Consider the following 56,897-nt stretch of genomic DNA (forward strand, 5'->3'; position numbering starts at 1 on the left):
GGCCGGGTCGACAACGTGTTTGGTGATCGCAACCTGGTTTGCGCATGTCCATCGATCGAAAGCTACGCGTAACTTCGGGGGTGTACTCGCTTGAAAGGTGGGAGGGGGCTTGCTCCCGATGACGGAGTGTCAGTCAACAGATAGGTTGAATGTACAACCGCCATCGGGAGCAAGCCCCCTCCCACACTGACCGAGTCCACCCGATACATAATAAGAAACCGGAGAACAACTCATGTCTTTAAGCGTGTTCGACCTGTTCAAGATTGGCATCGGCCCTTCCAGTTCCCACACCGTTGGCCCGATGCGCGCCGCCGCTCGTTTCGTCGAAGGGCTCAAGCGTGACAACCTGCTCAGCGCCACCCACAGCATCAAGGTGGAACTCTATGGCTCGCTCGGCGCCACCGGCAAAGGCCACGGCAGCGACAAGGCCGTGCTGCTCGGCCTGGAAGGCGAACATCCGGACACCGTGAATACCGAAACCGTGGCCGCACGCCTGGCGATGATTCGCAAACCCCTCGCCTACCATCCCAACGGCATGATTTTTCGCGCCTTCGATGCCGCCGGCATCCAGGTGCGCAGCCGCGAGTACTACTCGGTCGGCGGCGGTTTCGTGGTGGATGAAGACGCGGCCGGCGCCGACCGAATTGTCGAGGATGCCACCCCACTGACCTTCCCTTTCAAACATGCCAAGGACTTGCTCGGCCATTGCGCCAGCTACGGGCTGTCCATCAGCCAGGTGATGCTGACTACCGAAAGCGCCTCGATCTCCGGCGCCGGAGTCGGTTGCGAGGGCGAGGTCGGCGTGGCCTGTTCCATGGCCGCCGGCGCGCTCTGCGAAGTGCTGGGCGGCAGCGTGTCACAGGTGGAAAACGCCGCTGAGATCGGCATGGAACACAACCTCGGCCTGACCTGCGACCCGATTGGCGGGCTGGTGCAGGTGCCCTGCATCGAGCGCAATGCCACGGGCTCGGTCAAGGCGATCAACGCCGTGCGCATGGCCCTGCGCGGCGATGGGCAACACTTTGTGTCCCTCGACAAAGTGATCCGCACCATGCGCCAGACCGGCGCCGATATGAAGAGTAAATACAAGGAAACCGCCCGTGGCGGTTTGGCGGTCAACATTATCGAGTGCTGACGCCTGACCGCGCCGGCACGTTTTTCAGGAGCTGAACATGTCCACCGAAACCCTGTTGAAAACCCCATTGCACGCCCTGCACATCGAGCTGGGCGCGCGCATGGTGCCCTTCGCCGGCTACAACATGCCGGTGCAGTACCCGTTGGGCGTAATGAAGGAACACTTGCACACCCGTGAACAGGCCGGGTTGTTCGATGTATCGCACATGGGCCAGATCCGCCTGACCGGCGCCAACGCCGCCAAGGCCCTGGAAACCCTGGTGCCGGTCGACATCATCGACCTGCCGGTGGGCATGCAGCGCTACGCGATGTTCACCAATGACCAGGGCGGCATTCTCGACGACCTGATGGTGGCCAACCTGGGCAACGACGAACTGTTCCTGGTGGTCAACGCCGCCTGCAAGGATCAGGACCTGGCACACCTGCGCGCGCACATCGGCGACCAGTGCAGCATCGAACCGCTGTTCGAAGAGCGCGCGCTGCTGGCCCTGCAAGGCCCGGCGGCGGTGAAAGTGCTGGCGCGCCTGGCACCGCAAGTCACCAAGATGACGTTCATGCAGTTTGCCTCCCTGCGGCTGTTGGGCGTGGACTGCTACGTCAGCCGCTCCGGCTACACCGGGGAAGACGGTTTTGAAATCTCCGTACCGGCTGAAAACGCCGAAAGCCTGGCCCGCAGCCTGCTGGCCGAGGCCGAAGTACAGGCGATCGGCCTGGGCGCTCGTGACTCCCTGCGCCTGGAAGCGGGCTTGTGCCTGTACGGCCATGACATGAACACCGACACCACCCCGATTGAAGCCAGCCTGTTGTGGGCCATCTCCAAGGCCCGCCGTGCCGATGGCGCGCGTGCCGGCGGCTTCCCGGGCGCAGACCGGATCTTCACCCAGCAGCAAACGGGCGTAGGCCGCAAACGCGTAGGCTTGCTGCCCCAGGAGCGCACCCCCGTGCGTGAAGGGGCGCAAATCGTTGATGAACAGGGCACGGTGATCGGCAGCGTGTGCAGCGGAGGCTTTGGCCCAAGCTTGGGCAGCCCGCTGGCGATGGGGTACCTGGACAGTGCATTTGTCACACTGGATACCGAAGTCTCTGCGTTGGTGCGTGGGAAAAAGGTGCCATTGCGTGTAAGTAAAATGCCATTCGTGCCGCAGCGTTACTTCCGCGGCTGAATGTTTGTTTCAATAAGTAACGCGCTTGCGTGCCGTGCACTAAACTGTAACGCAAGCGCCATATAACAGTGCACGCGTGATAGTAATTGTTAGGGGTACTTCCCTATAACAAGTGATCGAATCTATCGAATAAGACAGCTCTGCAACTTCAACAAAACTGTCATCAGCCCGAGCAATCCCGGGCTGTTTGGCAGGGCTTGTTTTTTTCATATTAGTTGGCGTAGAGTTTCTCCACTGTGTTTGCATGGGTCGCTTGGAACCTGGACCTGGGCAGTAGCTGAAGTAGTAATGCTACAACCCGTTCGACGTCTCTTACTTTCCTGCAACCCAGCCCAGTACTCTTTCATGTGAAAGGGGCTGTCATTAATTTTTAGCGTCAAAGGAAAGAAGAAAATGTCTGATCGTCAGAGCGGTACCGTCAAGTGGTTCAACGACGAAAAAGGGTTTGGTTTTATCACACCAGAAAGCGGTCCGGATCTGTTCGTGCACTTCCGCGCTATCCAGGGCAACGGCTTCAAGAGCCTGAAAGAAGGCCAGAAGGTCACCTTCAAGGCCGTGCAAGGCCAGAAAGGCATGCAAGCTGACGAAGTACAAGCAGAAGGCTGATCCTTCCTGCGACAAAAAGCCCCTGATATGACATCAGGGGCTTTTTTATGGGCGCCATTGCGTAAACTGCAGTTTTCCCCAGAGAGCCCTGCCATGCCCAAAGCCCTGTTGAGCCCCCAAGGCGAGTTTCCCGCAGTTGGCCTGGGTCGTCGCCTGGCAGCGATGTTCTATGATTTTCTTTTATGCACCGCGCTGCTGATAGTCACCGCGTTTATCTACAAGCTGGTATGGATCGCCTTCGTCGGCGAAGCGAAGATGCGCACCCTTACCGAATCCGGCGCCCTGGACGGTGACCCGCTGCTATCGACCCTTCTGTTGTTTGTGCTGTTCGGTTTCTTCGCCAAATTCTGGACCCACTCCGGGCAGACCCTGGGCATGCAGGTGTGGGGCGTGCGCGTGCAGAACGCCGATGGCTCGCGCATCAGTCTGTGGCAGGCGCTGTTGCGCTTTGTGGTGTCGATCGCCTCGTGGCTGTGTGTAGGGCTGGGATTTATCTGGTCGTTATTCGATAAGCACAAGCGCAGTTGGCATGACATCTATTCGGACACGCAGCTGGTGCGGATCCCGAAGCAGAAGAAATAACTCCCTGCCTGGTGCAGATCAAATGTGGGAGGGGGCTTGCTCCCGATAGCAGTGTGTCAGGACTTTATATGTCACTGATATACCGCCATCGGGGGCAAGCCCCCTCCCACATTTTTGACCGAGCCAGTCTCAGATCAGGCGTTACCGGCCAGCCTCAGGCGCGCAGCCTGGGTGAAATCGAGCATGCGCTTGAGCGGCCTCACGGCATGGGGAATCACTGACGGCTCGACGAATATCTCGTTACTGCCCTCGCGCAGACATTGCAGCGTGCGTTCCAGGGTGTTCATCGCCATCCACGGGCAGTGCGCGCAACTGCGGCACGCGGCGCCGTTACCGGCGGTAGGCGCTTCGATGAAGACCTTGTCCGGGCACAGCTGCTGCATCTTGTAGAAGATGCCGCGGTCAGTGGCGACGATGAACGTCTTGTTCGGCAACCGTTGTGCCGCGGCAATCAGCTGGCTGGTGGAACCGACGGCGTCCGCCAATTCGATAACCGCTGTCGGCGACTCCGGGTGCACCAGGATCGCGGCGTCCGGATACAGCGCCTTCATGTCTTCCAGCTGCTTGGACTTGAACTCTTCGTGGACGATGCACGCACCGTCCCACAGCAGCATGTCGGCACCGGTCTGGCGCTGGATGTAGGTGCCCAGGTGTTTGTCCGGGCCCCAGATAATCGTCTCGCCGTTATCCATCAGGCTTTCGACGATCTCCAGCGCGCAACTGGAGGTCACCACCCAATCGGCGCGGGCTTTGACCGCCGCCGAGGTGTTGGCGTAGACCACCACCGTGCGCTCGGGGTGTTGATCGCAGAAGGCGGAAAACTCCTCCACCGGGCAACCCAGGTCCAGGGAGCAGGTGGCTTCCAGGGTCGGCATCAGGATACGTTTTTCAGGGGTCAGAATTTTCGCGGTTTCGCCCATGAACCGCACCCCCGCCACCAGCACGGTCTTGGCCGGGTGAGCAGCGCCGAAGCGCGCCATTTCCAGGGAGTCGGAAACGCAGCCACCGGTTTGTTCGGCCAAGGCCTGAATCACCGGGTCACAGTAGAAGTGGGCGACCAGCACCGCGTCCTGCGCTTTAAGCTCGGCGGCGATGGCGGCCCGCAGGCTCGCCTCTTCATCGGCGCTGAGGGCCTTGGGCTGCTTGGCGTCGAGGTGGGCTTGAACCAGTAGGCGTTCGGAAATGTGCGTCATGTTCGCAAGACCTGCAGGCGCAGTAGCGCGAAAGTCGAGTGTACCACCGGCTCAGGAGCCCTTCGGGCGCCGCCGGACGAAGTGTGTATTCATCAAGCACGGGTAAAGCTGAAGCTGCGCAAGGCTACAGAATATCGAATGGATTCAAAAGCCTAATCTGGCCTTGCACGGGGCATTTTGCGGGGGGATGACGGCGGGATTGGTGCCCCGCGAATACACAGGTATTCGCGGGATGGTGCAAGTGGTCAGGCAAACAGCTTCTGGACATTGCTCATCGCATCATCGGCGAACCCTTGCAGGAACGCCTCGAACGCCGGCACGTCCTCCGGGCCACCGGTGTAGGGCTCACCGATGATGGTCCAGGTCGCCAGGCTTTGATTCGGGCCTTGGGGCACCACTTCCATGACGGCCCACAGGTTGCCGATATTCAGTGAGGTGTAAATCAGCGACCAGGTCATGGTCATGCCGTCGTCGTCATGACTGTTGAGTTGCTCGATCACCACGTTGCCGTCCTTGAACAGCTTCTTGCGTACCGAGCGCACGCCCTCCCCGGTCATTTCGATGTGGGACAGCGCCGGAATGAATTTTGCGAAACCGGAAAAGTCACCGACGATATTCCACACGCTGCGCGCGTCGCCATTGACGCTGACGCTGGCGACCACAGGGTTGCCCACGGGGTTGCGCACCAGGGTATCGGGTTCCAGATGTAGCATGAACAGCTCCTTTTTTAGCTTGGATGAGAGCGATATCGCCGATGCCTGCCTCAACATCCTTGGGGGAGACGCCGACAGACAACGAATAACGCATTGTCACCGTCGATCGTCGACAGGTGCCGCCACCATTGTGTCACCTGCTCCCACTGGAAATCGTGACCAGTGGTGCGAAACACCACCAAGGTGATGCGCTCTGTCATCCGGTTGGAAGGGTTGTAGCCGTTGCGAATATCGCGAGCTGCGTGCATTCAATGCTTCGCTTGCTGACGTAATGCCAATGCCGCTACACCACACAGGACCAAGGCGATACAGGACACGTAGAACGCATCGCTGTAGGCCATCAGGTAGGCCTCGCGGCGCACGGTACGCATCAAGCCCTCGAGGACTTGCTGCTGGGCGGGCAGCAGTTGGTTGAAGACGAAGGCTTCGCTGTCTGCTATGCCGGCGCGCAGGCGCTCCTGGAATGACGGGGAAAACATGGTGATCGACTCGCCGACGCGCTCTGAATGAAAGCGCTCGCGCATGGCGACGATCTGCGTCAACCCGGCAGTGCCCACGGCGCCGCCCAGGTTGCGCAGCATGGAAAACAGAGCGGAGGCAGAACCGGCTTCATCCTTGGCCAACCCGGACACGGCCAGCACCGAAAGCGCCACCATGATCAACGGTTGCCCGATGCCCCGTACCACAGTGGACGGGATGATCACGTTGGCGGCGCTGTCCATGTCCAGATGCGCGCCGAGATAGCAGCCCAGGGCCATGATGAAAAAGCCGCTGGCAACCATCAGTTTCGGGTTGAGCCACTTCATCAGGCGCGGCATGAACGGCGCCAGCACCAGTTGCACCATGCCGTAGGCAATCAGGCTGATCCCGATTTCCCGGGCGTTGTAGCCCTGCAGTTGGGACAGGTAATTGGGCACCAGAAAGACCAGGCCGAACGTGGCCCCGCCAAAAATGAACATCGCTGCGCTCGCCACGCCGAAGTTGTAGCTCTTGAGCAGGCGCAGGTTGATGAATGAGCGGCTGCCGTAGAGCTGTGACAGCACGAAATACACCAGGGCGACGCCGGCGGTGAGCGACATCCATACGATGAAATCGGAGCCGAACCAGTCCTTGCGCCCGCCTTCTTCAAGCACGATCTGCAACCCGCCGAGGCCGACAATCATGGCCAGGATGCCCCCCCAGTCGCCGCGCTTGAGCAGGCTCAACTGCATGGGTTTGGCATCAATGGACCACGCCACCGCCAGCAGCAGGAGAATGCCGGGGGCCAGTTGCAGGTAGAAAATCCAGCGCCAGGAATACGCATCGGTCAGCCAGCCGCCGATGGACGGACCGGCGGCCTGGGCCACGCTGTTGGACAGGGCGAACAGGGCCATGCCCATGGCGATCTTGCTGGGCGGCAGTTCCGTGATGATCAATTGGAACGACAACGGGATCAGCACCGCGCCGGCGGCGCCCTGAATCACCCGAATGATGATCATCACTTCCAGGTTGGGTGCCCAGGAGCAGGCAATGGAAGCCACTAGAAATACAAACGAGCCCACCAGCATCACCCGGCGCAGGGAGAACACCTGCACCAGCCAGGCGGTCAGCGGGATCATGACGATTTCCGCAACCAGATACGCCGTGGAAATCCACGAGCCTTCTTCAAAGGTCGCCCCCAGCGAGCCTTCGATTTCCGGCAGCGCGGCGCTGGTCACGTGCACGTTCATGCCGGCCATGAAACAGCCGAACAGCCCGCCGATCACGGCCACCCAGGCGCGAAAGGAGACGGTTTTCTCGCCAATCTCAGTCATGCGCGGCGCCCAGGGCAGTAGGACGGGTATCCACCGTCGTGATCACCGACATGCCCGGCAGGATGGGGCCGCCGTCATCGTGCTGATCGATCACGATCTTCACCGGAAAACGCTGCACGATCTTGGTGAAGTTGCCGGTGGCGTTGTCCGACGGCAGCAGCGCAAATACCGCACCCGAACCGGGCGAAAAACTCACCACATGGCCCTTGAGCTTGCGCCCTGAATAGCTGTCGACGCTGATATCCACCGTTTGCCCGGCGCGCATGTCACGCAATTGGGTTTCCTTGTAGTTGGCCACCACGTAGGCCTGCTGCAAGGGCACCACGGCCAGCAGCGGCAGGCCCGGCGCGACATATTGGCGGGTGCGCACCTTGCGCTGCCCCACTACCCCGTCGATCGGCGAGCGGATCAAGGTGTCTTCGAGCGCATGGGTCGCCAGTTTCAACTGGGCCTCGGCCTGGTCGCGCCGGGCTATCTGCTGCTGCAGCGAGGCATCGGCCAATTGGCGGCGGGTAGTGGCGACATTCAGCCGGGTTTCCTGCTGGCGCTGCATCGCCCGGGCAATGTCCACTGCGGCGCTGGCCTGGGTGTAACTGGCCGCGGCGCTTTCCAGGCGCTGGGCGCTGGCGGCATGCTCGCGGACCAGGCCTTCATAGCGATGTTGATCCAGACTGGCGCGGCGCAACTCCGCCCCCACGCTGCGGGTATGCGCCTCGGCCTGGGCGACGCCGGCCTTTTGCTGTGCGATCAGGCTGTCGGTAACGTGCAGGTTGGCCTGCTCGGCCGCAATCGAGGCTTGTGCTTGCGCCAACTCCGCACGGGCTTGGGCCAAGCGCGCCTGATAGTCACGGTCCTCGATGCGCACCAGCACATCCCCGGCCTTGACGGGCTGATCATCCTCCACCAACACCTGGGCTACGTACCCGGACACCCTGGGGCTGATGGGGATCCAGTCGGCACGCACGTAGGCGTCGTCAGTCTGTTCCAGGTAACGCCCGACGGTCATCCAATACACGCCGAACGCCACCGCTGCGATCAACAACGCAGCGCCACCGAGCAGGATCAGGTTGCGTTTGCGGCGTTGCTTGCGGGCGTGCATGAGCTGCTCGAGCACATGCTCCTGCTCATCCTGCACAGCGGTTTTTTCATCAACAGCGATATTCATGGCTGGGTACCGGAAAAATGGGCGGAAGCGTGGGTGAGTGCAGCGGCCGGAGCCTGGGCGGAAGCGGATTGCCAACCGCCCCCCAGGGCGCGAAACAGGCTGATCTGGCGCTGCAGCAATTGGCCATCGGCATCGGCGCGCGTGGCTTGCAGGCGGATCAGCTCACGCTCGCTGTCGAGCACATCGAGAAAGTCGATGGAGCCGGCGTTGTAGTTGAACTGCGCCAGCTTGTAGGCATGCCGACTGCTATCCAGTGCCTGACTCAAGGCGGCGTGGCGCTGGCGCTCGCCGTCGTACAGCGCCAGGGCCTGGCGTACGTCCTTGAGCGCCCTGAGCACGCTGTTTTCGAATTGCGCGACTTCCACCTGCTCGAGCGCGCGCGCCTGGTTGACCCGCGCACGGTTGGCACGCCAGTTGGGGAACTGCCAGGTAATCAGCGGACCGATGCCAAACATCACCGCGCTGCTGTCCCCCAGTTCATGGGACTTGCTGGCCGAGGAAGACACGGAGGCGCCAAAAGTCACCTTCGGATACAGGTCGGCCTGGACGATATCCACTTGCAAGGTGGCGGCTCGCAAAGCGCGCTCGGCCTGACGGATATCAGGGCGGCGTGCCAGTAATTGCCAGCCATCGCCCACCGGCAGCGCGGCACTGAGTTGCGGTACCACTTCGCACGTCGCCGCGCCTGAACCCTGCTCCAGGTCAGCCACGCCGGTCAGCATCGCCAGCTCGTACAACGCCGACTCGCGGCGCGCCTCCAGCATCGGCAATAGGGCCAGGGTTTCGCCCTGCAGGGCCTGCATGCGGCTGTATTCAAGGTCTGTCACCACGCCGGCCTGACGCTGGCGATCGGTCAGCGCCAGGCTGCGCCCGACCACTTCCAGTGAATGGCGCTGCACTTTGGCGCGCGCGCCCAGGGCGCAGGCATTCACGTAGGCGCGGGTGGTTTGCGCGGCGACGGTGATGCGCAGCAAGTCCTCGGCGTCCTGAGCCGCCGCCGCTTGCACCTGCGCCCGCTCAATGCTGCGCTGGACCTGGCCCCACACATCCACTTGGTAAGCCAATTCGAAACCAGGGTTGAAGGCCCACTGCGACGGTGCGTGGCTGTCGGTGGCCTTGGCCAGGGTCTGATCGTCGGCAGTCTTGCCGTAGACGGCGCCCAGTGACGCCTGGGTGGACGGCCAACGCTCGGCGTCGGCCTGCATGATGCCGGCCAGCATCGACTGCACATGGGCCTGCGCCGCCGCCAGGTCGCGGTTGTGTTCCAGCGCTTGCTGCACCAGCGCGTCGAGCTTGGGGTCGTTGTACAACTGCCACCAACGGTCGGGCAAAACCTGGGCCGACACACCCTGCGGCAGGCGGCTCAAGGCATCGATGCGCGGCGGGTGCGGTTGCGCCGGCACATGGGTGACCCAGGAAGAACATCCTGCCAACCAGACGACAGCCACGCCCAGCAGCGAAAGACGGCAGTGCCGCGTGGAAAATGAAGGCGAACCCATCGCAGAAATCCAGAGTGCTGAGTAGAGACGCAGGTTAAGAGAGCACCGTGCTGCGCATCTCCCGAGTTCCAGACAACCATCGTTTCGATTGGGACAACTTGGCTGCGCAGCCGGATCCAGAGCGCCCGCCGTCCAGGCGCACGCACGCATGGCCCTGCGCAGAGGCGGGCCATGTCCAGTAGGTGGGGGTAGCGCGGGGCCGATCAGACCAGGCGGCAGTTGCTGGGTGTGTAGCCCATGGTGCGTTTGAACATTGCCGTGAAAGCGCTGGGGCTTTGGTAGCCATGCTCAAGCGCCACTTCCAGAATGGACACGCCGCAGGCCAGGCGCTGCATGCTCAGCAGCAGTCGCGTGCGCTTGCGCCACTCGCCATAACTCATGCCCAACTCTTTCTGGAACAGCCGAGCCAGGGTGCGCGAACTCATATTGAGTTGCACCGCCCAGCTCTCCAGTTTCGATTCCTGGGACGGGTTGTCGATAAAGTCGGCACACAGCGACTTGAGCCGCGGCTCGTCTGGAATCGGCACATGCGCCAATACTTTCTGTGCCCTGTCGAGTTCAGAGAAGATCAGGTCGACAATCTGCCTGTGACGCACCACCGCCGGCTCGCTGTCAGGTGTTTCGGCGGCGGCGATGATCAACTCACGCAGCAGTGGCGACACACGGATGACATGGCACTCCTCCGTCAAGGCGCGGTGGGCGCCGGGGCTGATCAGCAACGTGCGCATGCGCACCTCGCCCGTCATGCGGATCTGGTGCTCCTGCCCGGAGGGGACCCACAGCGCGTGCCCGGAAGGCACCACCCAAGTGGTGCCGACGACCGATACCAGCATGACGCCGTTGATGGCGTAGACCAACTGGCCTTCGTCGTGTCGATGCGAGGCAACGATATCGCCGTGACCATAGTTACCGGTAAGCGCCGCCAATGCGGTATGCGCATTCATCTCAGGAAGGCACCGCAGCACTCGCCACGCTGAGCAGGCCCAGACGCGATGCGCGATTGACGGCACTCGTCACCGCCTTGAGGGACGCCAGCAAGATGCTGCCATCGCGGGCGGCACCGAACAGCAACTGGTTGTTCACGCGGATCTCCACATAAGCCAGTGCTTCAGCCTGGGCACCGTCACGGGTGGCATGTTCGTGGTAATCGGCGATGTCGAAGTGGATGCCGCGCTGCGCGAATGCGTCGACCAGCGCCGCCAGCGGGCCGTTACCTTCACCGCTCAGTTCAAGGGGGCTCGCGCCGCCGATCAGCGTGCCTTCCAGGTAAGTCACGTTGCCTTCGCTGACCAGTTTGGGCTGCAACAAGGTGTAAGGCTTGCCCTGGTCGAGGTAGTGCCGGGTAAAGCAGGCCAGGATCATCTCGCCACTGACTTCCTGACCGGAGGCATCGGCTTCCTGCTGCACCAGGCTGCTGAATTCCATCTGCAGGCGCCGCGGCATCACGATGCCATGTTGTTCCAGCAGATACGCCACGCCACCTTTGCCCGACTGGCTGTTGACGCGAATCACCGCTTCATAGCTGCGCCCCATGTCGGCGGGATCGATCGGCAAGTAGGGCACTTCCCACAGCCCATCGGGATTGGCCTGGCGGGCCGCGAAGCCTTTTTTGATCGCATCCTGGTGCGAGCCCGAAAACGCCGTGAACACCAGCTCCCCGGCGTAGGGATGGCGCGGGTGCGTGGGCAGTTGGTTGCAGAACTCGACTTCACGCTGCACGTGGATGATGTCCGAGAAATCCAGTTGCGGGTCGATGCCGCTGGTGTAGAGGTTCATTGCCAGCGTCAGGATATCCACATTGCCGGTTCGCTCACCGTTGCCGAACAACGTGCCCTCGACCCGCTCGGCTCCGGCCAGGCAAGCCTGTTCGGCGGTAGCGACCCCGGTACCGCGATCATTATGCGGGTGGACACTGATGACTACGCTGTCGCGCCGACTGAAATGGCGGCAGAACCACTCGATCTGATCGGCGAAGACATTGGCCGTGGAGACCTCCACCGTGGTGGGCAGATTCAGGATCATTTTGTTCGACGGGGTCGGGCCGAAAGCATCGGTCACCGCTTCGCAGACCTCCAACGCAAAGTCCAGTTCGGTGAAGCAGAAGGTTTCAGGGGAATACTGGAACGTCCACTGCGTATCTGGATTGTTGTCCATGTGGCGCTTGATCTCATGCGTTGCCTGGGTGGCAATGTCGATGCAACCGGCCCGGTCCACGCCGAACACCACCTCCCGGAACACCGGCGCGGTGGCGTTGTACACATGCACGATCGCGCGCGGGGCGCCTTTCAAGGCTTCAAACGTGCGCTCGATCAAATGGCTGCGCGCCTGCGTCATCACTTGGATAGTCACATCGTCGGGAATCGCGCCACTGTCGATCAATTCACGCACGTAATCGAAATCGGTCTGGGAAGCGGCAGGAAAGCCTACCTCGATCTCCTTGAACCCCACCTTGACCAGCAGCTCGAAGAAACGGCGCTTGCGCTCGGCATTCATGGGTTCGATCAATGCCTGGTTGCCGTCACGCATGTCGACACTGCACCAGGTTGGCGCTGCAGCCTGCATGACACTTGGCCATTGGCGGTCCGGGAGGTCCACGGTAGTGAAATGGCGGTATTTGCTGGAAGGGTCCTTGAGCATCATGTCGCTTCTCCTTTTAGAACTGATCGTCGGTAGCACAGACAGCCTCGCTGAACGCACCCAACATTGGATCCAATACTAAACATAGAGAGCTTGACATGAATTGCGTATTTGGCGCGACAACGTGAAAGAAATTACATAAAAAATCAGAAATTGAAAAAATAGTGGTGATTTCTTTCAATATACAAATTTATAGAGCAATAAACCCTTTAAGAGCAGGATTTAGACGATGATCAAAATTGAGCGCGACGGGGCGCGGAAAATGGCAAAAAGGCTACTGAGGGGGGATAGGTGATGGCGGTCGAGCCGCTCGCTAAAGAGGTCGCGACTGATGTTCGTAGCGCATAGAGCGTCTGTTCAGCAAATTTCAGGCAAAAAAAAACCCGGAAATCCTCACTTGCGTGGGCCTTCCGGATTTTCTAAACCGCCAAAAATGGTGGGTCGTGTGGGATTCGAACCTACGACCAATTGGTTAAAAGCCAACTGCTCTACCAACTGAGCTAACGACCCGCTGTGTGGTGGCGCGTATAATACTGATTTCTAAGGATTATTCAACACCTTATTTGAAAATAATTCAAAATTATACGCAGGGGTCATATTTCGGCGGGTTGAACGCCGCGCATCAGCGCCTGATCAGGCGTATCAACGCCCCGGCTCGTCGTTCCACAGGTATTTGTGCAACTGCAATTGCAGGCGCACCGGCAGGTTGTCCGCGACCACCCAATCCGCCAGCTCACGGGCGTTCAGGTCGTGATGGCTTGGGGAGAACAGCACCTCGCCTGCACGACGCTCGAGGCCATACTGGATCAGCTTGGACGTCGCCCAGTCATAATCGTCTCGAGAACAGATGACGAACTTGACCTGATCGTTGGCCGTCAGCAAGTCGATGTTCTCGTAGCGGTTGCGGTGAGCTTCTTTGGAATCGGGGGTCTTGAGGTCGACCACTCGGCTCACACGCGGGTCTACCGCGGAGATATCCAAGGCGCCGCTGGTTTCCAGCGAAACCTCGTATCCGGCGTCACACAGCTGCTTGAGCAAAGGAATGGCATTGGGCTGCGCCAATGGCTCGCCGCCTGTCACACAGACGTAGCGCGGTCGGTAGCCGGCAACCTGCTCCATGATGTCGTCCAGGGTGCGCACAGTGCCGCCGCTGAAGGCATAAGCGCTGTCGCAATATTGGCAACGCAAGGGGCAGCCGGTGAGTCGTACAAATACGGTAGGCAGCCCTGCGGTGCGCGTTTCACCCTGTAATGAGTAAAAAACTTCGGTAATACGTAATGTGTCTTGCATAGTCGCCACGGGCGTAACAGCTAAACAGGCTGTCCGCCTCCGTCAGGCACTTCAAGGGATTGCGCCAACGCGTCAACCCCAGGAAGCGTGTGTCATAAAAGGGCGTGGATTCTAACGAAAAAACCCGCGCCAGGCGCGGGTTTCTTCTAAACGGACTGCATTGCTTACAAGCGTTGCAGATCCCGTTGGGCCAACTGCGCAGCGGAAGTACCCGGATACTGGGCGACGACCTGCTGCAGAATGCCTTTGACCTTGTCGGCATGGCCAAGACGGCGTTCCACGTCAGCGAGTTTGTACAGCGAGTCCGGTACCTTGGCGTGCTTGGGGTACAGCTGGCTGACCTTGGCAAACGCCTGGCCTGCCCCCTGCAAATCACCCTTTGCCAGGTTGACCTCACCCAACCAGTACTGGGCATTGCCCGCGTATTGGCTGTTGGGGTACTTGCGCAGGAATGCGGTAAACGCCTGGCTGGCCTTATCGAAGTCCTTGGCCTTGATCAGGTCGAAGGCTGCATCGTAATACAGTTTTTCCTTCGCCGGATCACCCGGTTCACTGCTGGCGGCCGGGGCCTGGCTGGCTGCCGTGGCCCCCGCTGCTGCGCCACCGGCGGCAGCACTGGGCGTGCCACCGGTAGAAGAATTATCAGGAGTAGCGGCAGGTGCAACACCGGCTCCAATACGTCGATCAAGATCCTGGTAACGTTCCAGGCCTTCTTGCTTCAGCTGATTCACTTGATTCTGCAGAACTTCGATGGCGCCTTGTTGCTGGGCCAATTGATCCTGCATGCGTTGCAGCTGGTTGAACAGTTCGCCCTGTGCCGAAGGCGCGGCCGTAGCCGCCCCCCCAGCATAGGCGCCGTTCGTGCCATAACCCGCTGGCGGATAACTGCTGCCGCTATTGTTATAGCCAGAGTTGCTATCCGTTACAGGAACCGCAGCCCACACCGCAAGCGGTGCGAGGCTGAAAGCCAATACAGTTAGAGCACGACGGCACGTTCGCATGACGAATTACTTACGCAGTTCGACGCGACGGTTCTGAGCCCACGACTGTTCGTCGTTGCCAGTTGCAACTGGACGCTCTTTACCGTAGGAAACCAGTTCCAGTTGGCCTGGAGCAACACCTTGCAGTACCAGGTAGCGTTGAACGGCTTTCGCACGACGCTCGCCCAGTGCCATGTTGTACTCACGAGTACCACGGGCGTCAGTGTTACCTTCCAGAACAACGCGAGCGCCGTTAGCTTTCAGGTCCTTGGCGTGAACGTCCAGAGCGCGCATGGCTTCTGGCTTCAGGTCCGAACTGTCGTATTCGAAGTAGAAAGTGGTGATCGCGCGCAGAGCAGCTTCTTCGCTCAGGGAGCCGTCGACTGCACCAGTGTTAGCGCCGTAACCAGCGTTTGGATCAACAGCTGCGCCTTCACCGGCATTGTCGCCGCCTTTAGAGGAGCAACCAACGGCTACGGACAGAGCCAGAGCCAGAGCAGCAAACTTACCAAACTTCAGCATTTCCATCGTGAAACTCCTAATGAACCCCAGTGTGTTAAGTACTTCTTTTTGTAGCGCCGCGTCAGTTCAGGTAAGGGGACCAGGATGGTTCTCTGACTTCGCCTTGTGCGGTAGGAAGCGGGAGCCTTACGCGTCCATTAATGGACACGAGCATCAAGACTCCCCGGCCCTGCTGGCGGGTGGCGTAGATTACCATGGTGCCGTTGGGCGCAACAGTGGCTGACTCATCAAGGTTGGTATCTGTAAGGATTTTTACGGTTCCGCGCTGCAAATCCTGGGCCGCAACCCGGAAATTAGTGAAACCATCCTGACGGTGAATCATTACCAACGTCTTTTCATCGGCCGAAAGCTTGGGGTTGGCGTTGTAGTTACCAATAAAGGTCACGCGTTCCGCGCCACCACCACCCACGCTGGCTTTATAGATTTGAGGCTTGCCGCCACGGTCGGAGGTGAAGTAGATGGTCGAGCCATCCTTACCCCAGAACGGTTCGGTGTTGATGCCAGGGCCGCTGGTCACGCGAGTGAGCTGGCGCGAAGCCATGTTCATCACGTAGATGTCCGGGTTACCGTCCTTGGACAGCACGAATGCCAGGCGCGAACCATCCGGCGACCAGGCTGGTGCACCGTTGAGGCCTTCGAAGTTGGTGATCTGCTCACGACGGCCAGTATCGATGTGCTGGACGAAGATACGCGGACGCTTCTGTTCGAACGACACATAGGCAATACGCTTGCCGTCCGGCGCAAAACGCGGCGACAGGATTGGCTCGCGCGACTGCAACAGGGTCACGGCGCGTGCACCGTCATAGTCGGAGCGCTGCAGGGTGTAACGCGTGTTGTCTACGGAAAAACGCTCGGCGGTGACGTAGAGCATGCGTGTGGAGAACGCACCCTTGATACCGGTGAGCTTTTCAAACGACTGGTCCGAAATGTAGTGGGCCATGTCACGCAGTTGCTCGGCGGTGCCCGAAACGTTGCCGGTCAGGACCTGCTGTTCGGTGGCCACGTTGAACAACGTGTACTGGATCTGCAGGCGACCGCCGGCCGGTGTGATGCTGCCGACCATCAGGTACTGCGCGCCCACGGCCTTCCAGTCGCGGAAGATGACTTCGCTGGCCTGGGTCGGCTGGCTGATCATGTTGCCTTTCGGAATCGGTGCGTAGTAGCCGGAGTTGCGCAGGTCGTCGCTGACGATCTGGGCCATGTCGTCCGGCAGCACGCTGCCGCCCTGCCAGCCGAACGGCACTACCGCGATCGGGGTGGCCCGATCGCTGCCGCTGGTAACCAGGATGTTCTTTTCATCCGCCGCCGCTATCCCTGCCATGCAGCAAATAACGACAAGCATTCCTCGAAGAAGGTTTCTCACAAGGCTAGATCCTCAGGTGTGAATGTCATCTTGAATGAACGATAGGGAGCGAAGTCGCTTGGTTTCATTCCCTGCATCTCGGTCAACCGGCCAATATTCTTGACTGCGGCAACCGCCGAACTGTCGAACGAACCGTCACCACTGGACTTGGCCACGCTGACCGAAGTCACCGTGCCGTCCGGCAACATGCCGATCTGCAGCACTACTGTCATGCCTTTACGTGCCGAAGGTGGACGTGTCCAGCCTTCCGCTGCCCGAGCCCGGATCAGGTCGTCGAAACTGCCCGCGACTTCATCGCCACGCTCATCGGCCAAGGCTTGCTGACGCTGCGGCGTGTCGGAAAGCAAATCTGCCAGGGCCTGGGCCTTTTTCTCTTCGGCGGATTTACGGGCTGCTTCCTGGGCCTTTTTCTTGGAGGCGTCGGCGGCAGCTTTCTTCTTCGCTTCGTCGGCGACTTTCTTTTTCGCCTCGTCTGCTTCAGCTTTTTTCTTGGCGTCTTCGGCGGCTTTCTTCTTCGCGTCTTCGACGATCTTTTTCTTGGCTTCTTCAGCGGCCTTTTTCTTGGCCTCTTCCTCGGCAGCTTTCTTGGCTTCTTCTTCGGATTTCTTCTTGGCTATATCAGCCAATTGTTTCTCTTCGGCCTTTTTGGCTTCGGCAGCTTTCTCGGACTTCTTGGCTTCATCAGCCTTTTTCGCCTCGTCAGCTTTCTTCGCTTCGTCAGCCTTTTTCGATTCCTCGGCCTTTTGAGCCGCCTCTTCTTTCTTTTGTTCCGCAGCAGCCTTCACCGCTTCCTGCTCGACCTTCTTCTGTTCCATCTGCTCGACTTCGGTCTGGCGCGCAGCCGACTTCTGGGCCTCACCCGCAATCTTCTGATTGGTCTGGGTGGTGGCCTGACTTTTCGATTTCAGCTGATACAGGGTCGCCTGCACGATCGGCTTGGCTGGCGGCAGGTCCGGGGTCATGGCAAAGCTGACGAACAGCATGCCGAACACCAGGATGTGCAGGGCAATTGCCCACACGCCAGGCCAGAAGTAGCTTTCCGAGGCGGACGGCTCTCGCTGTTGCTGCATCAGGGCGCCTCGGTAATCAAGCCAACGTTACCGACGCCGGCCTTCTGCAGCCCGCCCATGGCGCCCATGACGGAGCCATAGTCGACCGACTTGTCACCGCGAATGAACACCTGGGTGTGCTTGCCGCCTTCGTTGCCGGAGCGAATGATCTTGGTCACGGCGTCAGTCATCGCCGGCAAGGTCAAGGCCTTGTCCTGCTGCTTCTGCGTGTCGACTTCGCTGCCAAGGTTCCAGTAGTAGGTCTTGTCAGCCTTGATCGAAATGGTCAGGACCTGAGTGTTGTTGTCTTGCGGCAGGGCTTCACTGGAAACCTTGGGCAGATCAACCTTCACGCCCTGGTTGAGCATCGGCGCGGTCACCATGAAGATCACCAGCAGCACCAGCATCACGTCGATGTAGGGCACTACGTTCATCTCGGCGACCGGCTTGCGCTTTTTGCGAGCTCGAGCGATTAAAGCCATTGGGAATTACCTGCTTATTCTTCGCTGGTGTGCACTTTACGGTGCAGGATCGCCTGGAATTCATCGGCGAAGGTGTAGTAACGGCTGATCAACGTTTCGCTGGTGGCGGCAAAACGGTTGTAGGCAATTACTGCGGGGATAGCGGCGAACAGGCCGATCGCGGTGGCGATCAGGGCTTCGGCGATGCCCGGGGCCACGGTGGCCAGGGTCGCTTGCTGGGCCTGGGCCAGGCCACGGAAGGAGTTCATGATGCCCCATACGGTACCGAACAGGCCGATGTACGGGCTGACAGAACCCACGGTCGCCAGGAACGGCAGGCTCTGCTCCAGCTTCTCTTCTTCGCGGGAGATGGCGACGCGCATGGCCCGTGCCACGCCTTCCATCACGGCTTCCGGGTCAACGCCCGGTTGCTGGCGCAGGCGCGAGAACTCCTTGAAGCCGGCGCGGAAGATTTGCTCGACGCCCGAATCCGGGTCCGGATTGCTGCCGGCCTGGCGATACAGCTTGGACAGGTCGATACCCGACCAGAAGCGCTCTTCGAAGCTCTCCAGGGCACGTCGACCGGCACGCAGCAGGTTGCTGCGCTGAAAAATCATGACCCAAGAGGTAACCGATGCGGCTACCAGGGTCAGCATGACCAGTTGCACCACGACACTGGCATTGCTGACCAGGCTCCACATGGAGGAATGGTCGACGACGGTAGGTTCCACGCTAAATCTCCTGCTTTGATTGTTTACCCGCGCCGCTCACGGCGGCAAAGGCCGCACGTAGAGTTTCGGGAATGGCCCGAGGTTTCAAACTGTTGGTGCGTACACACGCCACCAGGAACTGCCCCTCACAGAGCAGCGTTGCATCCGTAGCCCGCCTGACCTGCTGCTTGAATCGCAGGCTGGCACGGTTCAATTCGATGACTTCAGCGCTGACCAGCAGTTCATCGTCCAGCCGCGCCGGTGCGTGGTAACGCGCCTCGCTGGAATGCACGACGAATAACAGGTCCTCCCCTGCCAGCAAGGATTGGGCAAAGCCCAGCTCCCGTAGCCGCTCGGTTCGAGCCCGCTCCATGAATTTCAGGTAATTGACGTAATAAACGATGCCGCCGGCATCAGTGTCCTCGTAATAAACGCGACAGCGATGTGCGAACGACTGATCCCCGTTTTGCGCGCGCATACTCTAGTGCTTACTCCTCAGGTTGCCAATCCGGCTGGACAACTGTTTTTTCAATACCTGAACACATTTCCATTGCCTGAATGACGACGCCAGACACTGGGACAGCACAAACTTCAGATAAATCACCCCACATGACAAATACCCTGCAGGAGCGAGCTTGCTTGCAAAGCCCCTGAGCGCGCCGCGTACAACCAGACACACTGCGTCAGTGTTGAGGTTTTTCGCGAGTAAGCTCGCTCCTACAATTTTTTAATCGTCCACTGCATCGAGAAATTCGTCTACCACGGGCATCTCTCCCAATCGTGACGGAATGTTTAGCCCGAAGTGCAGATAGGCGTGACGCGTTACCACCCTGCCCCGTGGCGTGCGCATGATGTAGCCCTGCTGGATCAGGTAGGGTTCCAGCACATCCTCAATGGTATGCCGCTCTTCACTGATGGCGGCGGCCAGGCTGTCCACGCCCACCGGGCCACCGTCGAATTTCTCGATCATGGTCAGCAGCAAGCGCCGATCCTGGTGATCGAAGCCATGTTCATCCACATCCAGCAGGTTCAACGCCAGGTCCGCGACCGCCTTGGTGATATGCCCCTTGGCCCGTACCTCGGCAAAATCGCGTACGCGGCGCAGCAAACGGTTGGCGATCCGTGGTGTACCCCGCGCGCGTCGGGCGATTTCGAATGCGCCTTCAGGGTCCAGCGGCAAGCCGAGGATACTCGCCGAACGACTGACGATCGTCGCAAGGTCGGCAGTGCTATAGAACTCAAGACGTTGAACGATACCGAAACGGTCTCGCAGCGGGTTGGTCAGCATGCCGGCACGGGTGGTCGCGCCGACCAGGGTGAACGGTGGCAGGTCGAGTTTGATCGAACGGGCCGCCGGGCCTTCGCCGATCATGATGTCGAGCTGGAAGTCCTCCATCGCCGGGTACAGCACTTCCTCGACGATGGGCGACAGCCGGTGGATCTCGTCGATAAACAGCACGTCGTGAGGCTCGAGATTGGTCAGCAGCGCGGCCAGGTCGCCGGGGCGCTCCAGCACCGGGCCGGACGTGGACTTGATCGACACGCCCATTTCCTGGGCAATGATATTGGCCAGGGTGGTTTTACCCAGGCCAGGCGGGCCGAAGATCAGTGTGTGATCCAGCGACTCGCTGCGCCCGCGCGCGGCCTGGATGAACAGTTCCATCTGCTCGCGCACGGTGGGCTGGCCGATGTAGTCGGCCAGGCTCAAGGGGCGGATGGCGCGGTCCTGGACTTCTTCACGGTCGCGCGGGCCGGTGGCCGCGATCAGACGATCAGCTTCAATCACTTAAATCATTCCCTTCAGGGCTCGGCGGATCATGTCTTCGCTGCTCAGGTTCTTGTCCTTGATGGCCGACACCGCTTTGCTGGCCTCCTGCGGCTTGTAGCCCAGGGAGATCAACGCACTGACAGCATCGCTTTCGGCACTGGCAACCTGTGTCGCCGGCATATCCGGTTGATTGGGCACCAGGGCGAACATGCTCGGCACCACTTCCCAGGCCTTGAAGCGGTCCTTGAGCTCCACCAGCAGGCGCTCGGCGGTTTTCTTGCCGACACCGGGCACCTTGGTCAGCGCCGAGGTGTCCTGGGCCGAAACGGCACGCACCAGCTCATCCACTTCCAGGCTCGACATCAACGCCAGGGCCAGCTTGGGCCCGACGCCGTTGAGGCGAATCAGTTCGCGAAAGAAGTCACGGTCGCGCTTGCCAATGAAACCATAGAGCAGTTGCGCGTCCTCTCGCACGACTAAATGCGTGTGCAAAGTTATCGGCTCGCCGACCGACGGCAAGCGGTACAAGGTGGTCATGGGCACTTCAAGCTCATACCCCAATCCATTCACATCCAGAATCAGGTGCGGCGGCTGTTTCTCAGCCAGGGTGCCGCGCAAGCGTCCAATCAAGGTTCAGATCCTTAAAGCTTGGGGTCAGAACAGGCCTGACCGGAAATAACGATTGCGCTGATGCTATCAGAGACGCAGGCGTCCGCCACGACTGCGTGCCGCGCCCAGGCCATGAGGCAGCAGGCTGGAGCGGGTGTGGGCGTGGCAAATGGCAATGGCCAGGGCGTCGGAGGCGTCGATCTGGGGTTTTGAGGTGAGCTTGAGCATGTGCATGACCATCATCTGCACCTGTTCCTTATTCGCCCCACCCGTACCGACGACGGCCTGCTTGACCTGGGTCGCGGTGTATTCGGCGATTTCCATGCCCTCCTCGGCCCCCGCCACAATGGCCGCCCCACGGGCCTGGCCGAGCTTCAACGCCGAGTCGGCATTCTTGGCCATGAAGACTTTTTCGATGCCCATGGTCACCGGGCCGTAGGTCTGGATGACTTCACGAACGCCGCGATAGACGATCTGCAGGCGCTCGGCCAACTCCCCCGCGCCGGTGCGAATGCAGCCCGAGGCTACATAAACGCAGCCACGCGGCGTGTGTTGCACCACGCCAAAACCGGTAATGCGCGAACCGGGGTCGATACCTAGGATTAAAGTCATAACGCCTGCAGGTTGGATAAACATATTTTTTGATACAGCGAAGTTCAATGTGGGAGGGGGCTTGCCCCCGATGGCAGTGGATCAGTCAGAATATTTTGGCTGACCCACCGCTATCGGGAGCAAGCCCCCTCCCACATTTGGATCTACATCAACCTTCAGCCTAGCTGTTCGGCCACGGATTCCGGAATGTCGGCATTCGAATACACGTTTTGCACATCATCCAGGTCTTCAAGCATATCCAGCAGCTTCAACACCTTCTGCGCACCGTCCAGGTCGAGTTCGGCACTGGTGGTCGGCAACATCACGATTTCCGCGTCGGTACCTTTGAAACCCGCGGCCTCCAGGGCGTTGCGCACCGCGTAGAAGCTGGCGAACGAGGTGAACACGTCGATGGAGCCATCTTCGTTTGTGACCACGTCGTCGGCATCTGCCTCCATCGCGGCTTCCATCAGCGCGTCTTCATCCGTGCCCGCTGCAAAGGTAATCTGCCCCTTGCGCTCGAACAGGTAGGCCACCGAACCGTCGGTACCCAGGTTGCCGCCGCACTTGCTGAACGCATGACGCACCGCAGCTGCAGTACGGTTGCGGTTATCGGTCATGCATTCGACCATCACCGCCACGCCGCCTGGCCCATAGCCTTCGTAGGTCAGCTCGACCATGTCGTCGGTGTCGGCGGCGCCGGCGCCACGGGCCACGGCGCGGTCGATGATGTCACGGCTCATGTTGGCGCCGAGCGCCTTGTCCAGCGCCAGGCGCAGGCGCGGGTTGGAGCCCGGGTCACCGCCACCCTGGCGGGCGGCGACGGTCAGCTCGCGGATCCACTTGGTGAATATCTTGCCTTTCTTGGCATCCTGACGCTCTTTGCGGTGCTTGATGTTCGCCCACTTGGAATGGCCAGCCATAACACAACTCCGAAATTCTCTAGAAACCTTTATCTATCCCGCTCCGGGCGGACTTCTCTTTTTAAGTGCGGCCTTTGTAACGCAAAGGCGCATCCGAAGATGCGCCTTTAAGACTGCGTAAACCTCAGTGCGCTTTCACGCAGCAGCCTTACTCAGCCTTCGGCGTCTCGCGCAGACGGATGTGCAATTCGCGCAGTGCCTTGGCATCCACGACGCCCGGCGCCTGGGTCATGACGTCCGCAGCACTCTGGGTTTTCGGGAAGGCAATCACTTCACGGATCGACTGGGCGCCGGTCATCAGCATCACCAGACGGTCCAGGCCGAAGGCCAGGCCACCGTGCGGCGGCGCACCGTACTTGAGCGCGTCGAGCAGGAAGCCGAACTTCTCTTCCTGTTCCGCTTCGTTGATGCCCAGCAGACGGAACACTGCTTGCTGCATCTCTTTGCGGTGAATACGGATCGAACCGCCACCCAACTCAGTGCCGTTGAGCACCATGTCGTAGGCACGGGACAACGCGCCGGCCGGGTTGGCTTCCAGCTCGGCCGGGGAGCACTTCGGCGCGGTGAACGGGTGGTGCAAGGCGCTGAAGCTGCCGTCGTCGTTCTCTTCGAACATCGGGAAGTCGACCACCCACATCGGGGCCCATTCGCAGGTCAGCAGGTTCAGGTCGTGACCCAGCTTGATCCGCAGTGCGCCCAGGGCTTCGCTGACGATCTTGGCCTTGTCGGCACCGAAGAACACGATATCGCCATCGACCGCACCGACGCGATCGAGGATCGTGTTCAGGTTGGCTTCGGGGATGTTCTTCACGATCGGCGACTGCAGGCCGTCAACGCCATTGGCGCGCTCGTTGACCTTGATGTACGCCAGGCCCTTGGCACCGTAGATGCCGACGAACTTGGTGTAGTCGTCGATCTGCTTGCGCGGCATGCTCGCGCCGCCAGGCACGCGCAGGGCGGCGATGCGGCATTTCGGGTCATTGGCTGGGCCGCTGAACACCTTGAAGTCGACGTCCTTGAGCTGGTCGGCCACGTCGACCAGTTCCAGCGGGTTACGCAGGTCTGGCTTGTCGGAACCGTAGCGACGCATGGCCTCTTCGAAGGTCATGTGCGGGAATTCGCCGAACTCCAGGTTCAGCACTTCCTTGAACAGGTTGCGGATCATTTGTTCGGTGAGGCCCATGATCTCTTTTTCATCGAGGAAGCTGGTCTCGATGTCGATCTGGGTGAATTCCGGCTGGCGGTCGGCGCGCAGGTCTTCGTCACGGAAGCACTTGGCGATCTGGTAGTAACGGTCGAAGCCGGCCACCATCAGCAGTTGCTTGAACAGCTGCGGCGATTGCGGCAAGGCGAAGAAGCTGCCCGGGTGGGTACGGCTCGGCACCAGGTAGTCGCGCGCGCCTTCCGGGGTGGCACGGGTGAGAATCGGCGTTTCCACGTCGAGGAAGCCGTTCTCGTCGAGGAAGCGGCGGATGCTGGTGGTCATGCGCGAACGCAGACGCAGCTTCTCGGCCATTTCCGGACGACGCAGGTCCAGGAAGCGATAGCGCAGGCGAGTTTCCTCGCCAACGTCGGAATATTCGTTCAGTGGGAACGGCGGGGTTTCCGACTCGTTCAGCACTTCCAGCTCGTAGCCCAGCACTTCAATGCCGCCGGACGCCATGTTCTTGTTCACGGCACCGGCCGGGCGCAGGCGCACCTTGCCGGTGATCTTCACGACGTATTCGCTGCGCACGCGGTCGGCGGCGGCGAAGCTCTCGGCGCGATCCGGGTCGAACACTACCTGGGCCAGACCATCACGATCACGGATATCGAGGAAGATCACCCCGCCGTGGTCGCGGCGACGGTGAACCCATCCGCAAAGGGTGATTTCCTGACCTTCCAGGGTCTCGTTCAGTTGGCCGCAATAGTGGCTGCGCATCATGGTCGTGGTTTCACTTCTCGTAATTCGAAATTCGGTGGCAGGCGTGCCTCGTCACCGTACATTAAAGCAGGGGACGGATAATGCAGGAGCCTGCGCGTAGAGTTCAACTCAGTCTGCTTTGTCGCCGCCCGCCAGGTTCTTCTTGGCGCCGGTCTTGAAATCGGTCTCGTACCAGCCGCTGCCGCTCAGGCGGAAGCCCGGCATGGACAACATCTTTTTCAACTCAGGTGCCTGGCAGGCTGGGCAATCGACCAGCGGCGCGGCGCTGATCTTCTGAATGGCTTCCAACTGATGACCACAGGAAGCACATTGATAGTCGTACATGGGCATGGAGTTGTCTCGGCGATCAGATCGTTACTGCGCTACGCCCTGCCGATGTGCATAAAGCCCGGCATGCGCAGCAAAGCGCGGGATTATATCTGGTAAATCGAGGCAGCGCAGCCGGCTTTCTGCCCGAGGCGCGGCCCGCCGGAAGGAAGGGCCGCGCCCTGCAGCCTCCATCAGAAGGGGCCAGAGGCGCTAAGGCGGTCTTTCAACAGGTGAACGACACACACCACCCGCACCAGCCCGCTGAAGTTCTTCACACCGCCATAGCGCAAATGCACTTCCCGATCGACATAGGACAACAACGCACTGACCGAGCAGGTATTGATCCTGGCCATTTCCGTCAGGATATTCCAGTAGATCTGTTCCAGCCGCAGGCAGGTGGAAAACCCGTTGAGCCGCACCGACCGCGATAATGGCTTGGCGAGCCCCATGTCGAACCCTTTCGCGAAGGGATCGACCTTTATCTTGTGAAAACCACCGGTTTCCACGCCCTTACCACATGACATACACCTGACACTCCCTTGCCAAAACAGCAGTCCATGGGTTTCTCCCATTGGACGGTCAGCCTATAAAACCGCAGGAAGCGACGAGCAGCCAGAAGACGCGGGCGCTGGGCGTCGTAGGACAACGCCAGCAAGCGCAGAGAAACCAGTGAGCGGCGCCCCGAAGACGCCGCACGGGTTCGACGGTTATTGGTTTTCGAGCAGCGAACGCAGCATCCACGCGGTTTTTTCGTGAACTTGCATCCGTTGGGTCAACAGGTCCGCAGTCGGCTCATCGCTGACCTTGTCGAGCAACGGGAAAATGCCTCGCGCGGTACGGGTGACGGCCTCCTGGCCCGCCACCAGTTGCTTGATCATCTCTTCGGCGCTCGGCACACCCTCTTCTTCCTTGATCGAAGACAGGCGGGCGTAGATCGAATAGGCACCCGGTGCCGGGAAGCCCAGGGCACGGATACGCTCGGCAATGGAATCCACCGCCAGCGCCAGCTCGTTGTACTGCTCTTCGAACATCAAGTGCAGCGTACGAAACATGGGGCCCGTGACGTTCCAGTGGAAGTTGTGGGTCTTCAGGTACAGCACATAGGTATCGGACAGCAGCCGTGAAAGTCCGTCGACGATGGATTTACGATCTTCTTCACTGATACCAATATCGATTGCCATGTTTTTCCCCTTCAATTGACGAGCATTCATTGATCAGGTGCAGGATCACTCTAGCAAGAGTGCTGGCCGCGTGCAGCCCGACGCACCCAGGCAATGTGCGGCAAATTGCCCCGCACCGGTTGCGAGGGCAGCGGCCGAAGAGCCGGTCATCCTGTAAGAAAAACGCTCGAAAGGCCGCTCAAATTACCTGCACCTGTCTAGGACAAGCCTTCGACGCAAAAATGCCACCTCGATTGCAACACCCCGAAATGCTTGATTTGAGTAGGCACAGCCTTTGCTGTTAAATAGGCGGCGTGTGGCTGCCGTTCATTTCTGCGGCACGTCACATAGGCTGCTACCCGCGCACGTGCCCAACGCCTCCCATTGTTCAGAAGCGAACCGTGCCAGTCAGCTCTTCCTTGTGATCCGTCTTAACGTGAGTTAATCAAAATGTTGAAAATCGTCCACCTGCTAACGGGCGTTGCAGCTTTGCTGCTGTCCTTTATCCCGAGCCTGCAGCCTGAAAGCCTGCCCTACCTGCAACAACACGACGCTCTATATCTGGCCTTGTTCGGCCTTCTCAACCTGACCCTGGCACCGGTAATTCCCTACTGGAACAAAGGCACGCGTCATCAACTGCAAAACCTGGTCAGCGCGCTGCTGGTACTGACCGTCGTCGTTCAAACCCTTACCCTGCTGGCACCCATGCCTGAAGTGGGCGGCCACCCGGCCATCCTGCTCAGCCTGGTAATCGCTGTGGTCGCCATCGTTCTTCACCTGGCCATCAGCTTCTACCGTTCGTCCCCAGCGGCCGCGTCGCAAAACTACGACATGACCAACCGGGATACCGGGACCGTCAAGTGGTTCAACACCTCCAAAGGCTTCGGCTTTATTTCGCGCGACTCGGGTGACGATATCTTCGTCCACTTCCGAGCTATCCGCGGTGAAGGCCACCGCGTCCTGGTCGAAGGCCAGCGCGTGGAGTTCTCGGTGATGAACCGCGACAAAGGCCTGCAAGCTGAAGATGTCATCGCTGCCCTGCCGCGCCGCTGATTCCCGCCTGCGCTGCAAAAAAAACCGCGATCCGGCGTAGGCCGGATCGCGGTTTTTTATTGCACGCTCATTTAATAGTGCGGCGGCGGGGCTTCTTCTTCTGAGGTTTCGAACTGGCCGCCCATCTCTTCCTGGCGCTTGAGCAAGGTGATCATCTGCAATTGCAGGCGCTCCACCGCTTGCTGCTGGGCGACCAGAATGTCATTGAGGGTTTCGATGGTGTCGTCCTGGAACGCCAGGCGGCTTTCCAGGTCGGTGACGCGATCTTGCAGGTCCATGGTTCAGTCCTGGGTAAAAATGAAGTCGGCGGGCAATAATTCACGTAATCGGCTGCGGATCGCCGCCACCTGCTCTGCGCTGTAAGGACGGGCCGGATGCTTGCCCCACACCGGCGCCGGCCATGCCACGTCATCGCGCTTGCGCACGATGACATGCACATGCAGCTGGCCGACCACGTTACCCAGCGCGCCGATGTTCATCTTATCGGCGGCCAGGCCTTCGTTCAGCAACTGTGCGAGTGCAGTCGTTTCCTGCCACAGCGTCTGTTGCTCGGCGACATCCAGTTGAAACACTTCGCTGATACCGTGAATGCGCGGTACCAGGATGAACCAGGGATAATTCGCATCATTGGACAGCAGCAGGCGGCAGAGCGGGAAGTCCCCAATGGCCAATGTGTCTTGTTGCAGGCGTTGATCTAAAGCGAACACGTGGGCACTCCGTTCGGCAGGTCAATTCAGGCGCCCAGCATACCGCCGAATGCCCAAGGCTTCACGGCGAATGCGCAAGCAGCCTGAGGCAAACCCATTCCACGGATGCACCCTTTCGAGGCAGTCGCACGCGTGAACCACGCTAACTCGGGCTTCGAAGGGATGCACCAAAATGACCCACTTGTGCTTCAAAGGGAGTCGGCCGCTACCCACTTATGAGGGTCAATCGGTAACGTTTTGCTCAGGCGCAGGTTTTGCGCGCCACCGCACGACGGTAACACCTGAATGTCGAGCCTGAACTAAACTGCCCGAGAGGCCCGTGTTTATGCGGTTTTTACACTGCCGTAACGTTTTTCACGAAAAAATGACATTCGGTTGGCGCTTTGTGCACGCTTGTTGCATTCACCTTGCTATCGTCGGCAACGACACTTGGGTGGATGCCAGGGTTTCGCGATAAGAAACAATAGCGTTTCAATGTGTGCCAGGGACGATTTCGAACTTTGAAGGTGTTTGAAAAGAACATTGAAGTTGTCAGCCTGGTTACCGTCGGGCTGTGATTTGCGACACGGAGCTAGCAATTTACGACAGCCTCGTAAAGAAGCTGAAAGGATAGTTTGGCAAGTATCGTCAACAGCGCCGGTGTGAGATAACTTTGCGCCGACACACATAAAGAAAGAGCCGCCCAGATAAAAATACAGGTGGGACGGCAGTACTCTTCTAAAACCAAAGGAGCAAATCACGATGCGCGTGATGAAGTGGAGCATGATCGCCCTGGCTGTTTCAGCAGGCACCTCGCAGTTCGCAATGGCGTCCGCCCAAGACGATTCCAAGGGCTTTGTTGAAGACAGCACTTTCAGCATCAACACTCGCGCTTTGTACTTCAGCCGCGATTTCCGTAACAATCCGTCGGGGCCAGACTCTCAGAGCCGTGCGGAAGAAAGCGGTCTGGGCTTCAACGCCTTGTACGAATCGGGCTTCACCCAAGGCACCATCGGTGTCGGCGTTGACGTGATCGGCTTGATGGGCGTCAAGCTCGACAGCGGCAAGGGCCGTGCCGGCACCGGTCTGTTCCCTACCGGTTCCGACGGTCGTTCGCAAGACGAGTACTCAAAAGGCGGCGGCGCGGTTAAGTTCCGCATTTCCAATACTGTGCTGAAAGTCGGTGACCAATACACCACAGCGCCTGTATTCGCCTCCGATGACAGCCGCTTGCTCCCAGAACTGCCACAAGGTATCTCGATCACCAGCAACGAGATCAAGGGCCTGAAGCTCGAAGGCGGTCACTTCACTTCCAGCGTCGCGCAGAACCAGACCTACCACGACAGCTTGGGCCTGACGAAGACTGACTTCGTCGGCGGCGTCTATGCCTTCACCCCGGAAGTCACCGGCAGCCTGTACTACGCGAAAACCGAAGACTACTTCCGCAAGTACTACAGCAACCTGAACTGGACCCACGCCCTGAGCGATGACCAGTCCTTCGCGCTGGACTTCAACATCTACGACACCAAGAGCGAAGGTGAAGGCCTGCAACGTGCTTCCAAAGACAGCAGCCTGCCGTTCGCTGAGCGCACCAAGCTCGACAACCGCGCATTCAGCTTGCAGGGCGCGTACACCATCGGCGCTCACACCTTCACCCTGGCTGCCCAGAAGGTTACCGGTGACGGCGACTACGGCTACGGCGTAGATGGCGGCGGCACTGTATTCCTGGCCAACTCCATCGCCCGTTCCGACTTCAACGCCGAAGGCGAGAAGTCGTACCAGGCGCGTTACGACATCAACATGGCGACCTTTGGCGTTCCGGGCCTGAGCTTCATGACGCGTTACGTGACCGGTAGCGGCGCCAACACAGCCACCACCAGCAACGGTAAAGAGTGGGAACGCGATATCGAAGCCAAGTACGTGGTTCAGAGCGGCCCGGCTAAAAACCTCAGCCTGCGTCTGCGCCAAGCGACTTATCGTTCCGGTGATGGCGTTTACTACGGTTCGCCTTCGATCGACGAACTGCGTCTGATCGCGAACTACCCGCTGAACATCTTGTAATCACGCGAGTAATTACAACGATGACTTAAGGTTTCGACCTTGAATAAAAAGCCGCTCCCCTGTTTGCAAGGGAGCGGCTTTTTTATTGCAATTATATGTCCAACAACCAAATAACTAGCAAGCTAAGTAACTATATGAGCCTGTCGCATTTAACCTGACCTTTCGGCCAACTTGAATGCGAGACTTTCTCACGACTTAGCAGGTGCTTCCTGCATTACGCGAATAACCCGCTGCGGAAACGGAATATCAATCCCCGCCCCTTTCAAACGGTCGCGCGCCAGTTCATTGAGCATAAACACTACATCCCAATAATCCGCCGTATTGGTCCAGCAACGCAGGGACACGGTGATGGAGCTGTCGCCCAAGGTCGATACCACTGCGACAGGCGCCGGTTCGGCCAGCACGCGCGGGTCCTTGGCCAGTTCCAGCAACACTTCACGGGCTTTCTGCAGGTCCGCCTCGTAATCCACGCCCACATCAAACACCACCTTGCGAGTCGGCTGGCGGTTGGTGTTGGTGATGATGCCGTTGGACAGGATGCCGTTAGGCACAATCACCGTCTTGTTGTCGCCGGTACGCAGCACCGTGTGGAAAATCTGGATACTGTCGACGGTACCCGAAGTGCCCTGGGCTTCGATCCAGTCGCCGATGCGAAACGGACGGAACAACAGGATCAGCACGCCGCCGGCGAAGTTGGCCAGGCTGCCTTGCAAAGCCAGGCCGATCGCCAGGGTAGCGGCACCGATGGCGGCGACGAACGATGTGGTCGCCACGCCGATCATCGAGGCCACGCTGACGATCAGCATGACCTTCAGCGCAATGTTCGCAAGGCTGGTGATGAAGTGCTGCAGCGCCAGGTCGGCGTTACGCACGGCCAGCAAGCGCCCCACTCGGTGGGTAAAGACGTTGATCAGCCACCAACCGATGGCCAGGGTGATAACGGCCAGCAGTACCCGGCTGCCGTATTCCATGATCATCGGGATCCAGGACTGCGAGGTCTTGATCAAGTGATCCACTTCAGCGTTCAAATCCATCTATCTTCTCCTGTTATGCGGATATGCGGCGTCATTGACTGCCTGAAAACGCAAATGAGCCCCGTAGGGCTCAATTGTAGGCATTGTTGCTGCGGCGTGGGACGTCGAAAACGGCCACAGGTTCCGCGAGCTGCCATCAGTCGCGGAAGTTGTTGAACTGCAGCGGCATGTCGAAGGTCTTGGCGCGCAGGGCCGCAATGGCCTCTTGCAGGTCATCACGCTTCTTGCCGGTAACACGCACCTGTTCACCCTGGATGGCCGCCTGGACTTTCAGCTTGGCATCCTTGATGTGCGCGACGATCTTCTTCGCCAGTTCCTTGTCGATGCCTTCCTTGAGCACGGCTTCCTGCTTCATCAGCTTGCCGGAAGCGTAGGCGTCCTTGACTTCAAGGCACTGCACGTCGATCTTGCGCTTGACCAGGGCCAGCTTGAGGATCTCGATCATCGCTTCCAGCTGGAAACCGGCTTCAGCGGTCAGGTTGACGGTCAGTTCCTTTTCCTTGAATTCGAAGCTGCCCTTGCCTTTCAAGTCATAGCGACGGTCCAGTTCCTTGACGGCGTTCTCGACGGCGTTGGTGACTTCGTGTTTGTCCAGTTCGGATACCACGTCGAACGAAGGCATGTCATTTCTCCAATATAAGGGGCGGGCTCAGTAGAGATGGAGCGCGCCCGAGCTAAAATGCCGGGGCATTATAGCGGTTCTTTCGCCGCGTTCACCGCTGGCGACCTTACGGAGCACACACTGATGTCGACCACCTGGCATATTCTCGGCGCCGGTAGCCTGGGCACCCTCTGGGCCACGCGGCTGGCGCGCGCGGGCGTGCCGGTGCGGCTGATCCTGCGCGATCAGGCGCGCCTGGCGAGCTATGCGTCGGGCAACGGCCTGACTCTGGTTGAGCAAGGTATTGCGCATACCTACCCGGTAATCGGCGAAACATCCGACAGCCCGGAGCCAATCCAGCGCCTGTTGGTGGCGTGCAAAGCCTACGATGCCCAAAATGCTGTCGCACAGTTACAGCATCGCCTGGCGCCGGACGCGGAACTGATCCTGCTGCAAAACGGCCTCGGCAGCCAGGATGCGGTGGCCGCCCAGTTGCCACAGGCGCGTTGCATCTTTGCCTCCAGCACCGAAGGCGCGTTTCGCGAGGGCGAATGGCGTGTGGTCTTTGCCGGCCATGGCTACACCTGGCTGGGGGATGCGGCTCACCCTACCGCGCCGCTGTGGCTGGATGACTTGCAGGCCGCCGCCATCCCCCATGAATGGAGCACCGATATCCTCACGCGGCTGTGGCGCAAGCTGGCGCTCAATTGCGCGATCAATCCGTTGACCGTGCTCTATCAGTGCCGCAACGGCGGCCTGCAGGCCCATCAATGTGAAGTCGCCACCCTGTGCGCTGAATTGAGCGAATTACTGGAGTGCTGCGGCCAGCCTGCGGCCGCGCAAGATTTGCACAGTGAAGTGCAACGGGTGATTCAGGCCACGGCGGCCAACTATTCCTCCATGTACCAGGACGTGGCCAACGCACGGCGTACCGAAATCAGCTACCTGCTTGGCTACGCCTGCCAAGCGGCCGCCCGCCATCAACGGGTATTGCCGCATCTGCAGCAGCTGCAAACGCGCTTGGTCGAGCAGTTGGTTGCACGCGGATTGCCCAGCGACTGAGGCACGCGCTACCCTGCCGTATGTCTATTGCCTGCGAAAAACCTGATGCCACTGCGCCAGCGTCTTGAAAACCTACCGGTAGGGCAGAAACTGCTGGCCGCCCTGCTGGTACTGCTGACCACCGTGTTGCTGGTGGCCAACCTGACCTTTATCAGCGCCGCCTACTGGATCTCCCAGGAAAGCATGGCGCCCCAGGCCTTGCAGGCCATCGGTCGGCTGGTGTCCAACCCGGCACTCGCGGCTGAAGCCCTGCAATCCCCGGCCAAGGCCAACGCACTGCTCAATGAGCTGACCAGCTATTCACCGCTGCGCGCCGCCGCCCTGTACGACGGCGAAGGCAATCGCCTGGCGCAGATGCAACACGGCGACCGCCTGCACCTGCCCGACAACTACCGGCATATCGAGGCCTGGCGCCTCACCGAGTTTCGCAGCAACCAGGTCATCACCCTGCCCCGCACCGACCAGCCTTCGGGGCATTTGCTGCTGGTGGCCAGCAGCGAGCTCCCGGTGGCGTTCTATACCGGCACCCTCACCGCAAGCCTGGGCATCCTGATTTTCAGTGTGCTGCTGTGGCTGGTCATCGCCCGGCAGATCAAACGCCTGATCACCCGGCCGATCCATGAACTCGAAGAACTGTCGCGCCAGGTGACTCGCGAAGAGAACTACGCCCTGCGCGCAGGCCCCGGCAACCACGATGAAATCGGCAGCCTGGCGGAAGCGTTCAACACCATGCTGTCGCGCATCGAGGCCCGTGAGCAGCAGCTCAAGCGCGCGCGGGATGATTCCCAGGCGGCCTACGATCAGGCCCAGGGCCTGGCTGAAGAAACCCGCCATACCAACCGCAAGCTGGAACTGGAAGTGCAGGTGCGCAGCAAGATCGAGAAAAAGCTCACCGGTTTTCAGAACTACCTCAATAGCATTATCGACTCGATGCCTTCAGCGCTGATCGCCCTGGATGAACAGCTCTACGTCACCCAGTGGAACCAGGAAGCCACCGCGCTTTCGGGCACGCGCCTGGATGAAGCGCTCAACCAGCCGATCTTCCTCGCATTCCAACCGCTCAAGCCGTACCTGCCGCAAATCAAGGCCACGGTGGAACAGCACACGGTGGAGCGGATCGAGCGGGTCACCTGGGTCAAGGACGACGAGCCAAAGCATTACGCCCTGACGTTCTACCCCTTGATGGGCGGTGCCGGGCGCGGCGTGGTAATCCGTATCGATGACATCACCCAGCGCCTGTCCCTGGAAGAAATGATGGTGCAATCGGAAAAAATGCTCTCGGTCGGCGGCCTGGCTGCCGGCATGGCCCATGAAATCAACAACCCGCTGGGGGCTATCCTGCACAACGTGCAGAACATTCGGCGCCGCCTGTCACCCGAGCTGCCCAAGAACCTGGAACACGCCGAACAGGCGGGCATCGAGCTGGCGCAGGTCAATCAATACCTGCAAGCGCGCGAAGTCCCGCAGTTGCTGGATGGGATTCAACAGGCCGGCGCGCGTGCAGCGAAAATCGTCACCCACATGCTCAGCTTCAGCCGGCGCAGCAACCGGCAAATGGCCCCCTGCGATTTGCCGGCCCTGATCGACCAAGCTGTGGAGATCGCCGGTAACGATTTCGACCTGGCCATCGGTTTCGATTTCAAGGGCCAGGCGATCATCCGCCAGTTCGACCCGCAACTGGGGCCCGTGCCCGGCACGGCCAACGAACTGGAACAGGTGCTGCTCAACCTGCTGAAAAACGCCGCCCAGGCAATTCACCTGCGCGAAGACGGCAGCGAGCCTGGGCGAATTATCCTGCGCACCCGCCTCAACCCGCCCTGGGCCGAGATTCAGGTGGAAGACAATGGTATCGGCATGAGCGAAAACGTGCGCAAACGCACCTTCGAGCCGTTCTTCACCACCAAGGAAATAGGCCAGGGCACCGGGCTTGGGCTGTCGGTGTCGTATTTCATCATCACCAATAACCACAAGGGCCAGATGGAAGTGCACTCCACCCTGGGCCAAGGCACCTGTTTCACGTTGCGCCTGCCACTGGCCGGCAGCCAATTGTCCCCCGCAGAACTCACCCAACTGGAGCAATGACCATGGGCTTTCGCCTGTCGAAGATCTACACCCGCACCGGTGACCAGGGCGAAACCGGCCTCGGCGACGGTCGCCGCGTGCCCAAGGATCACCCACGGGTGGAAGCCATTGGCGAGGTGGATACGCTGAACAGCCAGTTGGGGTTGTTATTGGCCAACCTGGAGGAGCAGAGCGGCAAGCACCCCGAACTGAACGATGTGGTGGAGGTGCTCACACCCTGCCAGCATCGCTTGTTCGATCTGGGCGGCGAGCTGGCCATGCCGGTGTACAAGGCGTTGAATGCAGCGGAAGTGGATCGGCTGGAAGCGGCGATCGATCGCTGGAATGAAGAGGTGGGGCCACTGGAAAATTTCATCCTGCCCGGCGGCTCAGCGCTGATCGCCCAGGCCCATGTGTGCCGCAGCCTGGCGCGCAGTGCCGAACGCCGCTGTCAGCAATTGAATGCGGTGGAGCCGTTGGAAGGGGTTGGGTTGGCGTATATCAATCGACTGTCGGATCTGCTGTTTGTAGCGGCCAGGGTGATTGCCAAGCGCCAGGGGGTTGCCGAGGTGTTGTGGCAGGCGGCGGCGAAGCCCCATTGATCGTTTTCAGGTGCCTGTTGATCGTTCCCACGCTCTGCGTGGGAATGCCGCCCGGGACGCTCCGCGTCCGCCTTTAAAGTCATGACGCAGAGCGTCACAGCATGCGTTACCACGCGGAGCGTGGGAACGATCATGCTTCAAGCTTGCGGCCAAAATGCCCGAATCCCCGCAACACCTTGCGCTCCAGCCGCCCAAGCCTGCTCCCGCTGCGCAGGCCCAACCCCGCCCAACAGAAACACCGGCTTGCTGAACCCACGGATCAGCTCGGCCGCCTGTTCCCAACCCAACGGCTGAGCCTCGGGATGAGTCTCGGTCGGCTGAACCGGCGACAGCGTGACGAAGTCCACATCCATCAACTGCGCCAGCGCCAGTTCTTCAGCGTTGTGACACGAGGCCGCCAACCAACGGTCCTTCGGCAGCGGTCGGCCCTTGCTCGCGTATTTACGCAATTGCGCCGAGGTCATGTGCCAGCCAGCCGCTGGAAAATCCCCCAGCCATTCGAACGGCCCCTTGAGCATCAACTGCGCCTTGCCCGCACACAGCCCCACGGCGTCCACGGCGAGGTCGCGGTATTTGGGGTCGTAACCGTTGGGCGCGCGCAGTTGAACCAGCTTGATGCCGCCGGCGATGGCTGTTTGAAGGCCACGCAACAAGGGCCCGGTTTCCAGCTCACCGGGCGTGATCAGGTAGTCGGCAGGCAGACGCGCTGCCGCGACAATGGGCGCGTTAGCCGCTGGAAACTCATAGTTGATCAGGTCCCGCGGGGCCACCCACTCCAGAGGCTGCCCTTCGACCCCGTGGGGCTCGCCGGTAAAGGCCGAGACTTCCCAGACATCCAGCAACACCTGCTTGTCCGGGTAGTCATGCTGCACCTGAATCAACGGCCGCGCCGTGGTGACCTGGATGCCCAGCTCTTCCTTCAACTCACGGGACAAGGCCGTGGCGACTGACTCGTCAGCCTCCACCTTGCCGCCGGGAAACTCCCAGAGGCCGCCTTGATGCTGGGTATCGGCGCGGCGTGCCAGCAGGATCCTGCCATCGACACCGCGGATCACCGCTGCTGCTACATGCACTCGTTTCACCGCCACTGCTTCCTCCCGTTATTGCCCTTGTAGGAGCGAGCTTGCTCGCGAAGAACGTCAACGATAACGCGTAAATCCTGGATAAACGCGGTGGCATTGAGTTTTTCGCGAGCAAGCTCGCTCCTACCTTCAGGTGCGATATTCCGCGTTGATCTTCACGTATTCGTGGGACAGGTCCGTGGTCCAGATGGTTTCGCTGCAGTCGCCGCGCCCCAACTCGATGCGGATGGTGATTTCTGCCTGCTGCATCACCGCCGAGCCCTGGGCTTCGGTGTAGGTGTCGGCGCGGGCGCCACGGCTGGCAATGCACACGTCGCCGAGGAAGACGTCGATCTTGCTTACATCCAGGTCAGGCACGCCGGCACGACCAACGGCTGCGAGGATACGGCCCCAGTTCGGGTCGGAAGCGAACAAGGCGGTCTTGATCAGCGGCGAGTGCGCCACGGTGTAACCCACGTCCAGGCACTCCTGGTGGTTGGCGCCGCCGTTGACTTGTACCGTGACGAACTTGGTAGCGCCCTCGCCGTCACGCACGATGGCCTGGGCCACGTCCATGCACACCTCAAAAACCGCCTGCTTCAATGCGGCGAACAACGGGCCTTCGGTGGAGGTGATTTCCGGCAGGTTGGCCTGGCCGGTGGCGATCAGCATGCAGCAGTCGTTGGTGGACGTGTCACCGTCGATGGTGATGCGGTTGAACGACTTGTTGGCGCCGTCCAGCATCAGGCGTTGCAATACATCGCGGGAGACTTTGGCGTCGGTGGCGATATAGCCGAGCATGGTGGCCATGTTCGGACGGATCATGCCTGCGCCCTTGCTGATACCGGTCACGGTGACGGTCACGCCATCGTGCACGAACTGCCGGCTTGCGCCTTTGGGCAAGGTGTCGGTAGTCATGATGCCGGTGGCTGCAGCCGCCCAGTTATCCACAGACAGGTCATCCAGCGCGGCTTGCAGGGCGCCTTCGATTTTCTCCACCGGCAGCGGCTCACCGATCACGCCGGTGGAATACGGCAGCACCTGGCTCGCATCCACGCCGGTCAGCTGGGCCAGCTTGGCGCACGTGCGCGCAGCCGCCACCAGGCCAGGCTCGCCGGTACCGGCGTTGGCGTTGCCGGTGTTGGTCAGCAGGTAACGAATCGACCCGGCCACACGTTGCTTGGCCAGAATCACCGGCGCGGCGCAAAAAGCGTTGAGGGTGAACACACCGGCGACGGTCGAGCCTTCGGCGCAGCGCATCACCACCACATCCTTGCGCCCCGCACGCTTGATGCCGGCCGAAGCGATACCGAGTTCAAAACCGGCGACCGGGTGCAATGTGGGCAAAGGACCAAGACCAACAGCCATGTATGCGCTCCTTGAAGAGATGATGTGTGTGCCGTCGCTATCGACGGGGGATTAATGGCAAAACGCCGCGACGGCTGATGCCGGTCGCGGCGTGGGGTGTTGCAGCGTCAGGCGAAAATCTTATTCGATCTGGCCGTGGCAGTGTTTGAATTTCTTACCCGAACCGCAGTAGCACAGCTCATTGCGGCCCAGCTTCTGGTCATTGCGCACCGGGGTTTGAGCCAGGGCCACATCGACCTCTTCGCCCAACACCTCCGGTGCGTCCAGGCCCGGCGCTTCGTCGTGCTGGAACTGCATGCGCGCAGCCAGTGCCTCGGCTTCCTGGCGCAGGCGCGCTTCTTCCTCGATCGGGTCTTCGCGACGCACCTGAACGTGGGACAGCACGCGGATCGAATCGCGCTTGATCGAATCCAGCAGCTCGGAGAACAACGTGAACGACTCGCGCTTGTACTCCTGCTTCGGGTTTTTCTGGGCGTAGCCACGCAAATGGATACCGTGGCGCAGGTGGTCCATAGTCGACAGGTGGTCTTTCCACAGGTCGTCCAGCACGCGCAGCACGATTTGCTTCTCGAAGGTGCGCAAGGCTTCGGCACTCGCCTGCTCTTCTTTCTCGTTGTACGCAGCCAGCAATTCGGCCATCAGTTTTTCGCGCAGGGTTTCTTCGTACAGGTGATCGTCTTCGTCCAGCCACTGCTGAACCGGCAAGTCGACGCCAAAATCGCTCTTCAACGCGGCTTCCAGACCGGCCACATCCCACTGCTCAGGCAGCGACTGTGGCGGGATATGCGCGCTGACCGTGGCGTTGAGCACGTCCTGACGGAAGTCAGCGATGGTCTCGCCAATGTTGTCGGCGGCCAGCAACGTGTTACGCATGTGATAAATCACTTTACGCTGTTCGTTGTTGACGTCGTCGAACTCGAGCAGTTGTTTACGAATGTCGAAGTTACGCCCTTCTACCTTGCGCTGGGCCTTCTCGATGGCGTTGGTCACCATGCGGTGCTCGATGGCTTCACCGGACTGCATGCCCAGGGCCTTCATGAAGTTCTTCACCCGATCCGAGGCGAAGATACGCATCAGGCTGTCTTCCAGGGACAGGTAGAAACGGCTGGAACCGGCATCACCCTGGCGACCGGCACGGCCGCGCAACTGGTTGTCGATACGGCGCGATTCGTGACGCTCGGACGCAATCACCTGCAAACCGCCGGACTCGAGCACGGCCTGGTGGCGTTTCTGCCAGTCAGCCTTGATCTGGGCGATCTGCTCAGGGGTCGGGTTGTCGAGCGAGGCCACTTCCACTTCCCAGTTGCCGCCCAACAGGATGTCGGTACCACGACCGGCCATGTTGGTGGCGATGGTCAGGGCGCCGGGACGACCGGCCTGGGCGATGATCTCGGCTTCTTTTTCGTGGAACTTGGCGTTGAGCACCTTGTGCTCAATGCCTTCCTTGTTGAGCAGGCTGGACACGTGCTCGGACGTCTCGATGGTCGCAGTACCCACCAGGATCGGGCGGCCTTTGGCCAGGCCGTCCTTGATGTCATTGATGATCGCCGCGTATTTCTCTTCGGCAGTCAGGAACACCAGGTCGTTATAGTCTTTACGCGCCAGGGGCTTGTTCGGCGGGATAACCACCACCGACAGGCCATAGATCTGATGGAATTCGAACGCTTCGGTGTCGGCCGTACCGGTCATGCCGGACAGTTTGTTGTACAGACGGAAGTAGTTCTGGAAGGTGGTGGACGCCAACGTCTGGCTTTCGGCCTGGATGTTGAGCATTTCCTTGGCTTCGATGGCCTGGTGCAGGCCTTCGGACAAGCGACGACCGGGCATGGTGCGGCCGGTGTGTTCGTCGACCAGGACGACCTGGCCGTCCTGGACGATGTATTCGACGTTGCGGTGGAACAGCTTGTGGGCGCGCAGGCCGGCATATACGTGGGTCAGCAGGCCCAGGTTGTGAGCCGAGTACAGGCTTTCTCCTTCGGCCAGCTCACCGATCTGGGTCAGCATTTCTTCAACGAACTGGTGGCCGGCCTCGTTGAGTTCGACCTGGCGGGTCTTCTCGTCGATGGTGAAGTGGCCTTCTTTGGTCACCACGCCTTCGACTTCCTCGATATGCTGCTCAAGGCGCGGGATCAACTTGTTGATCTCGGTGTACAGGCGCGAGCTGTCCTCGGCCTGGCCGGAGATGATCAGCGGGGTACGGGCTTCGTCGATGAGGATGGAGTCGACTTCGTCGATCACAGCAAAGTTGAGTTCGCGCTGGAATTTTTCATCCATGCTGAACGCCATGTTGTCGCGCAGGTAGTCGAAACCGAATTCGTTGTTGGTACCGTAGGTAATGTCGCAAGCGTAGGCGGCGCGCTTTTCTTCGGGCGGCTGGAACGGCGTCACTACGCCGACGGTCAGGCCGAGGAATTCATACAGCGGGCGCATCCAGTTGGCGTCCCGGCGAGCCAGGTAGTCGTTCACCGTCACAACGTGCACGCCCTTGCCGGACAGTGCGTTGAGGTAAACACCCAGGGTTGCCACCAGGGTCTTGCCTTCACCGGTACGCATTTCGGCAATCATGCCTTCATGCAAGGTCATGCCGCCGATCAACTGGACGTCGAAGTGGCGCATGCCCATGACGCGCTTACCGGCTTCACGGGCGACCGCAAAGGCTTCGGGGAGCAGCTTGTCGAGGGTTTCACCTTTGGCTATGCGGGCCTTGAACTCTTCGGTCTTGGCGCGCAATTGCTCATCCGACAGGGCAACCATCTGCTCTTCGAAGGCATTGACCAGCTGCACCGTCTTGAGCATGCGTTTGACTTCGCGCTCATTCTTGCTTCCAAAAAGTTTCTTTAACAAAGGCGCAAACATATCGGCAGGTTCTTCCACACATAGGGATGGAGGGCGCACCGTGAGTGGCCCGAGCAGCCCTCACGGCCGCATGCGAACGCGCATTCTACCCGGAATCGTGGGTGAGGAAAGTGGCGTTGTTCCCCGATGCGGGCACGGCGCTGTGAGAGGGCTTGTTTAAAATAAGGGCTTTTGGCGGAACTTCAACCCATGAAAGGCAGAAGTTACTTATTGATTTCATGAGAAAAGCCCTGCCCTTGCAGGGTCTCGGGGCTCACCGGCGCTTTCTGCTAAGATGACGGCTCTGTTACTTAAGGTGTCTAGACATGGCATTTCGCCCTCTTACAGCCCGCGCTCCCGGCGTGTTGCTTCGCGAAGCCAAGCCGCTGAAAGCCATCTTTGGCCACGCGCAACGCCTGGCGCATTTGCAACGCCTGCTCGAAAGCCAGCTGCAACCGGCCGCACGCGAACATTGTCATGTGGCGTCCTGGCGCGAAGGCAACTTGCTATTAATTGTCACTGACGGGCATTGGGCCACCCGTTTGCGTTATCAGCAAAAACGCTTGCAACGCCAATTGATGGTGTTCGATGAGTTTGCCGGCCTGACGCGCATCCAGTTCAAAGTGCAGCCGCCTACAGTGCTGCGAAGCACGGCCGGACATACGCTGGACCTGTCGGAACAGGCAGCCGAAACCCTCCAGGCCACCGCCGAAGGGATCAGCGATCCGGGTTTGCGCGCGGCGCTGGAGCGGCTGGCCGCCCATGCCAGGCCCAAATCCTGAGTCTTACTTGCGCTTGCTGCCACCCAGCAGCGAGCCCAACAAGCCACGCACCAACTGCCGCCCCATCTGATTGGCGGCCTGCTGCATGGCGGATTTCAGCGCCTTGCCTGCCGTGGTGCCCAGGAACGCACCGGCTTTGTCGGTGAAGCTGGGTTCTTCGGTCGCCGGCTTGGCCTCCTCGGTCGGCCCCAACTCTTTACGCGCCATCAGCACTTCGTAGGCTGATTCGCGGTCCATCGGCTTGTCATAGCGGCCCTGCAACGGCGAACTGGCGACCAATGCCGCACGTTCGGCCTCGGTGAGCGGCCCGATCCGCGACTGTGGCGGTGCGACCAATACGCGCTGGACCACCTCCGGCGTGCCTTTTTCCTGCAAGGTACCCACCAACGCCTCACCGGTGCCCAACTCGGTCAGCACCGCCAAGGCATCGAATGCCGGGTTGGGCCGGAAACCGTCCGCCACCGCCCGCAGGGATTTTTGCTCTTTGGTGGTGAATGCGCGCAGGCCATGCTGGATACGCAGCCCCAGTTGCGCCAGCACCGTGTCAGGCAAATCCCCCGGAGCTTGAGTGACGAAGTACACCCCCACCCCTTTGGAGCGAATCAGCCGCACCACCTGTTCCAAACGGTCCTGCAACGCCTTGGGTGTATCGGCGAACAACAGGTGCGCCTCGTCGAAAAACAGCGCCAGCAGCGGCTTTTCGGCATCACCGCGCTCCGGCAACTGCTCGAACAGCTCCGCCAACAGCCACAGCAGGAACGTGGCATAGACCTTCGGCGCGTCATGCACCAGGCGGCTGGCGTCCAGCAGGTGAATACGGCCGCGCCCGTCGCTGGCGGGCTGCAAAATATCCTCGAGCTGCAGGGCCGGCTCGCCAAACAGGGCTTCGGCACCCTGCTGCTCCAGCACCGCCAGGCGCCGCAACAACGCCTGGCTGGAACCGGTGGTCATCAACGCCGCATCGTCGCCCAACAGTTCAGGGTGATAACGCAGGTGGTTGAGCAGTGCCTTGAGGTCTTTCAGGTCCAGCAGCAACAGGCCTTCACGGTCGGCCACCTTGAAGGTCGCGTACAGCGCCGACTGCTGGCTGTCGGTGAGTTCCAGCAGGCTGCCGAGCAACAACGGCCCCATTTCGCTGATGGTCGTGCGCAATGGATGACCGGACTGCCCGTGGATATCCCACAACGTAACCGGATAAGCCTTCGGTGCGTAATTAAGGAAGGGCATCCCGGCAATGCGTTCGGCGACTTTGCCCTGGGGATTGGCCGCTGCGCCCAGGCCGCACAGGTCACCCTTGATGTCGGCGGCGAATACCGCCACGCCGGCATCACTGAAGGCTTCCGCCAGGCGCTGCAAGGTGACGGTCTTGCCGGTGCCCGTGGCGCCGGCGATCAACCCATGCCGGTTGGCCAGGCGCATGGGCTGGGCGATGGGCTGGCCGTCTGGGCCGGCACCGATAAGCAGTTGTGTGGAGTCAGGCATTTCGTCACCTTTGGTTAATCTTTAATGCAGCCAGGTCGATACAGGCAATGTGAAACCCACAAAATCCAAAAATAGGAGAGATATTTCCTACGCAGGCCCCTAGCGCTAGCACCAGAAGTACCACACCTTTTTTGACGCTGCCATTTTTGCGCATCCCATAAGGACGCGCCTCGGATATCAAGACCTTAGCGGACCCTACAAGCCATGAATAAAAACCTGCGCTTCAGCCATAAAATTTTGCTTGCAGCCTCCCTTATCGTCATCGCCGCCTTCGCGTTATTTACCCTCTATAACGACTACCTCCAACGCAACGCGATCCGTGACGACCTCGATAACTACCTGCATGAAATGGGCGACGTCACCGCCGGCAGTATTCAGACCTGGCTCACCGGGCGCATCGCCCTGGTAGAAAATGCCGCGCAGAATATTGCCCTCAACCCCGAACCATCGGTGGTTGCCAGCCTGCTGGAACAGAAAGCGCTGACATCGTCGTTCATGGCAGCCTACGTCGGCGACAGCCAGGGCACCTTCACCATCCGCCCTGACACCAAGATGCCCGACGGTTTCGACCCGCGCGTTCGTCCCTGGTACAAAGGCGCCCAGACCAGCAACGGCTCGACCTTGACCGAACCCTATATCGACGCGGCAACGGGGCAACTGATTATTTCCATCGCCACCCCGAGTGCCAAGGCCGGCCAGAGCATCGGCGTGGTGGGCGGCGACCTGAGCCTGCAAACCCTGGTGGACAACATTGGCGCGCTGGATTTCGGCGGCATGGGTTACGCATTTCTGGTCAGCGCCGACGGCAAAGTACTGGTGCACCCGGACAAGGCCCTGGTGATGAAGACCCTGGCTGACGTGTACCCGAAAGACACACCGAAGATCAGCGCTGCCTTCAGCGAAGTGCAGGCCAATGGCAAGACCAATATCGTCACGTTCACCCCGATCAAGGGCCTGCCGTCGGTGAACTGGTACCTGGGTATTTCGGTGGATAAAGCCAAGTCGTTCGCCATGCTCAGTGAATTCCGCACCTCGGCGGTCATCGCCACCATCATCGCCGTGGTGATCATCATCGCCTTGCTGGGCATGTTGATCCGCGTGTTGCTGCAACCGCTGCACGTGATGACCCGGGCCATGCAGGACATCGCCGACGGCGAAGGCGACCTGACCCGACGCCTGACCATCCAGAACAACGACGAGTTCGGCACCTTGGGTACTGCGTTCAACCGTTTCGTGGAGCGCATTCATACCTCGATCCGCGAAGTGTCGTCGGCTACCGAGCAAGTCAATGAAGTGGCACTGCGGGTGGTCAGCGCGTCCAACTCGTCGATGGTCAATTCAGACGAACAGGCCAACCGCACCAACAGCGTCGCCGCTGCCATCAACCAACTGGGCGCTGCCGCCCAGGAAATCGCCCGCAACGCGGCGCAAGCCTCCAATCAGGCCAGTGATGCGCGGCATTTGGCCGAAGACGGCCAGCAAGTGGTAGAGCGCAATATCAAGGCAATGACCCAGCTGTCGACCATGATCAGCGCCTCCAGCACCAATATCGAGGCGCTGAACAGCAAGACGGTGAATATCGGCCAGATTCTTGAAGTGATCACCAGTATTTCCCAGCAAACCAACTTGCTCGCGCTCAACGCTGCCATCGAAGCCGCGCGTGCCGGTGAGGCCGGCCGCGGCTTCGCGGTGGTGGCCGATGAAGTGCGCAACCTGGCGCATCGCACCCAGGAATCGGCGCAACAGGTGCAGAAGATGATCGAGGAGTTGCAAGTCGGCGCCCGGGATTCGGTGAGCACCATGAGTGAAAGCCAGCGCCACAGCCAGGACAGCCTGGAGATCGCCAACCTGGCCGGCGAGCGCTTGAACAGCGTGACTCAGCGCATTGGCGAGATCGACGGCATGAACCAGTCCGTGGCCACCGCCACCGAGGAGCAGACCTCGGTGGTGGAGTCGATCAATATGGACATCACTGAAATCAACACCCTCAACCAGGAAGGCGTGGAAAACCTGCAATCGACCCTGCGCGCCTGCTCGGACCTCGAACGGCAAGCCGCACGCTTGAAGCAAATGGTGGGCAGCTTCCGCATCTGAGGCGATGGTGGGAGGGGGCTTGCGCCCTCCCACAGCCAATCCCGATCGAACATCTATCCTTAGCTCAGGTCCACGTTAAGAGAGCAATGGATCGGAGGGATGTTCATCGTGCATATCGCTGACATAACCATGTTCTACGCCCCAGCCAGCGGTGGCGTACGCACTTATCTGGACGCCAAGCACCGGCGCCTGGCGCTCAAGCCCGGGATTCGCCACAGCCTGTTGGTGCCTGGCGCCCATTTGAGCGAGCGGGACGGAATTTTCGAGGTGCCGGCGCCACCGCTGCCCTTCGGCAAGGGTTATCGCTTCCCCCTGCGCTTGGCTCCTTGGCGAAATGTTCTGCACGATTTACAGCCGGATCTGATCGAAGTCGGCGATCCGTACCTGACCGCCTGGGCCGCCCTCGACGCACGGCGCCAGCTGGATGTGCCAGTCATCGGTTTTTACCACTCCGACCTACCGCTGCTGGTGCGTAACCGCATGGGCGCCTGGTTTACCCCCAACGTCGAAGCCTATGTCAGCAAACTCTATGGGAATTTTGACCGAGTACTGGCCCCCAGCCAGGTGATGGCCGACAAACTCACTGGGCTTGGGGTGAAAAACGTCTTCGTACAACCCCTGGGCGTCGACCTGCAAACCTTCACCCCCGCCGTGCGCGACCCCGGCCTGCGCGCCGAACTGGGGATTGCTGAAAACACCCGGCTGCTGATTTTCGCCGGGCGTGGTTCCAAGGAGAAAAACCTGCCGGTGCTGCTCAATTGCATGAAACGCCTGGGTGAGGGTTACCACTTGTTGCTGGTGGGCTCCGGCATGCCGGCCAGCGTGTCGGACAACGTCACCGTAGTCGATGGCTTCGTACCGGCCAATCATGTTGCCCGCTTGATGGCCAGCGCCGACGCGTTGTTGCACGCTGGCGACCAGGAAACCTTCGGCCTGGTGATTCTGGAAGCCATGGCCTGTGGTATCCCCGTGATCGCCGTTGCGGCGGGCGCCTTCACTGAGATCGTCGACGAGCGCTGTGGCCTGCTCTGCGCGCCCAACAACCCCAAGGCGATGGCCGATGCGGTACGCGAACTGTTCGGCGCCGACAGTCGCCGCCTCGGGGAACAGGCTCGGCGCCATGTCGAACAGCAGTATGCGTGGGATGCAGTAGTGGACAGCCTGCTGGGGCATTACCACGCCGTGCTGGGCACGCACAAACCGATGCTCGCCCATGGCTGAACGTTCGGTCATGCTGGTGCTGCATGATGTGGCGCCGAACACCTGGGCCGATTACCGGCCTTTTGTCGAGGCCGTCGATGCCATCGGCAATGTGCCTATCACCTGGCTGGTCGTCCCGGACTTCCATCACCATAACGCCCTGGGCGCCCACGGTGACTTCCGGCGCTTGCTTGATAGTCGCGTAGCCAGAGGCGATGAACTGACCCTGCACGGCTACTACCACTGCGACGAACAACCCCGGCCGCGCACGCCAAAAGAATGGTTCATGCGACGCATCTATACCCATGAGGGCGAGTTCTACCAGTTGTCCGAGGCCGAGGCGTTGCAGCGCCTGAGTGACGGCATTGAGGTATTCCAGCGCAATGATTGGCCGCTGCAAGGGTTTGTCGCACCCGCCTGGTTGATTAGCGAAGGCACCCGGCGTGCACTGCGCCAGTTACCACTGGGCTATACCAGCGACCCGCAGCATCTGTATCGACTGCCTGACTTCACGCGCATTCATGCTCCGGGCCTGGTGTGGAGCGCGCGCAGTGCGTGGCGCCGGGGCCTGTCCAAAGTGCTCAGCGACCGCCGCGAACAGCGCTGGCAGACGGCCCCGGTGATTCGGCTCGGCTTGCACCCCGTGGACATGCGCCACGAGTTTTCCCGTCATTATTGGCTGAAAACCCTGCAGCGCCTGCTCGAGGACGGACGCACGCCACGGACCAAGGCCGCCTGGCTGTCGACGCTGCCATGCGCCGACTGATCTGGCTGGTGCTGGCGCTGATTGTCGCGCTGGTGATTCCCGTGTGGCTGGGGGGCGGCGAAACCGTTGCGCGCCTGCGGCAGTTCCCCCTGCCACAGTTACTGGCGATGTTTGCCATGATCATCGGCTGCTGGTTGATCAACAGCCTGCGCCTGCGCTTGTTGCTTGGCGAACAGCGCGGCCGGTTGGGATGGCGTAAAAGCCTGGGCGTGGTGATATCGACCGAGTTCGCGATGTGCGCGACGCCTGGGGGCAGCGGCGGGCCGCTGACGTTGATGGGCCTGCTGGCACGCAATGGCATACGACCCGCCCACGGCAGCGCGGTGTTCGCCATGGACCAACTGAGCGATTTGCTGTTTTTTCTCTGTGCACTGGTGGGCATCGTGCTGTATGCGCTGTTCCACAGCCTCAGCCCGCGCCTGGAATGGCTGCTGGGGCTGAGTGCCGTGTCGATGGTGGGTGGCGTCGTCGTTGGCCTGCTGGTGGTGCGCTTTCATCGTCGGCTGATTCGCCTGGCCGGGTTGGCACTCAAGGCTTTGCACGTGCGTGGCAGCACCCGTCGGCGCTGGGCTCGCCGGTTGCTGCGCTTCCTGGCGGCATTCACCCAAACCCTGAAATTGCCTTGGCACACGCTGCTCGGGGTGTTTGCGCTGACCAGCCTGCATTGGCTATTACGCTATAGCGTGTTGTACCTGGCGCTGCGCGGCCTGGGGGGTGACGTGCAGTGGGCCTGGAGTTTCCTGATCCAGATGCTGTCGTTGACCGCAGGGCAATTCAGCCTGTTGCCAGGCGGGGCCGGGGCGGCGGAGTTGACGTCGGCGGCATTGCTGGCGCCGATGGTGGGCAAATCCACGGCGGCGGCGGCGATTCTGATCTGGCGGGCAGTGACCTACTACTTCTATCTGCTGGCCGGTGCGCCAGTGTTTTTGCTGATGGTGGGCAAACCGCTGCTCAAACGTCTTTTTCAGGGGCAGGAGGCGCCTTCTCAGGTGCCTGTAACTGCTCCCACAACTGGGCAGCGCCAGGAAAGTCAGTACCATCATCGGCACCCAGCGCGTCCGGGTCGTAGCGACTCAGACACCCCTCGCCCAGGGTAGCCGGTGGCCTGGAAGTCGCCTTATCGAGTGGGTCGGTCATGGTCGCGTCCTGAAATAAAAAGGGCCCGGAGAGTTTTACTCCCGGGCCCCCGCTTATTCAATCAACACGCGTCGATCAGAACACCACGGTCTTGTTGCCGTGCACCAACACGCGATCTTCCAGGTGATAACGCAGGCCGCGCGCCAGCACCATCTTCTCGACGTCACGCCCGAAACGCACCATGTCTTCGATGCTGTCGCTGTGGCTGACGCGTACCACGTCCTGCTCGATGATCGGACCGGCGTCCAGCTCCTCGGTAACGTAGTGGCAGGTCGCGCCGATCAGTTTCACGCCGCGCAGGGAGGCCTGGTGATAAGGCTTGGCCCCCACGAACGAAGGCAGGAAGCTGTGGTGAATGTTGATCACCTTACCGGCATATTCGCGGCACAGTTCCGGCGGCAGGATCTGCATGTAGCGCGCCAGCACTACCACATCGGCGTCGTGCTGCTTGACCAGGCGCGACACCTCGGCGAACGCCGGTTCCTTGTCCTGCGGGTTGACCGGCACGTGGTAATACGGGATGCCGTGCCATTCGACCATGCTGCGCAGGTCATCATGGTTGGAGATCACACAGGCGATCTCGCAATCGAGCTCATCGCTGTGCCAGCGGTGCAGAAGGTCCGCCAGGCAGTGGGATTCACGGCTGGCCATCAGGACGACACGTTTTTTCTGCTCCGTGTCGGTGATGTGCCAGGTCATCGAAAACTCCTCGGCAATCGGCGCAAACGCCTCACGAAAGGCTTCCAGACCAAAAGGCAGTGTATCGGCACGAATTTCGTGACGCATGAAGAACCAGCCGCTGAGATCATCCGAGTGATGGCTCGCCTCGGTGATCCAACCGTTATGAGAGGCCAGAAAGTTACTGACCTTGGCAACGATGCCAACCCGGTCCGGGCAAGCAATCACCAGCCGAAAAGTGCGCATTAGGGGGAAACTCCAGAACTTCGCAAAGGCCGCCATTCTAGCGATTGCGCAGAAAAACTGCAGTACTCCTTGCGGCTTATTCTGAGTCCCGGCCGTGGCAACAGCCCTTAATAGCGTAAGGTTTTACCACCGCTATATGTACGTGCACGGCTAAGCTCGGCACTTAGCCGCATTAAGCTGATTATTCTCAGCCACTCACCTGATAATTAACTCGACTGCAGCGCATTGCCACAAACATTCAATGTAATTCACATAAATAGCTGCTTAAATGTTTACTTGGTGAAATTGCCTGACTATTATTGGGCCACTCACCCTGTCAATCAGCGTTCTACATAAGGTAGTCCACATGTCCCTGATCAACGAATACCGCGCCACCGAAGAAGCTATCAAAGAGCTGCAAGCCCGTTTGAAGAACCTGTCGCAAGACGACAAGCTGAAAACCGAGCTGGAATTCGAAGGCAAACTGCGCACCCTGATGGGCGAATACTCCAAATCCCTGCGTGACATCATCGCACTGCTGGATCCGGAATCGAAAGTTAAAGCACCTCGCGGCGCTGTGAAAACTACCGGCACCAAACGTGCTCGCAAGGTCAAGCAATACAAAAACCCGCACAACGGTGAAGTGATTGAAACCAAAGGTGGCAACCACAAGACGCTGAAAGAGTGGAAAGCCAAGTGGGGCGGTGACGTGGTTGAAGGTTGGGCGACCCTGCTGGGCTAAGCCTGGTCGGATCCACACCCGATACGCGACACATTAAAAACGCCAGCTTGCTGGCGTTTTTTATTGTCTGGATGTTTTGCAGTTATGCAGCTACAGACTCAGGCGAGCGGCTAAAGAGTCGGCATAGTCTTGCCATTCACCCAGTACCTGGCACTGAAACGCTGTCGCATTGTTTTGCAACTCCTGGCGCGCCGCCTTAAATGCCGACAGGGTATTGGGTGCGCCCCACACCGGGTCTGACAAACGTTGCTGACAGAAAAGTCTCCAGCGCTGTTGTTCCTCATTGTTCAAGGTTTCAGGAAAGTTACGCGCGCGGTAGCGAAATAATAATTCCGGCAACCGATGATCATCGAAAGGCCATTGCTGACGCCCTAGTTGCAGCGGCTCTGCCAGGCGAACTTGTTCACATAAACGTCGGTCACGGTCGCCGATAAAACCCTCGTAGAGCTGCTGCTCCGGATCGGCATTCGGCGCGAACTCCTCCTCGGCGTAAACGCTCGCCAACTTGTCACGCCAAACTTCCTGTGCGTCAGTTAGTCGCAGCGCCCGCGCCTGATAAACGCCCATATCCAATTGCAGACGCTCGCGATCTTGCGCGCGCAGCACCTTCAAGGGCGCGACGACCGGGCAGCGGTTGATGTGCAGCAACTTCAGGGGTACCGGCAGCTCACCTTCCGCCAGTTCTTCACGCCGCGTATATAGGCGCTTGCGCAACGTGTCGGCATCCAGTTCCAGCAGGCCCTGCGGGTCGAGCCCCAGGTCACAGACAATCAATGCATTGCGATTGCGCGGATGCCAAGCCAGAGGCAACACCACGCCCAAGTAATGCCGCTCGGCGCTGAAGCGTCCGGAAATGTGCACCAGCGGCTGCAGCAATCGCACCTGGTCCATCACCCGTTGCTTGCTGCGCAGCTGGAACAGCCATTCATACAGTTTGGGTTGTTTGTCTCGCACCAATCGCGCCAGGGCAATGGTTGCGCGCACGTCAGACAATGCATCGTGAGCCTGGCCGTGGTCGATGCCATTGGCTTGGGTCAGGCGCTCGAGCTTGAGCGTCACGCGCCCGTCCTGCTCGGGCCACACAATCCCTTCCGGGCGCAGGGCATAGGCGGTACGCATCACATCGATCAGGTCCCAGCGGCTGTTGCCGCCTTGCCATTCGCGCGCGTAAGGGTCGAAAAAGTTGCGATACAGACTGTAGCGCGTCATTTCATCGTCAAATCGCAGGGTGTTATAACCCGCCCCGCACGTACCGGGGGCAGACAGTTCGGCATGCACCCGCGTCATGAAATCCGCTTCGGCAAGGCCCTTCTGCGCCAGGACCTGCGGCGTGATACCGGTGATCGCACACGCCGCCGGGTGGGGCAGGATATCGTCGGCGGGCTGGCAATAAAGATTGATCGGCGGACCGACCTCGTTGAGCTCGAGGTCGGTACGAATGCCGGCCACCTGCAGCGGGCGATCGCTGCGCGGGTTGATCCCGGTGGTTTCGTAGTCGTACCAGAAAATAGAGGTCACGGGCTGTTCCTGTGCTGAAGACCGGCAAAGTCTAGGCGCTGCGAGGTGTCAGGGGCCAGCGATACCTTACTGGACAAACATCCAGCAAAAGCTTGAAGGGTTGCTTCCAGCCTCGACACTGCTAGCATCCGTCTCTCTCAGTCGCTTCGCACTGCCAAGGATCGCAATGCCAACAGCTCCTCTGGATACCTGCTACCAGATCGAGACCCCCGAGGGTATCGACCTGCCCTTGCGCCCTGCCGGCCTGCTGTCAAGGGCAGTGGCCTTTGCCTTCGACCTGCTCGTGCGCTGCGTGATCATGGGCGTCCTGCTGGTGCCCCTGGCGCTGCTTGGCAACCTCGGGCTCGGCTTGGGCTCCCTGCTGCTGTTCCTGGTCAGCTGGTGGTACATGGTGCTGTTCGAAGTGTTCAACCAGGGCTGCTCTCCCGGCAAGCAGGTCATGGGCCTGCGGGTGGTACAGGACGACGGCACCCCCATTGGCTGGTCGGCGTCGCTGATCCGCAACCTGCTGCGCTTTGTCGACATGCTGCCCTTCGGCTACTTCTTCGGCGCCATCAGTTGCCTGCAACATCCACACTTCAAGCGCCTCGGCGACCTGGCAGCGGGTACGCTGGTGGTCTACCGTGATCAGGCGTCGGCCCGCCCGCGCATCCCTCAGGCAGCCGCCCTGCGCCTGCCCTTCGCACTGGAGCTGAGCGAACAGCGGGCCATACTCGGTTTCGCCGAACGCCAGGCTGAATTGTCTGCCGAGCGGGTCCATGAACTGGCTGCCATCCTCGCCGCGCCCTTGCAGGTGTCTCCGGCTCGCGCCGTGGAGCAACTCAACGGTGTGGCCCACGGTTTGTTGGGGCCGACATGAAGCAGAGCCTTTTTGAAAGCCGCCACCAGCAGCAATGGCAAACCTTCGCCGAACTGCTCAAACAGGTAGAGCAAGGCAAAGCCTGCGAGGCAACCGACTTCCCTTATCAATACCGCCGCCTGTGCCAACATCTGGCCCTGGCCCAGGCACGCGGCTATAGCAGCTACCTGGTAGACCACCTGCAACAACTGGCGCTGCGCGGTCACCAACAACTGTATCGCCATCGCAGTCAAACGACGGCGAACGTACTGGCGTTCATCCTTGCCGATTTTCCGCGCCTGGTACGCGAGCAATGGCGCTTCGTACTGATTGCCAGCCTGTTGTTCTTCGGTAGCCTGCTGGGCATCGGGTTACTGGTGTACCTGTTCCCCGAGCTGATCTACAGCATCGTCAGCCCGCAACAAGTGGCCGAGATGCAAAGCATGTACGACCCTGCCGCCAGCCGCCTGGGGCGCGCGGCCGAACGGGCTTCCAGCGAAGACTGGATGATGTTTGGCTATTACGTGATGCACAACATCGGCATCGCTTTCCAGACCTTTGCCGCCGGCTTGCTGTTCGGCCTGGGCAGCGTGTTCTTCCTGGTATTCAACGGGTTGATGATCGGGGCGGTGTCCGGGCACCTCAGTGAAATCGGCTACGGCCAGACGTTCTGGTCATTCGTGATCGGTCACGGCGCCTTCGAACTCAGCGCCATCGCACTGGCCGGTGCAGCAGGCCTGCAACTGGGTTGGTCGCTGATCGCGCCCGGGCCCCTGGCACGTAGCGAATCCCTGCGCCTGGCGGCCCGCAAAAGTGTGCAGATGCTGTGCGGGGTCATGCTATTGCTGCTGATCGCAGCATTCATCGAAGCCTACTGGTCATCCACCACGAGCATTGCGCCCTGGATCAAATACCTCGTGGGCAGCGCGCTTTGGCTGCTGGTCGCCGCCTACCTGATCTTCGCCGGCAGGACTCGCCATGCGCCTGACTGACTCCAGCGTGGTCATCCGCCCCCGCACTTCCTGGGAAGCCATGGACCTTGGCGTACTGATGGCCCGGGAACATCGTGTATTGCTGATGAGCAGTTGGGCGCTGGTCAGCCTGCCGGTGTTCATGCTGCTCACTGCGCTGCTGTGGCAGTACCCGTCCTACGCCATTTTCCTGTTCTGGTGGCTGAAGCCGGCCTTCGAGCGCTTGCCGTTGTACATTCTTTCCAAGGCGCTGTTTGGTGAAACGCCAAGCCTGAGACAAGCTGTTCGCCAGTGGCCGCGCCTGCTCAAGGGGCAACTGCTCGCCAGCCTCACCTGGCGCCGGCTGAGCCTGAGCCGCAGCTTCGTGATGCCCGTGAGCCAGCTTGAAGGCCTGGAGGGTCAAGCGCGTCAACAGCGCCTGGGCGTACTGCAACAGCGCAACGCGGGTGGCGCGCGCTGGCTGACGATCATCGGGGTGCACCTGGAAATCGGCCTGTGGTTCGGTTGCATGGCGCTGTTCTATCTATTCATCCCGGAACAGGTCGAACTGGATTGGGACTGGCAGCGGCTGGCATTGGCGACCGGCCCGCAGGGGCTATGGCTGGAACACCTGAGTAATGCCTTCTATGCGCTGATCCTGGTGTTCTGGGAACCCATCTACGTCGCCTGCGGTTTCAGCCTGTATCTCAACCGTCGCACCGTCCTGGAGGCTTGGGACCTGGAGCTGCTGTTCCGTCGGTTGCGCCAACGCCTGAGCAGTGTCGCGCCGCTGTTGCTGCTGGTCGTCGGGCTGACGCTGGCGCAACTGAGCCCAACGGCGATGGCGGATGAACCGGCTGATCCAAAGCCGCTCAGCACCCAGGCGGCCAGCCAATCGATCAAGGCATTACTGGAAAAACCGCCGTTCAAGAATCCGCAAACCGTCACCCGCTATCGTTTTGGCGAAGAAAAACCCGCCACTGACCCCAAAGCCCAGGGCGGCGACGGTAAGCTACCTGGCTGGCTCCAGCACTTGCTCGACAACCTCAACAGCAACACCTTCAAGCACGTGGCCCAAGGCCTGGAGATACTGCTATGGAGCTTGCTGATCGGCGGGCTGGCCTGGGTGGTGTGGCGCTACCGTGAATGGCTGCGCACGTTTGTCAGCCGCAGGCGGCGACCTCGCCCCAACGCCGCAAAACCTGCGCCTGCCCAGTTGTTCGGGTTGGAGCTGGGGGTCGAGACGTTGCCCGACGACATCGCCAGCACCGCCGAACAGCTGTGGCCCACCCAACCGAGGCAGGCCCTTGGCCTGCTGTATCGCGGCCTGCTCAGCCGGCTGCTGCATGAGTTCAACCTGCCGCTCAAAAGTGCCGACACCGAGGGCCAGGTACTGGAGCGCGTCCATCAGTTGCAGCAACCGCAGTTGCTGGCATTCAGTCACGAGTTGACCCGGCACTGGCAAAACCTCGCCTATGGCCACCGGCTGCCTCCCGGCGCCGCCCAGCAAAAGCTCTGCAGCGACTGGCGCGCACTCTTCAGTGGCGGGGCCAGCCAATGAAGCGACCCTTACTGTGGATGGCACTGCTGCTGGCTTGCCTGTTGGGAGTGGGCGGTCTGTATGCCTGGCACAAGGCAATTCCCTATGAGGAGGTTGTGGATCACGGCCCGGCGCCGGACGCACTGGCTAATCCTTACCTCGCGGCCGAGCATTTCCTGGGCCAGCAAGGTTTGACGGTAGCGCATGCCAACGGCCTAGAGCGGCTTGCCGACCTGCCTGCACCAGGCCATAGCCTGCTGTTGCTGGGAGAACGCGGCAACATGACCCCACGCCAGGTCGAACAGTTGCTGGCCTGGGCCAAAGCCGGGGGCCACCTGCTACTGGTGGCCGAGGCGTTATGGGATGAAGAAACCGGCAAAAGCGGCGACCTGCTGCTTGATCGTCTCGAGCTTCGCCAGGCCTTGAGTGATGACTTCGACGAGCCGGCGCCACCGCGCAAAAAGAACGCGCCAGACCTCACCAAACTGTATGTCGACAATGAAACCAAGCCGGCCTATTTCAGTTTCGACACCGACTTCAACCTTACCGACCCCCGGCACCTGGCGCAGTTTTCAGCCAACAGCGCCAAGTCCAGCCACCTGATGCAACTGGACCTGGGGCTGGGCCGCGTCACGGTGATCACCGACAGCGACCTGTGGAAAACCCCGAGCATCGGCAAACACGACAACGCCTGGCTGCTGTGGTACCTGAACCAGGGTACCGACGTCACGCTGCTGTTCAACAGCGACGTGGACAACCTGTTTACCCTGCTGATCCGTTACTTCCCCCAGGCCCTTGTCGCGCTTGTTGCACTGATTGCCCTGGCCCTCTGGCAAGCCGGCATGCGCCAGGGCCCGATTCGGGCACCCGCGCCCAAGGCGCGTCGGCAGCTGCAGGAGCATTTGCGCGCCAGCGCCGACTTCCTGCTACGCCGCAACGGCCAGGGCGCATTGCTGCAGGCCTTGCAGCACGACCTCCTGCGCACCGCCCGACGCCACCACCCCGGCTTTGAACACCTCGACACGGCAGAACAATGCCAGGTGCTGGCACTTCTGACGCGACAACCTTCCCCTATCATCAGCCAGGCACTCGGCGCACCTGCGCTGAAACGGCTGTCCAGCGCCGACTTCAGCCGACAGGTGGCGTGCCTGCAAACCCTCAGGAATGCCCTATGAGCGACTCTCCAATGGCCACAGCCCTGAACGCCGAAAAAAACGTTCAATACGCCAGCCAACAGGCCCAGGCCCTGCGCGTTGAATTGCGCAAGGCAGTCATTGGCCAGGACGCGGTGATCGATGACGTACTCACCGCATTGATTGCCGGTGGTCATGTGTTGCTCGAGGGCGTACCCGGCCTCGGCAAAACGTTGCTGGTGCGTGCGCTGGCCCGTTGTTTTGGCGGTGATTTCGCACGCATCCAGTTCACCCCGGACCTGATGCCCAGCGATGTCACCGGCCACGCGGTGTACGACCTGCAGACCGAACAGTTCAAGCTGCGCAAGGGGCCGTTATTCACTCACCTGCTGCTCGCCGACGAAATCAACCGCGCCCCGGCCAAAACCCAGGCGGCACTGCTCGAAGCCATGCAGGAGCGCCAGGTCACCCTGGAGGGCGAGGCATTGCCAATCGGCGAGCCGTTCATGGTGTTGGCCACCCAGAACCCCATCGAGCAGGAAGGCACCTACCCATTGCCCGAAGCCGAGCTGGACCGCTTCATGCTCAAGGTGCGCATGGACTATCCCGAGGCGCACCAGGAAGTGGATATGGTGCGCGAAGTGACCCGCTCGTCCAGGGCCGACATGCTCGATGTGCAGCCTTTGCGCACCGTGCTGCAAGCCGAAGACGTGGTGCAGATGCAGCAGATTGCCAGCGGCATGCCTCTGGATGAACAGGTCCTCGACTATGCCGTGCGCCTGGCGCGGGCGACGCGCAGTTGGCCAGGCCTGACCATCGGTGCCGGTCCACGAGCGTCTATCGCCCTGGTTCGCGGCGCCCGTGCGCGGGCGCTGTTGCGCGGCGGCGAATTCGTGATCCCGGATGACGTCAAGGGTTGCGCCCTGGCGGTACTGCGTCACCGAGTGCGTCTTTCGCCGGAGCTGGATATCGATGGTTTGGAGGTGGACCAGGTGATCAAGCAGTTGCTCGACCAGATCGCGGCCCCCAGGCAGTAACGCCGGCATGAAACCGACCCGTCTGCTCCTGACCTGGCTGGGTGTTCTGCTGGCCCTCGATATCCTGCTGGGCGCGTCGGCGGCGTTGCAGTTCAAGGTGCCCGATACCTTGCACGCAATCGCCTGGGGCCTGCTGTTGGCCCTGCTGTTGCTGGCGATGCTGGATGCCATGCGCTTGCGCCGCCGCCCTTCGGCACGTGTACAGCG

General features: G+C 60.4%; 55 protein-coding genes, 1 tRNA gene and 1 pseudogene (2 of these 57 cut by a window edge). 23 read left to right on the top strand and 34 right to left on the bottom strand.

Annotation, left to right across the window (positions count from 1 at the left end):
* The 5 genes from gcvP to C4J88_RS21115 all read left to right on the top strand — a co-directional run.
* Nucleotides 1-72, top strand: the 3' portion of a protein-coding gene (gcvP, locus tag C4J88_RS21095; protein ID WP_124408021.1) for an aminomethyl-transferring glycine dehydrogenase. It extends 2,766 nt beyond the left edge of the window; 72 of the gene's 2,838 nt are visible here — the last part of the coding sequence; its start codon lies off the left edge, out of view; the stop codon is at nt 70-72.
* A gap of 160 nt (nt 73-232) precedes the next feature.
* Nucleotides 233-1,135 (top strand): L-serine ammonia-lyase, iron-sulfur-dependent, subunit alpha, encoded by a 903-nt coding sequence (locus C4J88_RS21100; protein WP_124408022.1) that lies wholly within the window; start codon nt 233-235, stop codon nt 1,133-1,135.
* A 37-nt stretch (nt 1,136-1,172) separates the two neighbouring features.
* Nucleotides 1,173-2,297 (top strand): glycine cleavage system aminomethyltransferase GcvT, encoded by a 1,125-nt coding sequence (gcvT, locus tag C4J88_RS21105; RefSeq protein ID WP_124408023.1) that lies wholly within the window; start codon nt 1,173-1,175, stop codon nt 2,295-2,297.
* A gap of 393 nt (nt 2,298-2,690) precedes the next feature.
* A complete protein-coding gene (locus C4J88_RS21110) occupies nt 2,691-2,903 on the top strand; it encodes a cold-shock protein (RefSeq protein WP_034109143.1) in 213 nt (70 codons plus the stop codon).
* Nucleotides 2,904-2,996: 93 nt separating this feature from the next.
* Nucleotides 2,997-3,485: an RDD family protein gene (locus tag C4J88_RS21115; protein ID WP_124368154.1), complete on the top strand. Its 489-nt coding sequence runs from the start codon at nt 2,997-2,999 to the stop codon at nt 3,483-3,485.
* A 134-nt stretch (nt 3,486-3,619) separates the two neighbouring features.
* Here C4J88_RS21115 and nadA read toward each other — a convergent pair whose 3' ends face one another.
* From nadA to C4J88_RS21240, 24 genes are all read right to left on the bottom strand, one after another.
* Nucleotides 3,620-4,678: a quinolinate synthase NadA gene (gene nadA, locus C4J88_RS21120; protein ID WP_124371689.1), complete on the bottom strand. Its 1,059-nt coding sequence runs from the start codon at nt 4,676-4,678 to the stop codon at nt 3,620-3,622.
* A gap of 245 nt (nt 4,679-4,923) precedes the next feature.
* On the bottom strand, nt 4,924-5,391 hold the full coding sequence (locus tag C4J88_RS21125) for an SRPBCC family protein (protein ID WP_124408024.1): 468 nt from the start codon (nt 5,389-5,391) through the stop codon (nt 4,924-4,926).
* A 248-nt stretch (nt 5,392-5,639) separates the two neighbouring features.
* Nucleotides 5,640-7,184, bottom strand: a complete 1,545-nt coding sequence (locus C4J88_RS21130) for a DHA2 family efflux MFS transporter permease subunit (protein WP_124408025.1) — start codon at nt 7,182-7,184, stop codon at nt 5,640-5,642.
* Complete coding sequence (locus C4J88_RS21135; protein WP_124408026.1) at nt 7,177-8,349, bottom strand: HlyD family secretion protein; 1,173 nt, start codon at nt 8,347-8,349, stop codon at nt 7,177-7,179. Before C4J88_RS21135 ends, C4J88_RS21130 begins: the two co-directional genes overlap by 8 nt.
* Nucleotides 8,346-9,848 (bottom strand): TolC family protein, encoded by a 1,503-nt coding sequence (locus C4J88_RS21140; RefSeq protein ID WP_124408027.1) that lies wholly within the window; start codon nt 9,846-9,848, stop codon nt 8,346-8,348. Before C4J88_RS21140 ends, C4J88_RS21135 begins: the two co-directional genes overlap by 4 nt.
* A 203-nt stretch (nt 9,849-10,051) precedes the next feature.
* Complete coding sequence (locus C4J88_RS21145; RefSeq protein ID WP_124364177.1) at nt 10,052-10,792, bottom strand: helix-turn-helix domain-containing protein; 741 nt, start codon at nt 10,790-10,792, stop codon at nt 10,052-10,054.
* A 1-nt stretch (nt 10,793) separates the two neighbouring features.
* The gene (leuA, locus tag C4J88_RS21150; RefSeq protein ID WP_124368160.1) at nt 10,794-12,488 is read right to left on the bottom strand and encodes a 2-isopropylmalate synthase; all 1,695 of its coding nucleotides are present in this window, start codon (nt 12,486-12,488) and stop codon (nt 10,794-10,796) included.
* 431 nt (nt 12,489-12,919) lie between these two features.
* Nucleotides 12,920-12,995: transfer RNA gene (locus C4J88_RS21155), tRNA-Lys, on the bottom strand.
* Between the two features lie 132 nt (nt 12,996-13,127).
* Complete coding sequence (queE, locus tag C4J88_RS21160) at nt 13,128-13,775, bottom strand: 7-carboxy-7-deazaguanine synthase QueE (RefSeq protein WP_124368161.1); 648 nt, start codon at nt 13,773-13,775, stop codon at nt 13,128-13,130.
* 164 nt (nt 13,776-13,939) lie between these two features.
* A complete protein-coding gene (gene ybgF, locus C4J88_RS21165) occupies nt 13,940-14,776 on the bottom strand; it encodes a tol-pal system protein YbgF (protein ID WP_124408028.1) in 837 nt (278 codons plus the stop codon).
* Between the two features lie 6 nt (nt 14,777-14,782).
* Nucleotides 14,783-15,283 (bottom strand): peptidoglycan-associated lipoprotein Pal, encoded by a 501-nt coding sequence (gene pal, locus C4J88_RS21170; RefSeq protein WP_003193861.1) that lies wholly within the window; start codon nt 15,281-15,283, stop codon nt 14,783-14,785.
* A gap of 55 nt (nt 15,284-15,338) precedes the next feature.
* Complete coding sequence (tolB, locus tag C4J88_RS21175) at nt 15,339-16,619, bottom strand: Tol-Pal system beta propeller repeat protein TolB (protein WP_177412755.1); 1,281 nt, start codon at nt 16,617-16,619, stop codon at nt 15,339-15,341.
* 17 nt (nt 16,620-16,636) lie between these two features.
* Complete coding sequence (gene tolA, locus C4J88_RS21180; protein ID WP_124364182.1) at nt 16,637-17,710, bottom strand: cell envelope integrity protein TolA; 1,074 nt, start codon at nt 17,708-17,710, stop codon at nt 16,637-16,639.
* Nucleotides 17,710-18,162, bottom strand: coding sequence for a protein TolR (gene tolR / locus C4J88_RS21185; RefSeq protein ID WP_161793227.1), 453 nt, complete (start codon nt 18,160-18,162; stop codon nt 17,710-17,712). The genes tolA and tolR overlap by 1 nt, the downstream gene beginning before the upstream one ends.
* A gap of 23 nt (nt 18,163-18,185) precedes the next feature.
* Nucleotides 18,186-18,881 (bottom strand): protein TolQ, encoded by a 696-nt coding sequence (tolQ, locus tag C4J88_RS21190; RefSeq protein ID WP_053135845.1) that lies wholly within the window; start codon nt 18,879-18,881, stop codon nt 18,186-18,188.
* Nucleotide 18,882: 1 nt separating this feature from the next.
* Nucleotides 18,883-19,338: a tol-pal system-associated acyl-CoA thioesterase gene (ybgC, locus tag C4J88_RS21195; RefSeq protein WP_124364183.1), complete on the bottom strand. Its 456-nt coding sequence runs from the start codon at nt 19,336-19,338 to the stop codon at nt 18,883-18,885.
* 249 nt (nt 19,339-19,587) lie between these two features.
* Nucleotides 19,588-20,646, bottom strand: coding sequence for a Holliday junction branch migration DNA helicase RuvB (ruvB, locus tag C4J88_RS21205; protein WP_003175801.1), 1,059 nt, complete (start codon nt 20,644-20,646; stop codon nt 19,588-19,590).
* Nucleotides 20,647-21,258, bottom strand: coding sequence for a Holliday junction branch migration protein RuvA (ruvA, locus tag C4J88_RS21210; RefSeq protein ID WP_124364184.1), 612 nt, complete (start codon nt 21,256-21,258; stop codon nt 20,647-20,649).
* 66 nt (nt 21,259-21,324) lie between these two features.
* The gene (gene ruvC, locus C4J88_RS21215; protein ID WP_057723842.1) at nt 21,325-21,849 is read right to left on the bottom strand and encodes a crossover junction endodeoxyribonuclease RuvC; all 525 of its coding nucleotides are present in this window, start codon (nt 21,847-21,849) and stop codon (nt 21,325-21,327) included.
* Between the two features lie 155 nt (nt 21,850-22,004).
* Entirely contained in the window at nt 22,005-22,751 is a 747-nt protein-coding gene (locus C4J88_RS21220; RefSeq protein WP_124408029.1) for a YebC/PmpR family DNA-binding transcriptional regulator, read from the bottom strand.
* A 148-nt stretch (nt 22,752-22,899) separates the two neighbouring features.
* Nucleotides 22,900-24,675, bottom strand: coding sequence for an aspartate--tRNA ligase (gene aspS, locus C4J88_RS21225; RefSeq protein WP_124408030.1), 1,776 nt, complete (start codon nt 24,673-24,675; stop codon nt 22,900-22,902).
* A gap of 108 nt (nt 24,676-24,783) precedes the next feature.
* Nucleotides 24,784-25,005, bottom strand: a complete 222-nt coding sequence (locus C4J88_RS21230) for an FmdB family zinc ribbon protein (protein WP_003193872.1) — start codon at nt 25,003-25,005, stop codon at nt 24,784-24,786.
* Between the two features lie 170 nt (nt 25,006-25,175).
* A complete protein-coding gene (locus C4J88_RS21235) occupies nt 25,176-25,508 on the bottom strand; it encodes a ribbon-helix-helix domain-containing protein (RefSeq protein WP_124371699.1) in 333 nt (110 codons plus the stop codon).
* A 183-nt stretch (nt 25,509-25,691) separates the two neighbouring features.
* Entirely contained in the window at nt 25,692-26,165 is a 474-nt protein-coding gene (locus C4J88_RS21240) for a Dps family protein (protein ID WP_003193874.1), read from the bottom strand.
* Nucleotides 26,166-26,594: 429 nt separating this feature from the next.
* Here C4J88_RS21240 and C4J88_RS27955 point away from each other — a divergent pair, with 429 nt between their 5' ends.
* A complete protein-coding gene (locus tag C4J88_RS27955) occupies nt 26,595-27,197 on the top strand; it encodes a cold-shock protein (protein WP_005790922.1) in 603 nt (200 codons plus the stop codon).
* Nucleotides 27,198-27,268: 71 nt separating this feature from the next.
* Here the strand turns inward: C4J88_RS27955 and C4J88_RS21250 are convergent, their stop codons facing one another.
* Both C4J88_RS21250 and C4J88_RS21255 read right to left on the bottom strand, forming a co-directional pair.
* Nucleotides 27,269-27,475, bottom strand: coding sequence for a SlyX family protein (locus C4J88_RS21250; protein ID WP_124408031.1), 207 nt, complete (start codon nt 27,473-27,475; stop codon nt 27,269-27,271).
* A gap of 3 nt (nt 27,476-27,478) precedes the next feature.
* Nucleotides 27,479-27,904 (bottom strand): HIT domain-containing protein, encoded by a 426-nt coding sequence (locus tag C4J88_RS21255; protein ID WP_124408032.1) that lies wholly within the window; start codon nt 27,902-27,904, stop codon nt 27,479-27,481.
* Between the two features lie 741 nt (nt 27,905-28,645).
* On the opposite strand from C4J88_RS21255, the gene C4J88_RS21260 reads away from it, so the two are divergent.
* Nucleotides 28,646-29,944 carry an OprD family porin gene (locus C4J88_RS21260; protein WP_124368169.1) on the top strand — a complete coding sequence of 433 codons (1,299 nt, stop codon included), beginning with the start codon at nt 28,646-28,648 and terminating at the stop codon, nt 29,942-29,944.
* 188 nt (nt 29,945-30,132) lie between these two features.
* Here C4J88_RS21260 and C4J88_RS21265 read toward each other — a convergent pair whose 3' ends face one another.
* Together C4J88_RS21265 and C4J88_RS21270 are read right to left on the bottom strand one after the other, a co-directional pair.
* Nucleotides 30,133-30,978, bottom strand: a complete 846-nt coding sequence (locus tag C4J88_RS21265; protein WP_124408033.1) for a mechanosensitive ion channel family protein — start codon at nt 30,976-30,978, stop codon at nt 30,133-30,135.
* 136 nt (nt 30,979-31,114) lie between these two features.
* Nucleotides 31,115-31,600 carry a YajQ family cyclic di-GMP-binding protein gene (locus C4J88_RS21270; RefSeq protein WP_124408034.1) on the bottom strand — a complete coding sequence of 162 codons (486 nt, stop codon included), beginning with the start codon at nt 31,598-31,600 and terminating at the stop codon, nt 31,115-31,117.
* A 123-nt stretch (nt 31,601-31,723) separates the two neighbouring features.
* On the opposite strand from C4J88_RS21270, the gene C4J88_RS21275 reads away from it, so the two are divergent.
* The 3 genes from C4J88_RS21275 to C4J88_RS21285 are packed head-to-tail and all read left to right on the top strand — an operon-like array spanning nt 31,724 to nt 35,304.
* The gene (locus C4J88_RS21275) at nt 31,724-32,641 is read left to right on the top strand and encodes a putative 2-dehydropantoate 2-reductase (protein WP_124408035.1); all 918 of its coding nucleotides are present in this window, start codon (nt 31,724-31,726) and stop codon (nt 32,639-32,641) included.
* Between the two features lie 45 nt (nt 32,642-32,686).
* Nucleotides 32,687-34,723 (top strand): ATP-binding protein, encoded by a 2,037-nt coding sequence (locus C4J88_RS21280; RefSeq protein ID WP_124408036.1) that lies wholly within the window; start codon nt 32,687-32,689, stop codon nt 34,721-34,723.
* 2 nt (nt 34,724-34,725) lie between these two features.
* Nucleotides 34,726-35,304: a cob(I)yrinic acid a,c-diamide adenosyltransferase gene (locus tag C4J88_RS21285; RefSeq protein WP_124408037.1), complete on the top strand. Its 579-nt coding sequence runs from the start codon at nt 34,726-34,728 to the stop codon at nt 35,302-35,304.
* Between the two features lie 137 nt (nt 35,305-35,441).
* Here C4J88_RS21285 and C4J88_RS21295 read toward each other — a convergent pair whose 3' ends face one another.
* The 3 genes from C4J88_RS21295 to secA form a co-directional block, all read right to left on the bottom strand.
* On the bottom strand, nt 35,442-36,386 hold the full coding sequence (locus C4J88_RS21295) for a Nudix family hydrolase (protein ID WP_124408664.1): 945 nt from the start codon (nt 36,384-36,386) through the stop codon (nt 35,442-35,444).
* 129 nt (nt 36,387-36,515) lie between these two features.
* The gene (argJ, locus tag C4J88_RS21300; RefSeq protein WP_124408038.1) at nt 36,516-37,733 is read right to left on the bottom strand and encodes a bifunctional glutamate N-acetyltransferase/amino-acid acetyltransferase ArgJ; all 1,218 of its coding nucleotides are present in this window, start codon (nt 37,731-37,733) and stop codon (nt 36,516-36,518) included.
* A 120-nt stretch (nt 37,734-37,853) separates the two neighbouring features.
* Entirely contained in the window at nt 37,854-40,589 is a 2,736-nt protein-coding gene (gene secA, locus C4J88_RS21305) for a preprotein translocase subunit SecA (RefSeq protein ID WP_124408039.1), read from the bottom strand.
* Between the two features lie 305 nt (nt 40,590-40,894).
* Between secA and C4J88_RS21310 the strand changes: the two genes are divergently transcribed.
* Entirely contained in the window at nt 40,895-41,350 is a 456-nt protein-coding gene (locus C4J88_RS21310; protein ID WP_124408040.1) for a DUF721 domain-containing protein, read from the top strand.
* 3 nt (nt 41,351-41,353) lie between these two features.
* On the opposite strand, the gene C4J88_RS21315 is transcribed toward C4J88_RS21310, so the two are convergent.
* Nucleotides 41,354-42,832 (bottom strand): helicase HerA-like domain-containing protein, encoded by a 1,479-nt coding sequence (locus C4J88_RS21315; protein ID WP_124408041.1) that lies wholly within the window; start codon nt 42,830-42,832, stop codon nt 41,354-41,356.
* A 204-nt stretch (nt 42,833-43,036) separates the two neighbouring features.
* Between C4J88_RS21315 and C4J88_RS28150 the strand changes: the two are divergent.
* From C4J88_RS28150 to C4J88_RS21335, 5 genes and pseudogenes are all read left to right on the top strand, one after another.
* Nucleotides 43,037-44,068, top strand: a pseudogene (locus C4J88_RS28150) (cache domain-containing protein); the annotation flags it as partial.
* Between the two features lie 93 nt (nt 44,069-44,161).
* Nucleotides 44,162-44,926, top strand: coding sequence for a methyl-accepting chemotaxis protein (locus tag C4J88_RS28155; protein WP_372237509.1), 765 nt, complete (start codon nt 44,162-44,164; stop codon nt 44,924-44,926).
* A gap of 108 nt (nt 44,927-45,034) precedes the next feature.
* A complete protein-coding gene (locus C4J88_RS21325) occupies nt 45,035-46,147 on the top strand; it encodes a glycosyltransferase family 4 protein (RefSeq protein ID WP_372238022.1) in 1,113 nt (370 codons plus the stop codon).
* On the top strand, nt 46,140-46,892 hold the full coding sequence (locus tag C4J88_RS21330; RefSeq protein ID WP_124408044.1) for a DUF2334 domain-containing protein: 753 nt from the start codon (nt 46,140-46,142) through the stop codon (nt 46,890-46,892). The genes C4J88_RS21325 and C4J88_RS21330 overlap by 8 nt, the downstream gene beginning before the upstream one ends.
* A complete protein-coding gene (locus C4J88_RS21335; protein WP_124408045.1) occupies nt 46,880-47,989 on the top strand; it encodes a lysylphosphatidylglycerol synthase transmembrane domain-containing protein in 1,110 nt (369 codons plus the stop codon). The genes C4J88_RS21330 and C4J88_RS21335 overlap by 13 nt, the downstream gene beginning before the upstream one ends.
* Before the next feature lie 115 nt (nt 47,990-48,104).
* Here the strand turns inward: C4J88_RS21335 and purU are convergent, their stop codons facing one another.
* The gene (gene purU, locus C4J88_RS21340; protein ID WP_019821236.1) at nt 48,105-48,953 is read right to left on the bottom strand and encodes a formyltetrahydrofolate deformylase; all 849 of its coding nucleotides are present in this window, start codon (nt 48,951-48,953) and stop codon (nt 48,105-48,107) included.
* A gap of 346 nt (nt 48,954-49,299) precedes the next feature.
* Here purU and mvaT point away from each other — a divergent pair, with 346 nt between their 5' ends.
* On the top strand, nt 49,300-49,674 hold the full coding sequence (gene mvaT / locus C4J88_RS21345; RefSeq protein ID WP_003175830.1) for a histone-like nucleoid-structuring protein MvaT: 375 nt from the start codon (nt 49,300-49,302) through the stop codon (nt 49,672-49,674).
* 90 nt (nt 49,675-49,764) lie between these two features.
* Here the strand turns inward: mvaT and sbcB are convergent, their stop codons facing one another.
* Complete coding sequence (sbcB, locus tag C4J88_RS21350) at nt 49,765-51,192, bottom strand: exodeoxyribonuclease I (protein ID WP_124408046.1); 1,428 nt, start codon at nt 51,190-51,192, stop codon at nt 49,765-49,767.
* Nucleotides 51,193-51,358: 166 nt separating this feature from the next.
* Between sbcB and C4J88_RS21355 the strand changes: the two genes are divergently transcribed.
* The 6 genes in view from C4J88_RS21355 to C4J88_RS21380 are tightly spaced (at most 7 nt apart) and all read left to right on the top strand, a layout consistent with a single transcriptional unit that may run on beyond the window.
* A complete protein-coding gene (locus tag C4J88_RS21355) occupies nt 51,359-52,051 on the top strand; it encodes an RDD family protein (protein ID WP_124408047.1) in 693 nt (230 codons plus the stop codon).
* Nucleotides 52,048-53,022, top strand: coding sequence for a stage II sporulation protein M (locus C4J88_RS21360; protein ID WP_124408048.1), 975 nt, complete (start codon nt 52,048-52,050; stop codon nt 53,020-53,022). The genes C4J88_RS21355 and C4J88_RS21360 overlap by 4 nt, the downstream gene beginning before the upstream one ends.
* Nucleotides 53,009-54,541 (top strand): DUF4129 domain-containing protein, encoded by a 1,533-nt coding sequence (locus tag C4J88_RS21365; protein ID WP_124408049.1) that lies wholly within the window; start codon nt 53,009-53,011, stop codon nt 54,539-54,541. Before C4J88_RS21360 ends, C4J88_RS21365 begins: the two co-directional genes overlap by 14 nt.
* Complete coding sequence (locus C4J88_RS21370) at nt 54,538-55,695, top strand: DUF4350 domain-containing protein (RefSeq protein WP_124408050.1); 1,158 nt, start codon at nt 54,538-54,540, stop codon at nt 55,693-55,695. Before C4J88_RS21365 ends, C4J88_RS21370 begins: the two co-directional genes overlap by 4 nt.
* The gene (locus tag C4J88_RS21375; protein ID WP_124408051.1) at nt 55,692-56,690 is read left to right on the top strand and encodes a MoxR family ATPase; all 999 of its coding nucleotides are present in this window, start codon (nt 55,692-55,694) and stop codon (nt 56,688-56,690) included. The genes C4J88_RS21370 and C4J88_RS21375 overlap by 4 nt, the downstream gene beginning before the upstream one ends.
* Nucleotides 56,691-56,697: 7 nt before the next feature.
* Nucleotides 56,698-56,897: the 5' portion of a DUF58 domain-containing protein gene (locus tag C4J88_RS21380; protein WP_124408052.1), read on the top strand. The gene runs 1,132 nt beyond the window's last position; 200 of the gene's 1,332 nt are visible here — the first part of the coding sequence; it begins with the start codon at nt 56,698-56,700; its stop codon lies off the right edge, out of view.

Origin of the sequence: Pseudomonas sp. R4-39-08, assembly GCF_003852275.1 — a bacterium.
GTDB lineage: Bacteria > Pseudomonadota > Gammaproteobacteria > Pseudomonadales > Pseudomonadaceae > Aquipseudomonas.

Bases quoted from the DNA above. Each gene is read 5' to 3' on its own strand.
- C4J88_RS21100 (WP_124408022.1), top strand. From the start codon at position 233: ATGTCTTTAAGCGTGTTCGACCTGTTCAAGATTGGCATCGGCCCTTCC.
- gcvT (WP_124408023.1), top strand. From the start codon at position 1,173: ATGTCCACCGAAACCCTGTTGAAAACCCCATTGCACGCCCTGCACATC.
- C4J88_RS21110 (WP_034109143.1), top strand. From the start codon at position 2,691: ATGTCTGATCGTCAGAGCGGTACCGTCAAGTGGTTCAACGACGAAAAA.
- C4J88_RS21115 (WP_124368154.1), top strand. From the start codon at position 2,997: ATGCCCAAAGCCCTGTTGAGCCCCCAAGGCGAGTTTCCCGCAGTTGGC.
- nadA (WP_124371689.1), bottom strand. From the start codon at position 4,678: ATGACGCACATTTCCGAACGCCTACTGGTTCAAGCCCACCTCGACGCC.
- C4J88_RS21125 (WP_124408024.1), bottom strand. From the start codon at position 5,391: ATGCTACATCTGGAACCCGATACCCTGGTGCGCAACCCCGTGGGCAAC.
- C4J88_RS21130 (WP_124408025.1), bottom strand. From the start codon at position 7,184: ATGACTGAGATTGGCGAGAAAACCGTCTCCTTTCGCGCCTGGGTGGCC.
- C4J88_RS21135 (WP_124408026.1), bottom strand. From the start codon at position 8,349: ATGAATATCGCTGTTGATGAAAAAACCGCTGTGCAGGATGAGCAGGAG.
- C4J88_RS21140 (WP_124408027.1), bottom strand. From the start codon at position 9,848: ATGGGTTCGCCTTCATTTTCCACGCGGCACTGCCGTCTTTCGCTGCTG.
- C4J88_RS21145 (WP_124364177.1), bottom strand. From the start codon at position 10,792: ATGAATGCGCATACCGCATTGGCGGCGCTTACCGGTAACTATGGTCAC.
- leuA (WP_124368160.1), bottom strand. From the start codon at position 12,488: ATGATGCTCAAGGACCCTTCCAGCAAATACCGCCATTTCACTACCGTG.
- queE (WP_124368161.1), bottom strand. From the start codon at position 13,775: ATGCAAGACACATTACGTATTACCGAAGTTTTTTACTCATTACAGGGT.
- ybgF (WP_124408028.1), bottom strand. From the start codon at position 14,776: ATGCGAACGTGCCGTCGTGCTCTAACTGTATTGGCTTTCAGCCTCGCA.
- pal (WP_003193861.1), bottom strand. From the start codon at position 15,283: ATGGAAATGCTGAAGTTTGGTAAGTTTGCTGCTCTGGCTCTGGCTCTG.
- tolB (WP_177412755.1), bottom strand. From the start codon at position 16,619: ATGCTTGTCGTTATTTGCTGCATGGCAGGGATAGCGGCGGCGGATGAA.
- tolA (WP_124364182.1), bottom strand. From the start codon at position 17,710: ATGCAGCAACAGCGAGAGCCGTCCGCCTCGGAAAGCTACTTCTGGCCT.
- ybgC (WP_124364183.1), bottom strand. From the start codon at position 19,338: ATGCGCGCGCAAAACGGGGATCAGTCGTTCGCACATCGCTGTCGCGTT.
- ruvC (WP_057723842.1), bottom strand. From the start codon at position 21,849: ATGACTTTAATCCTAGGTATCGACCCCGGTTCGCGCATTACCGGTTTT.
- C4J88_RS21220 (WP_124408029.1), bottom strand. From the start codon at position 22,751: ATGGCTGGCCATTCCAAGTGGGCGAACATCAAGCACCGCAAAGAGCGT.
- aspS (WP_124408030.1), bottom strand. From the start codon at position 24,675: ATGATGCGCAGCCACTATTGCGGCCAACTGAACGAGACCCTGGAAGGT.
- C4J88_RS21230 (WP_003193872.1), bottom strand. From the start codon at position 25,005: ATGCCCATGTACGACTATCAATGTGCTTCCTGTGGTCATCAGTTGGAA.
- C4J88_RS21235 (WP_124371699.1), bottom strand. From the start codon at position 25,508: ATGTCATGTGGTAAGGGCGTGGAAACCGGTGGTTTTCACAAGATAAAG.
- C4J88_RS21240 (WP_003193874.1), bottom strand. From the start codon at position 26,165: ATGGCAATCGATATTGGTATCAGTGAAGAAGATCGTAAATCCATCGTC.
- C4J88_RS27955 (WP_005790922.1), top strand. From the start codon at position 26,595: ATGTTGAAAATCGTCCACCTGCTAACGGGCGTTGCAGCTTTGCTGCTG.
- C4J88_RS21250 (WP_124408031.1), bottom strand. From the start codon at position 27,475: ATGGACCTGCAAGATCGCGTCACCGACCTGGAAAGCCGCCTGGCGTTC.
- C4J88_RS21260 (WP_124368169.1), top strand. From the start codon at position 28,646: ATGCGCGTGATGAAGTGGAGCATGATCGCCCTGGCTGTTTCAGCAGGC.
- C4J88_RS21265 (WP_124408033.1), bottom strand. From the start codon at position 30,978: ATGGATTTGAACGCTGAAGTGGATCACTTGATCAAGACCTCGCAGTCC.
- C4J88_RS21270 (WP_124408034.1), bottom strand. From the start codon at position 31,600: ATGCCTTCGTTCGACGTGGTATCCGAACTGGACAAACACGAAGTCACC.
- C4J88_RS21275 (WP_124408035.1), top strand. From the start codon at position 31,724: ATGTCGACCACCTGGCATATTCTCGGCGCCGGTAGCCTGGGCACCCTC.
- C4J88_RS21280 (WP_124408036.1), top strand. From the start codon at position 32,687: ATGCCACTGCGCCAGCGTCTTGAAAACCTACCGGTAGGGCAGAAACTG.
- C4J88_RS21285 (WP_124408037.1), top strand. From the start codon at position 34,726: ATGGGCTTTCGCCTGTCGAAGATCTACACCCGCACCGGTGACCAGGGC.
- argJ (WP_124408038.1), bottom strand. From the start codon at position 37,733: ATGGCTGTTGGTCTTGGTCCTTTGCCCACATTGCACCCGGTCGCCGGT.
- secA (WP_124408039.1), bottom strand. From the start codon at position 40,589: ATGTTTGCGCCTTTGTTAAAGAAACTTTTTGGAAGCAAGAATGAGCGC.
- C4J88_RS21310 (WP_124408040.1), top strand. From the start codon at position 40,895: ATGGCATTTCGCCCTCTTACAGCCCGCGCTCCCGGCGTGTTGCTTCGC.
- C4J88_RS21315 (WP_124408041.1), bottom strand. From the start codon at position 42,832: ATGCCTGACTCCACACAACTGCTTATCGGTGCCGGCCCAGACGGCCAG.
- C4J88_RS28155 (WP_372237509.1), top strand. From the start codon at position 44,162: ATGGTCAATTCAGACGAACAGGCCAACCGCACCAACAGCGTCGCCGCT.
- C4J88_RS21330 (WP_124408044.1), top strand. From the start codon at position 46,140: ATGGCTGAACGTTCGGTCATGCTGGTGCTGCATGATGTGGCGCCGAAC.
- C4J88_RS21335 (WP_124408045.1), top strand. From the start codon at position 46,880: ATGCGCCGACTGATCTGGCTGGTGCTGGCGCTGATTGTCGCGCTGGTG.
- purU (WP_019821236.1), bottom strand. From the start codon at position 48,953: ATGCGCACTTTTCGGCTGGTGATTGCTTGCCCGGACCGGGTTGGCATC.
- mvaT (WP_003175830.1), top strand. From the start codon at position 49,300: ATGTCCCTGATCAACGAATACCGCGCCACCGAAGAAGCTATCAAAGAG.
- C4J88_RS21355 (WP_124408047.1), top strand. From the start codon at position 51,359: ATGCCAACAGCTCCTCTGGATACCTGCTACCAGATCGAGACCCCCGAG.
- C4J88_RS21360 (WP_124408048.1), top strand. From the start codon at position 52,048: ATGAAGCAGAGCCTTTTTGAAAGCCGCCACCAGCAGCAATGGCAAACC.
- C4J88_RS21365 (WP_124408049.1), top strand. From the start codon at position 53,009: ATGCGCCTGACTGACTCCAGCGTGGTCATCCGCCCCCGCACTTCCTGG.
- C4J88_RS21370 (WP_124408050.1), top strand. From the start codon at position 54,538: ATGAAGCGACCCTTACTGTGGATGGCACTGCTGCTGGCTTGCCTGTTG.
- C4J88_RS21375 (WP_124408051.1), top strand. From the start codon at position 55,692: ATGAGCGACTCTCCAATGGCCACAGCCCTGAACGCCGAAAAAAACGTT.